We start from the raw sequence: 55,243 nt of genomic DNA, 5'->3' as shown, positions 1-55,243 counted from the left end.
CCAATGGCATTGCCAATCGCAAATGCAGTGAAGCCGCCGAGCGCGAGGGTGCGCGGCGGCAGTTTCACGCCAGCGTAGCGGCTGGCCGACCATTCATAGCCGAGCAGAATGATGAAACCGACCACGGTCGCGCCAATGGCGCCAAGCAGGGCGGGCTTCGGCACGTCAAGAATCGAGTCATGCAATGCGTCGAGATCAAGCTCGGCGAGCAGATGGCGGCAGGCAATCAGGGCAATGGCAAACAGCAGCAACGTGACGGCCAGACCGATCGGCTGACGGTATTTGCTTAATCGATCCAGCCAGCGCAAACGCTCGGGTTTGATCGGTTGTTCTGCTGTAACGGTGTCTTGTGGATCAGACGAGTTGGCGCGCATCAATCACCTCTTGGATTGTGCGCGACAGGATGGAGGTATCCAGCCAAGTTACCAATCCCTGTAGAAAAAAATAATCACAAAATACTACGCCTCTCGTCGGGCATCGGCGAGGGCAGTTCCTGGATTGCAGAAACCCTGTCTGCGACTCAAGCATAGTCGCAAGTCAGTGGTTCTGATGATCCCCAGCGGTTCACTGCACAGTGACAGATCATTGTTGCGAAAGGACTTTTTCAACAGATACAAAAAAGGCCACTCTTTCGAGTAGCCTTTTTTGATGTTTGGTTGCGGGAGCCGGATTTGAACCGACGACCTTCGGGTTATGAGCCCGACGAGCTACCAGACTGCTCCATCCCGCGTCTGTGTGGCGGCATTCTACAGGCGAACGACGAGGTGTCAACCGCTAATCCCGGAATGGGCCAAATAACTGCGAAATCGCGGCAAACGGTCGCAGGTGATGCGTAAGTTTCGGAAATGCAACGAATTGCCGTTTCGCTAGCGATTGAGCAGGGCGCCCGTTTGCAAAACAGACGCGCACAAAAAAGGCCACTCTTTCGAGTAGCCTTTTCTGATGTTTGGTTGCGGGAGCCGGATTTGAACCGACGACCTTCGGGTTATGAGCCCGACGAGCTACCAGACTGCTCCATCCCGCGTCTGTGTGGCGGCATTCTACAGAGGTTCGCGAGTGTGTCAACCGTCGATCTGGATAAATCTGTTGAGGTTCAAGCGCTTAGCGTATTTTCGCGGCGGTTGGCCGGCGCGCAGGGCAGGTAGCGCAAGGCTTTCAGCTCTATTGCACCTTGATCTGTGATTGAAAAAATAAATTCAGCGGAAATCTCCTACGGTCGGAAAAGAACATTCAACCACTGGTGCTATATACAGGTGCCAATGAGATACTGCCGCTCCGGCTTACCACGTTGTCTTTTTCCGACATGACCCAGCGAAAAATCATCCACATCGACTGTGACTGTTTCTACGCCGCCATCGAGATGCGCGATGATCCGCGTCTGGCCGGCAAGCCGTTGGCGGTGGGTGGTTCGGCGGATCGACGCGGGGTGATCGCCACCTGCAATTACGAAGCGCGCGCCTATGGTGTGCGCTCGGCAATGGCTTCCGGGCATGCATTAAAGCTGTGCCCGGACCTGACCATCGTCAAGCCGCGTATGGAGGCTTATCGCGAAGCTTCGAAAGAAATTCATACGATCTTTGCCGACTACACCGACCTGATCGAGCCGCTTTCGCTGGACGAGGCCTACCTGGATGTGTCGGACAGCGCGCATTTCGGCGGCAGCGCCACGCGCATCGCCCAGGACATTCGCCGCCGGGTCTCCAACCAATTGCACATCACCGTTTCCGCAGGCGTTGCGCCAAACAAGTTTCTGGCGAAGATCGCCAGCGACTGGAAAAAACCCAACGGTTTGTTCGTGATCACCCCGGATCAGGTCGAAGAGTTCGTCAGTGGTCTGCCGGTAAGCAAGCTGCACGGCGTCGGCAAGGTCACCGCCGACAAGCTCGGCAAGCTCGGCATCGTTGACTGCCAGCATCTGCGCGAGTGGGGCAGGCTGGCGCTGGTGCGCGAATTCGGCAGTTTCGGCGAGCGCTTGTGGAATCTCGCCCGTGGAATCGATGACCGGCTGGTGCACAACGACAGCCGCCGTCAGTCGATCAGCGTGGAAAACACCTACGACGTTGATCTGCCGGACTTGCGCAGCTGCCTGGAAAAATTGCCCGAGTTGCTCGATACCCTGAAAACCCGCATGGCGCGGATCGACAGCAGTTATCGACCGGGCAAGCCGTTCGTCAAAGTCAAATTTCATGATTTCACCCAGACCACGCTGGAACAGGCCGGGGCAGGGCGTGACCTGGGCAGTTATCAGTTGATGCTGACGCAGGCGTTCAATCGCGGCGGCAAACCGGTGCGGTTGTTGGGGGTGGGGGTGAGGCTGGAGGATCTGCGCGGCGGGTTTGAGCAGATGGAGTTGTTTGAGCGGTAGATTTGCGGCGTATTCAGATAGTCATCGCGGGCAAGCCCGCTCCCACATTGATCGATGGTGAAACACATATTGTGTGAACACCCATAAACCCTGTGGGAGCGGGCTTGCCCGCGATGCCTTTAGCTTTTAATTCGGTCCCGGATCAGCCACTAAGCGCCCGGCATCCTTGGCCAGGGACTTGAGAAACTCAGTCTGCAACTCAGGATCATTGCGGGTCAGTTCGATCAGGCTTTGTTCCAATTCGCTGGCTTCTTCTTCCAGGCCCAGCTCCGACAGGCGTTTGACCCGGTGTACCCACTGGCTCACCTCATCATCTTCCAGGTCGTCATAAATCAGCCCGTGCGCCTCGATCAACTTGCCGCGCAGGTGGCCGCTGAGCATCAGGGTCGAGTCGGTATGCACGTCGTCCTTGGCGTCTTCGACACTGATCTGCAAGCGGCCAACATGGTTGAGGTCATGTTCGGCGAACGGACTGTCGAGCAGGTTCAAGCGCAGCACGCCGTTGCGATCAGTGGTCATGTCGAACGTCTGCTTGCCGGCCTTGACCTGCACCGGTCGTTCGCTCCACGGCAGGCTCGAATACTCCGTGCGCTTGTCGCGCTGGACTTCGTCGATGCCCGCGAGGTTCTGCTGCGCGCGACCATTGGACTGCACGTTCATGAACGGGTTGAGCCCGGCAAAACCGTAGCTCAGCCAATCCTTGGTGACGCTGTCCGGCAGGTTACCGAGGGCAAACACGTTGACCACGTTGGCACCGACACCACCGACCACGGCCACCGCCCCCAGCGGAATCTCGTAGACTTCGCGCCAGGGTTGATAAGGCGTGTAGCGGTCGTAACGGCGGGTGACCTCGAACTCGGTGACTTCGAAAGTCTTCTGCTCGTTGATCTTCACGCGTCGCTGCGGCAGCTCGAGCACCTTGGGCTCGCCGACATCGATCTGCAGGCTGTGATCGAGCAGTTTTCGCTCGACCCGCTCTTCGTGCTCGCTGCGTTGCGACATGTGATTGGCGCAGCCGCTGACCAGCAGGGCGCCGCACAGGGCGGCGCCACCGAGGCCTAAGGTGTTTCGCTTGAACATGACGTCTCTATCTGGTTTCAGCGGCGGATACGGGCCTGAAGGAAGGACACAAGATCGGCCACCGGCAGTGCTTGCGCCTCTGCTTCGGAACGACTCTTGTATTCCAGGTTGCCTTCGGCGAGGCCGCGGTCGCTGACCACGATCCGGTGTGGAATGCCGATCAGCTCCATGTCCGCAAACTTGATGCCCGGGCTGGTTTTCTTGTCGCGATCGTCCAGCAGCACTTCGAAGCCGGCCGCCGTCAGTTCGGCGTACAGCTTGTCGGTGGCTTCGCGCACCTGCTCGGTTTCATAGCGCAGCGGTACCAGCGCGATCTGGAACGGCGCCAGGGTGTCGCTCCAGATGATGCCGTTGGCGTCGTTGTTCTGCTCGATGGCAGCGGCGACCACGCGGGAAACGCCAATCCCGTAGCAGCCCATTTCCAGGGTCACCGGCTTGCCGTTTTCGCCCAGCACTTCGCACTTCATCGCCTTGCTGTACTTGTTGCCCAGCTGGAAGATGTGGCCGACTTCGATGCCGCGCTTGATTTCCAGCGTGCCTTTGCCGTCCGGGCTTGGGTCGCCGGCGACGACGTTGCGCAGGTCGGCAACGGTCGGAACCGGCAGATCACGCTCCCAGTTCACGCCGAAGTAGTGCTTGTCGTCGATGTTCGCGCCAATGCCGAAGTCGCTCATCATCGCGACCGAGCGGTCGATGATGATCGGCAACGGCAGGTTCAGCGGGCCGAGCGAACCGGCGCCGGCGCCAATCGCGTCACGCAGTTCGGCATCGGAGGCCATCACCAGCGGGCTGGCCACGCCAGGCTGGTTGGCAGCCTTGATTTCGTTCAGTTCGTGGTCGCCACGAATCACCAGCGCGATCAGCTTGCCTTCTTCTTCGGCGTGGACGATCAGGGTCTTGATGGTCTTTTCAATCGGCAGATTGAATTTTTCCACCAGCGCCGCGATGGTCTTGGTGTCAGGCGTATCGACCAAGCGCAGTTCTTCGGTTGGCGCAGGGCGCGAGGTTTCCCGAGGCACCGCTTGGGCTTTTTCGATGTTCGCCGCGTAGTCGGAACCGTTGCTGAAGACGATATCGTCTTCGCCGGACTCGGCCAGCACGTGGAATTCGTGGGAGCCGGCGCCGCCGATCGAGCCGTTGTCGGCTTCTACCGGACGGAATTTCAGACCCAGACGCGTGAAGATGTTGCAGTAGGCTTCATGCATGCGGTCATAAGTGATCTGCAGCGACGCCTGATCAGCGTGGAAGGAGTAGGCGTCCTTCATGATGAATTCGCGGCCGCGCATCAAACCGAAGCGTGGGCGGATTTCATCGCGGAATTTGGTCTGGATCTGGTACAGGTTGATTGGCAGCTGTTTGTAGCTGCTCAACTCGTTGCGCATCAGATCGGTGATCACTTCTTCGTGGGTCGGGCCCGCGCAGAAATCACGACCGTGGCGGTCTTTGATGCGCAGCAGCTCAGGGCCGTATTCTTCCCAGCGCCCCGATTCCTGCCACAGCTCGGCCGGTTGGGTGCTCGGCATCAACACTTCCAGAGAACCGGCAGCGTTCATTTCTTCGCGAACGATGGCTTCGACCTTGCGCATGACTCGCAGGCCCATCGGCAGCCAGGTGTACAGGCCCGAGGCAAGCTTGCGGATCATGCCGGCGCGCAGCATCAGCTGGTGGCTGATCACGACCGCGTCGGAAGGCGTTTCTTTCTGTGTGGCGAGCAAAAATTGACTGGTGCGCATGGTTGGCCGTTGTCGGTTGCTATGACTGGAAATGACGGAGCAGTGTACCGGCGAGTTTTGCTGACGTACAGAAGTGTGGCCGGCGGAAGGCGCCAGCGGCGGGATTCCTCCCGCCATTGGCGAAGCGTCCTACGATTCTTCGGTGACGGGCGTCGGTGCAGGCTCGGGCGTCGGTGTCTGCCCTTCGCGGCGGCGTTCCTGGAACCAGTGCAGCGCGATCAGTAGCAGCGTTGGTACGCCGAGCAGGGCAGTGATGAGGAAGAAGCTGTGATAGCCGAACTTCTCGACCAGCACGCCGGAATAGCCGCCCATCAGGCGCGGCAGCAGCAACATGATCGAGCTGAGCAGGGCATATTGCGTTGCGGAAAACTTCAGGTTGGTCAGGCTCGACAGGTAAGCGACGAACGCCGACGTCGCCAGGCCCGAACTGAAGTTGTCGAGGGAAATGGTCACCACCAGCATCTGCAGGTTCGGGCCCATGTCCGCGAGCATGACGAACAGCAGGTTGGTCGCTGCCGAAGACACACCACCGATAAACAGGATCGGCAGAATGCCGAAGCGCACGATCAACAGGCCACCCATGCCGGCGCCGACGAGGGTCATGATCAGGCCGAAAATCTTGCTGACACTGGCGATCTGATCCTTGGTGAAACCCTGGTCGATGTAAAACACGTTGGCCATGACGCCCATTACCGTGTCGGACATCCGGTAAGTGGCGATCAGGCCCAGCAGCAACAGCGCCTGCCAGCGATAACGCAGGATGAAGTCATTGATCGGCGTGAGTACCGGCGCCAGTCCGCGCCGGCCCATGGCCGACAGGCACATGCCGGTGAGCAATATATAGAGGATGGCGCGCAGAAAGGCGCGGTCTTCGAGAAGTAGGTCGAGCGGGCTCATGTCACCGAACAGCACGCCGGCGAAATCGGTGTTGTACAGCTGGGTGAACATCGCCGGCACGGAAACCAGCAAAACGATCAGCACGAACACCGACATCAGTTGATGCATGAACGTGTAGCGCCCGGCCTGCAACTGCGTGCGCAGCGGCACCGGTGGTTCGCGCATGAACAGCGTGGTCAGCAGTGCGGGCACCATCAATGCGCCAAACAGTACATAGGTGCCGGTCCACGCCGCGTGCTTATAGTTGAAGCCGGTTGAGCCGAAACCTTCGGCGAAGAACAGCGCGCCGGCGGTGGCGAGCAGGGCAGCAACACGATAACCGGACATGTAGCTGGCGGCGAGGGCGGCCTGGCGGCTGTCATCGGCGATTTCCAGGCGATAGGCGTCGACCGCGATATCCTGCGTGGCCGAGGCGAAGGCGACTACGACGGCAATGGCGATCAGCCAGGACAAATGCTTCTGCGGATCACAGAAGCCCATGCCGATCAGCCCGAGAATCACCAGTGCCTGGGAGAGCACCAGCCAGGAACGGCGGCGGCCGAGCTTGCCCAGCAAGGGCAGGCGCCATTGGTCGAGCAGGGGCGACCAGACCCATTTGAACGCGTACGCCAGGCCGATCAGGCTTGCATAGCCAATGGTTTCACGGGCCACGCCTGCTTCACGCAGCCATACGGAGAGCGTCGAGAACACCAGCATGTACGGCAGGCCGGCGGCAAAACCGAGCAACAACAGCACGAGCGTCGAAGGACTGGCATAGGCGGCGAGCGCGGCGCGCCAGGTTTTACGGGGCATGGGCTGAAGTCTGCCTCAAAATTGCGAAAACAAAGCGCGCACTCTAACCGCTGTGCTCTACCGGACGCCAGCCATGGCGCCGAATATCCACACGATTGTTCTGGACGGTGATGCCTTCCATGCGCAATCGCGCACGTTGTTCATCACCGGAAGGGCTGCCGACCGGCAGACTGATGCGCCCGCCGGCGCCGAGTACGCGGTGCCAGGGCAGCTTGGTGTCGCCGGGCAACTGGCTCAAAGTCCGCCCGACCCAGCGCGCGGCGCGGCCCAGCCCGGCGAGTTCGGCCAACTGGCCATAACTGACGACTTTGCCTTCGGGCACTTGCGCGAGCGTCGAGTAGAGTGCCGTGCGTCGGATTTGCGCATCGTTTTCGACGCTGTCGAGCGGGTCTTTCACGTACTCGGCTCCTGAGCATTGGCGTGACGATGGCGACAAGGGTAATCGCTCGTGGCCCAGTTGAGAAATGAACTCAATTGAAATAGTCCGGTCAGTCCTTGTCATGGGCAAAATCCTACGGATAATGCCGACCCTTTTCGCCAACTCTGAGCCCCCGATCTGCTTATGTTCCCCAGAACCCTGTTGTGCCTTGCTGTTTTCAGCGCGTCCACGCCCCTGCTTGCCGACACCGTCTGGTTGAAAAACGGCGACAAGCTGAGTGGCACTATCACGGTTTTCGACGGCGGCAAGCTGTTGATCCAGACCAAATACGCCGGCGCAGTGGCGATTGACTGGAAAGAGGTCAAGACCCTCGACAGCGATCAGCATCTGCTGGTCAAGCAGGACGCCTATGCCGGCGAAGTGTCGAAGTCGCTCACCGCGGCCGACGATGGCAAGGTCACCCTGGCCAACGGCGAGGCGCCGAAGACGGTCGAGCTGGCGAGCATTCAGCAGATACTCAAGCCCAAGCCGATCGTCACCGACCTGGTGTGGAAGGGCAACGTCGATCTGGCGCTGGACTATCAGCGCGCCGAAAAGGACACCGACGATTACGACGTTGCCTTCAAGACTTCTGCTCGCCATGGCCGCTGGCGGCATACCGGCGAGGGCGAGTACAACCGCGAAGTCCAGGATGCGGAAACCACCACCAACAACTGGCGCGCCGAATACTCCCTCGACCGCTTCCTCACCGATCAGTGGTTCTGGCAGGGACGCATCAACTACAAGCGTGATCACATCGAAGAGCTGGCGCGTCAGCGCGTGGTCGGTACCGGTCCCGGCTACCAGTTCTGGGACGACGAACTCGGCGCGTTCTCGCTGGGCTCGTTGCTCAACCGCACCGACTATGAATACCGCGATGGCAGCAAGGACAACTTCTATTCCGTCGCGATGAAGTGGGACTACAACCGCTACCTGATCGGCAAGAAGGTCGAGTTCTTCACCAATGGCGAAGTCGGCAAGCCGCTGTCGGGCGTTGCCGATTACGCGCTGGATGCCGAGCTGGGCCTGCGCTACAAGGTCACCGACTGGGCGTCGCTCAACCTCAAGGCCGAGCGCGACATCATCAGCGGCACCAACGATGCGGATCTGAACAAAACCCGATATACCGCAGGGTTTGGCGTGGCCTGGTAAGCACAAACGAAAAATCGCAGCCTTTCGGGTTGCGATTTTTTTTGCCTGAACAAAACAGGCGCCCACAAAAAAGCCCCGCTTTTAAGGGCGGGGCTCTTTTCTAAAGAAGCTACAAGTTAGATAACTTGTACTTCTTCAGCTTGCATGCCTTTCTGACCGCGGGTAGCGATGAAAGAAACCTGTTGGCCTTCTTTCAGGCTTTTGAAGCCGTCGGATTGGATAGCTTTGAAGTGAACGAACAGGTCGTCACCGGATTGTGGAGTGATGAAGCCGAAGCCTTTTTCATCGTTGAACCACTTAACGGTACCGGTTTGGCGATTAGACATGGTGTAACTCCTTGAACAAAGATAACTGCGACTCAGGAAGAACCCTGGCCGAGACTGAGTGCAAAGAGCAGGAAAAATTCTTGTAGATGGTTGGATCGAAATTCAACATATCGTGTAGAGATTCTCAGTGACACAAGCAACACAGTGACGCCACCTTAACCCTTTTTCCGGAACGTGCCAATGTTTCTTGCAAAGGATTCTGTGTTTTAGGGATCGGCGGTGCGACGGTTCGTCGCCACAGCGCGTAAATACGGGGTGTTCGCCGAGAATTGCGTTGCGCACTTTGATCGCGGCGACGCGCCCGGTAAGATGCCGGACAGAATTTTTCCACCTCGCTATTCAGGACAAACCCGCCATGAGCATCAAATCGGACAAGTGGATTCGCCGCATGGCGCAGGAACACGGCATGATCGAACCGTTCGTCGAGCGCCAGATGCGCGGCAGCGACGACAGCCGGGTGATTTCCTACGGCGTGTCGAGCTACGGCTACGATGTGCGTTGCACCAACCACTTCAAGGTGTTCACCAACATCAACTCGGCCATTGTCGACCCGAAGAACTTCGACGCCGGCAGCTTCGTCGACATCCACAGCGACGTCTGCATCATTCCGCCGAACTCCTTCGCCCTGGCCAGCACCGTCGAGTACTTCCGCATTCCGCGCAACGTGCTGACCATCTGCCTGGGTAAAAGCACCTACGCGCGCTGCGGCATCATCGTCAACGTCACTCCGCTCGAGCCTGAGTGGGAAGGTCATGTGACCCTGGAATTTTCCAACACCACCAACCTGCCGGCGAAAATCTACGCCAACGAAGGTGTGGCGCAGATGCTCTTCCTCGAATCCGATGAAGAATGTGAAGTTTCCTACAAGGATCGTGGCGGCAAATATCAGGGCCAGCGTGGCGTAACCTTGCCGCGTACCTGATCGACCATCCGACGGATGTCGGGAATTCTTTGGCGGGCAGACACTCTATGGGGTGTACTGCCCGTTTTTGTTACACACAAATTCGGGCCTTCACTGAGGAGTGCCCTATGAAGATCGACCCGCGAATCAGCGCTGAACTGGCAAGGCTTGAGCCCAATCAGATAGGCGTTCTGGCCTGGTCGTTACTGGCGAATCCGTCTTTGAGCCTGTCCGGCGGCGTGCCCGGCCAGCCCGATCCCGATACTCCCAACGAACAACCGACCGAACCAGGCGAACCGACCCTGCCGGACGAACCGCCTCCGGCGCCTGTCGCCTGACCCACTGTCATGAATATGGCCCGTCAGCCTGATCGATTTGCGATCTAGCTGACGGGCCATATTTCGTTGTCGCCGATCACGAAGACCTTGCAACTGTCGTCCCGCTCGACCTGATAGCCGCCGGTAAACGCACCGAATGCCGGCATCAGGCTGATGCGCTCACCGAGTCTGAAACAAGCCAGACGCAGACTCTGCCGACCTTTGCCATGCAGCCGATAGACCGGGTGAACGTGGCCGGCGAGCACGTGCCGTTCCGGATGCGCATCGGGCTCATGCTGCAAGGCAAACGGCCCGAGTAACAGCGGTTCTGGCACCACGCGGATATTCAGCGAGGCCGGCGGGTCGCCTGCGCGTTTGTCATGGTTGCCGCGAATCAGCGTCATCGGCAGGTCAGCGTGCCGCGCTCGCCACTCTGCCAGCGCATTCAGTGTGGTCGGGACATGGGAACCAGGCCCATGCAGAAAATCCCCGAGAAAAATCAATTGGCGACACGGCAGCCGCGCCAGCAATGCGTCGATCACCTCGATGTTGCTCGCCGTCGTGCCATGCGGCACCGGCTGGCCGAGGCTGCGATAGGCCGCTGCTTTACCGAAATGCACGTCTGCGATCAGCAATGCTTCCTGCGCTGGCCAGTACAGGGCTTTCTCCGGCAGCAGCCATAACTCCTCACCGGCCAAACGCACCGGGTACGCACTCACGACGATTTTCCGTTATCAGCGGTTTTTTCCAGGTCACCGACCATTCTTCTAATCCTGTCAGCCAGTTTTTCCGAACTCATGCTCTCGCGCATCCGCTCCACCAGCAGCGGAAAGCCCAACGGTGTAGGACGTTTAACCTGATGCAAGTCGAGTTTCATCCGATTGATCCGCTCCAGTGTCTGCTCCAAACGACGAATATCCAGTTCCTCGCGCAGGACTTCTTCCCCGGCCTGGGCCAGCAGCAGATTGTCGGCGTCGTATTGTTTGAACACCTGGAAAAACAAGCCACTCGACGCCTGCACCTGGCGGGTACTCTTTGGTGCGCCCGGATACCCGGCGAACACCAGCCCGGCGATCCGTGCGATTTCGCGGAAGCGGCGCAACGCCAGCTCACCGGCATTGAGACTGGCCAGCACATCCAGCAACAAGTCATCGGCGTTGAACAGGTGAGCGTCGAGATGCGCGGCCCAATCCACCGGCGTGGCGCTGAGCAGTTCCAGGCCGTAATCATTCACGGCAATCGAGAAGGTCACCGGTTGCCGCTGACTGACGCGCCACGCCAGCAGGCTCGCCAGTCCCAGATGCACTTGGCGCCCGGCGAACGGATAGAGGAAAAGATGCCAGCCTTCGCGGGATTTCAGTACCTCGGCCAGCAGATTTTCCGTGGTGGGCAAGCCGGACCAGCGTATCTGCGTCTCCAGCAGCGGCCGCAGCGCGTGCATTTCCGGGCCGTTGAACTGACCTTGAGCAGCGGCGCTGAAGCGCGTCACCACTGCTTCGGCCAGTTCGTTGGATAACGGCATGCGTCCGCCATTCCAGCGCGGCACGGCGGCTTTTTTTGCGGTGCTGCGTTTGACGTAGGCGGTCATGTTTTCCACCCGCACCAGCTCCAGCAAGCGCCCGGCGAAGAGGAAACCATCGCCGGGTTTCAGTCGCGCGATAAAGCCTTCCTCGACGCTGCCCAGCTGTTTACCGCCACCACCCTTGCTCCAGAATTTCAGGTTGATGCTCGCGTCGCTGACGATGGTGCCGATGCTCATGCGATGGCGCCGCGCCAGACGCGCATCCGGCACACGGCAGACGCCGTGTTCGTCCGGCTCGACCCGGCGGTAATCCGGATACGCTGTAAGAGACATCCCGCCATGGCGTACGAACGCCAGCGCCCAGGCCCAGTCTGCCGCTGTCAGGTCACGATAAGCCCAGGCACCACGGACTTCTTCGTACAAGTCTTCAGGAATAAAGCCACCGCCAAGGGCCATGCTGACCAAATGCTGGACCAGCACATCCAGCGGCTTGTGCGGTGACAGACGCGGCTCGATGCGTCGTTGCTCGACGGCATCGCGTGCGGCGACCGCTTCGATCAGCTCCAGGCTGTGGGTCGGTACCAACGTCACCCGCGAGGTGCGCCCCGGCGCGTGGCCGGAACGGCCGGCACGTTGCATCAACCGCGCAACGCCTTTGGCCGAGCCGATCTGCAGCACGCGTTCGACCGGGAGGAAATCCACACCCAAGTCCAGGCTTGAGGTGCACACCACCGCTTTCAATTGGCCATTCTTCAGCGCCTGTTCGACCCAGTCGCGGGTATCGCGTGACAGTGAGCTGTGGTGCAGCGCGATCAACCCGGCCCAGTCCGGCCGCGCTTCCAGCAGCGCCTGATACCAGATCTCCGATTGCGCGCGGGTGTTGGTGAACACCAGGCTGCTGGCGCAGGCGTCGAGTTCGGCCACCACCTGCGGCAGCATCTTCAGACCAATGTGGCCGGCCCAGGGAAAACGCTCGATGGCCGGTGGCAGCAGGGTGTCGACTTGCAGGGTTTTTTCGCTTTTGCCCTGAACACTGACGCCGCCGCCCTGTGGGATCAGCACTTGCTCGGCGTGGGATTGATTACCGAGGGTGGCGGACACGCCCCAAACGATCAGTTCCGGCTGCCAATGACGCAGGCGGGCGAGGGCCAGTTGCAATTGCACGCCGCGCTTGTTGCCGAGCAATTCATGCCATTCATCAACGACGATCATGCGCAGGGTCGACAACGCCGTGCGCGCATCGGCGCGGGCGAGCAACAGAGTCAGGCTTTCCGGTGTGGTGATCAGCGTCGTTGGCAGACGCCGGCCCTGGCGGGCGCGTTCGCTGCTGCTGGTGTCGCCGGTGCGCAGGCCGATGGACCATGGAATCTGCAAATCATCCACCGGGCTTTGCAACGCGCGGGCGGTATCGGCGGCGAGGGCGCGCATCGGTGTGATCCACAGCACCGTCAGCGGTTCGGCCGGCGGTTTGCGTTTGCGCGGTGTAGCCACGGGCGGTTGCAGGCGGGCGAAGCGGTTGAGCGCAGCAAACCATACCGCATAAGTTTTGCCGGCGCCGGTGCTGGCGTGGAGCAACCCGGATTCGCCGTTTTTCACCGCCGCCCACACCTGTTTCTGAAAGACGAACGGCTTCCAGTCGCGGGCGCTGAACCAGGTTTTTGCAAAGTCGGGGGATTTCGCCATGCCGGCTGCGTGCGCTCTGGAGGTGTTGTTTCAGAGACAGCGAAGCGGGGGGACAAGTTTAACTTTGTCGGTCGATGGATTCCCCCTGTGGGAGCGAGCCTGCTCGCGAATGCGATGTCTCATTCAACATTGATGTTGATTGATAAACCGCTTTCGCGAGTAGGCTTGCTCCCACACAGGGCGGGGGCCAACCTTATTTAAGATTGCCGCTGAGGAACTGCTTCAGGCGTTCACTCTTGGGATTGCCCAGCACTTCTTCGGGAGCACCTTCTTCCTCCACCAGACCCTGATGCAGAAACAGCACCTGATTCGACACCTTGCGCGCAAAACTCATTTCGTGGGTGACCATGATCATCGTCCGACCTTCTTCGGCCAGGCCCTGAATTACTTTCAGCACTTCGCCGACCAGTTCCGGATCTAGTGCCGAGGTCGGTTCGTCGAACAGCATCACTTCCGGTTCCATCGCCAGTGCCCGGGCGATCGCCACGCGTTGTTGCTGGCCGCCGGACAGGAACGCCGGGTATTGATCGGCGACCCGCGCCGGCAAGCCGACTTTGTCCAGATAACGTCGGGCGCGATCCTCGGCTTCCTGTTTGCTGCAGCCCAGCACCCGGCGCGGGGCCATGGTGATGTTTTCCAGCACGGTCATGTGGCTCCACAGGTTGAAATGCTGGAACACCATTGCCAGCCGCGTGCGCAGGCGTTGCAGTTCATCGGCGTCGGCGACGTGCATGCCGTGCCGGTCGGTGACCATGCGGATCGCCTGGCCATCGAGGCTCATGGCGCCGTCATTGGGTTGCTCGAGGAAATTGATGCAGCGCAAAAAGGTGCTTTTGCCCGAGCCGCTGGCGCCGATCAGGCTGATCACGTCGCCGGTTTTGGCCTTGAGCGAAACGCCTTTGAGCACCTGATGATCGCCATAGCTTTTGTGCAGGCCTTCAACGGTCAGTTTGTACATGGACGAGCATCCTCAAGGCGAAAGTAGGTAGCCGCTGCGATAGGCTTCGGCGCCCGCGACGTGGGCGATGACCATGCCGGCAGTGGCCATGCGCCGCAGCGAGCGCGCATACAGCAGGCCGGCGGCGGTGCAATGAATGGGGGTGACCTTGTCGTGGACCGGGTCGATGATTTCGGCGATCTGCTGGCCGGCTTCCAGGTATTGGCCGGGTGTGGCGCAGTACACCAGCAGGCCGCCGACTGGCGTGGTCACCGGTTCGACCCCGGCCAGCGGCGTGGGAGGGTACGGCAGTGGCGGTTGCGGCTTGGTCTCGCCGACGATGGCATCGAACTGGATCAGATAGTCGATCAGCGCCTGACAATCGCGGCTGGCCAGCGGGTGGTTGACGTCACCCTGGCCGCGCAATTCGACGGTCACCGAGAAGCTGCCCAGCGGAATCTCGAACTGCTCGCCGAAGCGCTCGCGCAGTTGCCACCAGAGCAGGGTGAAGCATTCGTCGAACGACTGCCCGCCGGAATCGGTAGCGAGCAGACTGGCCTGGGCTTCGATATAGCGCGCCAGTGGCTCGACCTGTGGCCAGGCCTCGGGCGTGGTGTACAGGTGCACCACCGATTCGAAGTCGCAGTGCAAGTCCAGCACCATGTCGGCATCGCAGGCCAGGCGTTGCAGGGTCAGACGCTGGGATTGCAGTTGTGTGGTCGGCGTCTGGCGGGCGAGGGCGTTGCGCAGGCTGGTGCGGATCAGTTCGAGGTTGTGCTGCGCGTCGTCGTTGAGTTGGCCTTCGATGGCGTTGCCGATTTCTTCGCTGAGGTCGACGAACCAGCGATTGAAGTTCTGCCCGCTCTCCAGGTCGTAACGGCCCAGCGGCACGTCCATCAGCACTTGTTCGAGGCCGACCGGGTTGGCCACCGGCACGAGGACGATTTCGCTGCGCAGGCGGCCGGCAGCTTCCAGCTCGGCCAGACGCTGCTTCAGGTGCCAGGCGACCAGCATGCCCGGCAGTTCGTCGGCATGCAGCGAGGCCTGAATGTACACCTTGCCCTTGGCCTGCTGTGGGCCGAAGTGGAAACTGTGAATCTGCCGTGCGGTCCCCGGCAGCGGGGCCAGCAAGTCATGAATCTGGTGGCGCATTGTTATCTCTTTATTGTCAAACCGGTGCTAGTGAGTCGGCCCGAGGAAGGCCAGCCAGCGGCGTTCGGCAAGGCGGAACAGACCGACCAGCGCAAAAGTAATGGTCAGGTAGATCAGCGCGGCGATGCCGAACGACTGGAAGGTCAGGAAGGTCGCCGAGTTGGCATCCCGCGCGACTTTCAGGATATCGGGAATGGTCGCGGTGAACGCCACGGTGGTCGAGTGCAGCATCAGGATCACTTCGTTGCTGTAGTAAGGCAACGAACGGCGCAGTGCCGACGGCATGATCACATAGGCGTACAGCTTCCAGCCGGTCAGGCCATAAGCCTTGGCCGCTTCGACTTCGCCATGGTTCATGCTGCGAATCGCCCCGGCAAAAATCTCCGTGGTGTACGCGCAGGTATTGAGCGCGAAAGCGAGGATCGTGCAGTTCATCGCGTCGCGAAAGAAACTGTCGAGGATCGGCTGTTCGCGCACGGCGGCGAGGCTGTAGATGCCGGTGTAGCAGATCAGCAACTGGATATACAGCGGCGTGCCACGGAACAGGTAGGTGTAGAACTGCACCGGCCAGCGAATGTAGAAGTGCGGCGAGACGCGGGCAATCGACAGCGGAATCGAGACGACGAAGCCGATGCAGATCGAGGCGGTCAGGAGCCACATCGTCATTGCCAGTCCGGTGATGTTCTGGCCGTCGGTATAAAGGAAGGCGCGCCAATATTCCTGGAGAAGTTCGATCATCGTACGGCCTCCCGGGCACCGGCGGCGTAGCGGCGTTCGAGCCAGCGCAGGATGAAGTTCGAAGCACTGGTGATCAGCAGATAAATCAAGGCGGCGAGGACCAGAAAGTAGAACAGTTGATAGGTACTTTTACCGGCGTCCTGCGCTGCCTTGACCAGATCGGCGAGGCCAATGATCGACACCAGCGCGGTGGCCTTGAGCATGACCATCCAGTTGTTGCCGATGCCCGGCAGGGCGAAGCGCATCATTTGCGGAAACACCACAAAGCGAAAACGCTGGCCACGTTTGAGGCCGTACGCGGTGGCGGCTTCGACCTGACCACGCGGCACCGCGAGGATCGCGCCACGGAAGGTCTCGGTGAAATACGCGCCATAAATGAAGCCCAGCGTCAGCACGCCGGCGCTGAACGGGTCGATTTCGATGTATTCCCATTCCATGTAGTCGGTCAGTGACGTCAGCCAGGTTTGCAGGCTGTAGAAGATCAACAGCATCAGCACCAGATCCGGCACGCCGCGAATCAGCGTGGTGTAGAGCTGCGCGGGCAGGCGCACCAATTTGACTTTCGACAGTTTGGCACTGGCGCCGAGCAGGCCGAGCAACACGGCCACCAGCAGCGACATCGCCGATAATTTGATGGTCATCCAGGTGCCTTGCAGCAGCAACGGGCCGAAGCCCTGCAGACTGAACGAGGCCAGCCCCAGATTTTGCAGGAGGGTTTCAAACATAAATCAGCAACCTGAGCGGATGGAAAAGGCGCCCATCGAGGATGGGCGCCGGGGCATTATTTGCCGCTGTACAGATTCAGGTCGCCAAAGTGTTTCTTTTGAATCTCGGCGTATTTGCCGTCGTCGTGTAACGCTTTGATACCTTTATCCAAAAGTGCTTTCAGCTCAGTGTTACCTTTCTTGATACCGATAGCGGTTTTCGACGGCAGCAATTCGCTGTCGACCGGCTGGCTGACTTCGTAACCTTCGCCTTTCGGCGACTTGAGGAAGCCCAGTTCGGCTTGCAGCATGTCCTGGATGGCTGCGTCGAGGCGGCCGGAGGTCAGGTCGGAATACACCTGATCCTGGTTCTGATAGGCCTGGGTTTTCACACCGGCCTTGTCCAGCACGGCTTTGGCGTAGGCTTCCTGAATCGTGCCTTGCTCATAGCCAACGGTCTTGCCCTTGAGCGACGCGACGTCTGCGCTGAGGCCGGAGCCTTTCTTGAACACGTAAGCGGTCGGGCCGGAAAACAGTTCGCTGGAGAAGTCGATGACCTTCTCGCGCGCTGGGGTCACGGTCATCGACGAGATCACACCGTCGAACTTGTTGGCTTTGAGGCCCGGAATCATGCCGTCGAAATCGCTTTCGACCCATTTGCACTTGACCTTCAGTTCGGCGCAGATGGCGTTACCCAGATCGATATCGAACCCGACCAGGCTGCCATCGGCCGCTTTCGACTCGAACGGTGCGTACGAAGGGTCAACGCCAAAGCGCAGCTCTTTGTATTCCTTGGCCAGCGCGGAGCCGGCGGCCATGCACAACGCCAGTGCAGAAAGGGTCAGCAATGCTTTTTTCATTATTCAATCCCTAAGAACCAATATGAGCGCTTGTGGCGCAGAATTATTGTTACTGCAACGCTTACGACCTATAGAAAGTAGCAATTTCCGAACCAGAGTGCCGAACAGGTGTTTTAAAAGGTCGAGTGCAGAGAGGCAAGGGTAGTTGAATGCCCGGAAACGGGCATTGCTGTTTGCATGCACTGTTTCGGTTCAAGCGCGTGGCTGAGAGCAGGTAAAACTGTGGCAAGGGATTTGTCCCGATGACTGATCGTTCCCACGCTCCTGCGTGGGAATGCATCAACGGACGCTCCGCGTTCGGCTCTGGGGGGGACGCAGAGCGTCCCGGGCTGCGTTCCCACGCAGAGCGTGGGAACGATCAGTGAAAAGCGGTTAGGCCAACAGATCCTGAAGGGTAGCGAGGCTGTCGGCTTCTTCGACGGTCTTGTCCTTGCGCCAGCGCAGCATGCGCGGGAAGCGCACGGCGATGCCGCTCTTGTGTCGGCGCGACAGGGCGATGCCTTCGAAGCCGAGCTCGAACACCAGGCTCGGTTTCACGCTGCTCACCGGGCCGAATTTTTCCACCGTAGTCTTGCGCACGATGCTGTCGACCTGACGCATTTCTTCATCGGTCAGCCCCGAATACGCCTTGGCAAACGGCACCAGCGAGCGTTGACTGGATTCCGGCGGGCCGTCCCACACGGCGAAGGTGTAATCGCTGTACAGACTGGCGCGGCGGCCGTGTCCACGCTGGGCATAAATCAGTACCGCGTCGACGCTGAACGGGTCGACCTTCCACTTCCACCACACGCCCATGTCCTTGGTCCGGCCGACGCCATACAGCGAATCGCGCGCCTTGAGCATCATGCCCTCGACGCCGAGTTTGCGTGACGCTTCGCGCTGGCGGCCGAGGTCGAGCCAGTCTTCGCCGTTCAATACCGGGGAGGGCAGCAGTACCGGGCTGTTGCAGCGCGCGATCACCTCTTCGAGTTGCGCCCGGCGCTTGACCTGCGGCTGGTTGCGCCAGTCTTCGCCCTGCCATTCCAGCAGGTCGTAGGCCAGCACTACCACCGGCACTTCTTCGAGAATCTTCTTGTCGAGGGTCTTGCGACCGATGCGTTGCTGCAGCAGGGCGAACGGTTGCACGGCCGGCGGCTCATCGGATTGCGGATCGAAGGCATCTTCGGTGGTCGGATGGGTGCTCTTCCACACGACGATTTCGCCGTCGATCACCGTGCCGTCGGGCAGGCCGTGGACCAGCACATCGAACTCGGGGAAGCGCTCGGTCACCAGTTCCTCGCCGCGCGACCACACCCACAGCTTGCCGTCGCGCTTGACCACTTGCGCGCGGATACCGTCCCACTTCCATTCCACCTGCCAGTCGCTGGCGGGGCCGAGCAGAGCTTCGAATTCCTCGACCGGTTGCGCCAAGGCGTGGGCAAGAAAGAACGGGTAGGGCTGGCCGCCGCGCTGGGCATGTTCGTCGGCGGATTCCGGGGCGATCAGTTTCAGATAGCTGGCGGCGTTCGGCCGGTTCGACAGGTCCGTGTAACCGACCAGGCGCTGGGCCACGCGTTTGCTGTCGAGCCCGGCCATTGAGGCGAGGGCGCGGGTGACCAGCAACTTCGAAACGCCGACGCGGAAACTGCCGGTGATCAGCTTGATGCACAGCATCAGGCTCGGCCGGTCCAGTTGCGCCCACAACATTGGCAATTGGCGCGCCAGGTACTCCGGCGTTTCTCCGCGCAGTGGCAGCAGCTTGTCTTCGATCCATTCGGCAAGACCGGCCTCGGAGCTGTGGGAATTTTCCGGCAGTACCAGAGAAATGGTCTCGGCCAGATCGCCGACGGCCTGATAGCTTTCTTCGAACAGCCATGGCTCCAGTCCCGAAACTGCGACCGCCAGCTCACGTAGGATGCGCACCGGTACCAGTTGTCGCGGCCTGCCACCGGAGAGGAAATACACCGCCCATGCGGCATCTTCCGGCGCGGCCTGCGCGAAGTAAGCCTGCATCGCCGCCAGCTTGGCGTTGCTCGACGTGGTGGCGTCGAGTTCGGCATATAACTCGGCGAAGGCTTTCATGGCGATGTCTCGGCAACGGTGGGTTCGCTGGCGATGTTGTCGTCTTCGTCATCGCCGTATTCGGTGGTGAAGCCTTGTGCATCGAGGCCCTGTTCGCGCAAATGGCGCACGAGCACGCCGATCGAGCCGTGGGTGACCATCACCCGTTCCGCGCCGGTCTGGTTGATCGCCCACAGCAGGCCGGGCCAGTCGGCGTGATCGGAAAGGATGAAACCGCGATCGACGCCGCGCCGCCGCCGGGTCCCGCGCAAGCGCATCCAGCCGCTGGCGAAGGCATCGCTGAAGTCGCCAAAACGGCGCATCCACGTGCTGCCGCCCGCCGATGGCGGAGCAATGACCAGCGCCTGGCGCATGATTGGATCGCTTTTTTTCACGTCGCCTGCGTAAATCGTCGGCGGCAGGTATACGCCGGCATCGCGGTAGACGCGGTTCAACGGTTCGACTGCGCCGTGGCTGAGAATCGGCCCGAGGGTTTCGTCGATGCCGTGGAGAATCCGCTGCGCCTTGCCGAAGGAGTAGCAGAACAGCACGCTGGCCTTGCCGGCGGCGATATTGGCCGCCCACCACTGATTGATCTCGGCGAAGATCTGCGCCTGCGGCTGCCAGCGATAGATCGGCAGGCCGAAGGTCGATTCGGTGATAAACGTGTGGCAGCGCACCGGTTCGAATGGGGTGCAGGTGCCATCCGGCTCGACCTTGTAATCGCCCGATGCGACCCAGACTTCGCCGCCGTATTCCAGGCGCACTTGCGCTGAACCGAGGACATGCCCGGCGGGGTGAAAGCTCAGGGTCACGCCGTGGTGGGTCAGGCGCTGGCCGTAGTCGAGGGTTTGCAACTGGATGTCCTGACCCAGACGCGCGCGCATAATCCCGGCGCTGGCGCTGCTCGACAGGTAGTGCTGATTACCGGTGCGCGCGTGATCGCCATGGGCATGGGTGATCACCGAACGCTCGACCGGCCGCCACGGATCGATATAGAAATCCCCGGCGGGGCAGTAGAGACCTTCAGGTCGGGCAATAACAAGATCCATGTCGTGACCGGAATGGGGGGCTTGTTAGCTATGAGGCGGGCGTGAGGCTGGAAGTTCGATCGGCTTTAAAGCGCTACCCTCACCCCAGCCCTCTCCCAGAGGGAGAGGGGGCCGACCGAGGTATCTGGTGAGGTACATCGACCTGGGGCACCGAGTTGAATATGGATCCGGCACAGCCTTGAGCCTGATCCAATGTTGGATTCACCTCGCTTTGTAGAGGGGCTGACCGAGGTGTCTGGTGAAGTACATCGACCTGAGGGGCCGGGGTGGATATGGATCTGGCACAGCCTTGAGCCTGATCCAATGTTGGATTCACCGTCTCTCTTTCAGGTCGGCGCAAGACCCAAGCATCCCCCAATCAGTCCCCTCTCCCTCCGGGAGAGGGCTAGGGTGAGGGGCTGTTGATCTTTGCTCTATTTCCCGGGCGTCAGGGTCAAACGGGTCTTGCCATACACCCGATCAAAGTTCTGCGGCTGCATCGGCAGGCCGATGTACTGACCTTTCAGCCACGCATCGATCCCGTTCAGGTAATTCGGACTCAGTGGATTGCCCGACTGCCCCGTACCGTTCTGCGCCATCAATGGCTCGCTCTGGCCGAAGTCGACGATAAAGCGCATCGACGGCGCGCGTGTGGTGGCGAGGTCCTGGCCCCAGGCAAACGCCGAGCTGTTCAGCGTGGTGTGATCGCCTCCAGCCGCCAGCGGCCCGCGTACAGTCTGACCGTTGCTGTTTTTCCACGAATAGGTGTGCAATTTGCCCCACTGCCAGGCGCGATGATCGCCGCCCAACTGACTGTCGCCGGCCGTAATCGCCGCCGCGAGGCTGCGGGCGAGAATCACGGATTTGTCTTCCTTCTGCGGCGTGCGCAGATCATCCCAGAACGGACTGTCCTCACGTCCCAAGAGATGATCGGCCTGCGCCGCGTAGGACAGATCGCCATTGGCGACAAAGGCCTTCCACGCCGGGCTCGACTCAGGACCCAGTTCATCGAGGAAGATCTGCTTCATGCTTTCCTGCAGAAACAGTTCGTAGATCGCCGCATCCGCCGAGGTCGGGCTGAGCTTGCCGTCGAACGCCATCAATCGGGTGAAGGCTTCGCGCGCCTTGCTGCGTTCGGCGTCCGGCAGGGCGTCGATCGCCTGTTTCAGCGGTTGCTTCATCCCCGGTGCTTCGAAGACTTTTTTCAGCTTGGCGGCGAAAGTGGTGGTCTGGTCGTACTGCATGGCGATCACGCTGCGGCTGTCCTGCTTGCCGCTGCCAGCCATTTCCGCCAAGCGTTCGCCACGCTCCGGTGCCGCCCAGGATTTCGACAACTGCATGCCGTAGCCGTCGGGAATCACACGCTGGTTGGCCGTGCCGAGCCAGCCTTGTGCCGGGTCCTGATCGTAGGGGTGCAGCATCGGGTCGGCGTAACCGTCCCAGTCGTAGCGACCGTCCCAGCCCGGCGAGGGCAGCAGACCTTCGCCTTCGCGACGGTTGGGGAAGCGCCCGGTGACTTGCCAGCCGATATTGCTTGCATCGGCAAAGACCAGATTGAGGGTGATGGCGCGGATTTCGCGGCTGGCGTCCGAGGCGCGCTCGACGTTCTGCGCGCGGGTCAGGTCGAAGAAGGCATCCAGCGTTTTGTCGTCGGTGAAGCTTGGCGTCTGTAAAGCGAGACCGAAACCGCTGCCCTGCGCCGCTGCCTGGGCACTGTTGAGCAACGCGCCGTGGCGGGTTTCGTAAACGGCCTCGCGAATCGGCCGCTGGCCTTTGACGAAATAGGTTTCGTTGCGCACGCCCAACGGCTGCCATTTGCCGTTGACTTCATAAGTGAGGCTGTTGCCCTGACGGCGGATTTTCTCGAGGAACAGATCCTGGTTATCGCCGAGCACGCTGGTCATGCTCCACGCCACTTTACCGTTGAAGCCGCCGAGCACCATCGGCAGACCGGCAACCGTGACGCCGGCGGCCTGATATTTCGGCGCACGTATCTGCACGAAACTCCACAACGACGGCGCGGCCAGTGGCCCGTGCGCATCGCTGGCCAGCAGGCTTTTGCCGCTGCGGCTGCGTTGCGGGGCAATCGCCCAATTGTTCGCAGTCGGCGTGGCGAGCAGGTTCAGCGCCGACAGTTGCTGGCTGGCGCTGCTCAGTTCCGTCAGCCCCGGAATCTGCCCGTTGAGCTTGAGGCCTTGCAGTTTGTCGGCTTCAGCCACTGGCAGGTTTTCATCAGGCGCCGACGGGCTCAGCCAGGCGAGTTTGTCAGTGGTCACGGTTTGCGCGAGCACCAGCGACTGGATTTCCTCCGGCAGGTTGGCCGACTGGCTGAAATTCAGCAGGGCAAAAATCAGCGCCGAATCTTCCGGTTTCCAGTATTCCGGCTTGTAACCGCTGGCGGCGAGGTCGCCCGGCAATTTGTCGGCGTAGCGGAACAGGTAGGCGTTGACGCCCCGTGCATACACCTCGAAGAAGCGCTTGAGCCGTGGCGACGAGGCCTTGTACAGCTCGCCGGCGCTCTTCTTCAGATTGACCGCGCGCATGTAACGGTCGGCATCGAGCATCGACGCGCCGGACATTTCCGCCAGCCGGCCCTGGGCCAACAGGCGCAGGGTGACCATCTGGTTGATACGGTCGCTGGCGTGGACGTAACCGAGGCTGAACAGCGCGTCATGGAAGCTGTTGCTTTCGATCAGCGGCATGCCCATCGCATTGCGCCGCACCGAAACGTTCTGCGCCAGGCCCTTGAGCGGTTGCACGCCGGAGGTCGGCGGCAGGCTGTCCTGGGCGTTCCAGGTCTGGCAACCGGACAGGCCGAGAACACCGGCCACTGCTGCGGCAACGCCGAACCGGGGAAGAAAATGTGTAAGGGCTGGCGAGGCCATGGCGAAGCTCCTGCGGGGGTATAAGGCTGGGGGCGCAATAAAGCCGCTACGTTAGTGACGGCGCGAGGGCCGCGCAAGCAGGGCGAGTGGTTATTTATGCAGTTGTCGGCTGATCGGTCAGAGGCGTGACAGTTGCTTGTGGGAAAGCGCTGATGTTGAACTACGGAACAAGTCCCGTGCCCTGTCAGGAGAAAGATCGCTATGGAGCTTCAGAGCAACGCTGTGCTGATCATCATCGACCAGCAGAAAGGCATTCTGCATCCGCGGCTGGGACGGCGGAATAATCCTCAGGCCGAAGAGCGAATGCTTGAGTTATTGGCGCTGTGGCGCCTGCGCGGGCGCCCGGTGATTCACGTGCAGCACTTGTCGCGCTCACCTGATTCGGTGTTCTGGCCGGAGCAGGACGGAGTCGAGTTTCAAGAGCGTTTTGTCCCTCGGGACGGTGAATGGCTGATCCAGAAACAGGTGCCGGATGCGTTTTGTGCCAGTGGGCTGGAGGCGCAGTTGCGTGAGGCTGGGATCGGGCAATTGATCATCGTTGGTGTGGCGACCAATAACTCGGTTGAGTCGACGGCGCGCACTGCGGGCAACCTGGGGTTCGACACATGGGTGGCAGAGGATGCATGTTTTACCTTCGACAAGGCCGATTATTTCGGCACACCGCGTACCGCTGAAGAGGTGCACGGGATGTCGCTGGGGAATCTGCATGGGGAGTATGCGACGGTGGTCGGCTCTTCACAGATTCTGGCGGCGGGCTGAAGTTTTGTAGTGTATGCGCCGCCGCCTTCGCGAGCAGGCTCGCTCCCACAGTGACCATATTTCTTCAGATGAAACGCGATCCCTGTGGGAGCGAGCCTGCTCGCGAAAGCGGTGTGTCAGGCGAAGAAGACCTTCGCCAGTGACATCAAGCGCCGTGGCACTTCTTGAATTTCTTGCCGTTGCCGCATGGGCAAGGGTCGTTGCGGCCGACGTCTTTCAGGGCGTTGCGCACCGGTTCCTGGTGGGCGTGGCCGCAGTTCGGGCCGTGGACATGGCCATGGTCGTGATCATGATGGTGGTCATGATCGTGGTTGCAGTCAGGGCCATGGACATGGGGTTGCTGGGTCATCGAGGTCACTCCGGAGTTAGATCGGCGGGGATTATCACGCCATTGCGCTCAAGGTGCACGTAGTGGGCGATGAATAAACCGGTTTCCATTTCGCCCTGCAATCGATAGGGAATCTGCTGGTTCGGATTTTTCAGCAGTTTCACCACCTGTTTGACCTTCGGCCACAGGTTGGTGCGGATCGGCACTTTGAAGTAAGCGCTGCGCTTCGGCCCCACGGTAAACCAGTGCTCATGCTCGCCTTCGGTGAGCAGCATGTCGGCCAGGTGAATCCGGTATTCGAGGCCACGCACGGTCAGGTCGCTGTCGTTGGGATTGTCGACGCGAAAGTGCAGGATGAATTTTTGCTCGAGCAGTTTGGCCCGCACCACCTCGACTTTCACCAGATGCACGGCGGGCTCGACGCTTTCGTCGCTGAACCACGAGGCACAGCCGCCGAGGTTTACGATCAGCATCAACAGCAGAAAATGTAGTGTGCGCCGACGACCGAGCATGAAATTGACTCCCTTTGTGCCCAGTCTAGACCTTAAAAGATTTCAGCCTTCGGCTAATCCCGTGTAGGAGCGGCCGAAGGCTCGGGCCGCGATCGGACGATCTTTTGATCTTCAGCTCAAGCGCCGAAATAACCCGAACAACACTTCTTGAACTTCTGCCCGCTGCCACACGGGCAGCCGTCATTGCGCCCCAGCTTCATCTGCACCGTCGGATCGATGAAGTACCAGCGCCCGCCGTTCTGCACAAACGAAGAGCGCTCGCGATGGCTGTGCTCGCCCTGGCTGTCATGCCAGCGCGCGGTGAAGGTCACAAAAGCGTGTTCCGGCTGGCCGCCGAACACTTCCGAGCTTTCAACCTCAAGGCCGAGCCAGGTGCTTTGCGCACTCCAGTCGCTGATCGATTGTCGGTTCAGCCCCGCCTGTTGCGCGGGCAGGGTGGTCGCCACCAGATAGTCGATCAGCCCCAGCACATAAGCGCTGTAGCGCGAACGCATCAAGGCTTCGGCACACGGCGCCGGGTGGCCGTCATGATAAGGGCCGCAGCAGGCATCCAGCAGATTGCCGCTGCCGCAAGGGCAAATGGCTGTACTCATTGCATTACCACCAGTATTTCCCGAAGTTTTCCGGATTGGCCCAGAAGCGTGAATTGAGCCAGTCGGGGACTTGTTTGTAGTCAAGCAGATCGTAGGTGAACAGGGTCAGCACCTGCGCGTCGCGCTGAAAACGCTCGCTGGCCTGCAGGGCCAGCGAATAGAAATCGGTTTCCTGCCAGCCACTGGCCGCCAGATCCGCCAGCACCGCGATGCGACTGGTGTTGAGATTGCGAATGCCGCCCAACAGATTCAGGCCGTCGCGCTTGGGCAAATGTTCCAGGCAATCGACTACCAGCGCCAGATCGAAGCGTTGCGCGGCCAGCTCAGCCGGCAGTGCGCCGGGTGCGGCATGGGCGACCACGGTGTCTGGATGCGCGTCCTTGAAAGCGCTCAAGGCGGGAAACTCGCTGGCGCCGATCAGCAGCAGACGGGCCGGGGCGTAGCGATCCAGCAAAGCGGCCAACGCCTGTTGTGGCGTGCGCGAAGAAATGGCGGCGTTCATCGAAGCTCCTCAGTCAGACCGCCAAGACTAGCCTGCCAGACCGCGTCGGCAAAGCGCCCGGTGGCGGCGGTTTTCGCCAAAAGAGGCAAACCCCTGTGAACACGGTCGCAAACAGCGGTGGCCTATTGCTGGCGGAGATTAAAACTCCGGTCTTTACTCCCTGAATCGGTTTTAAGCCGATCCCTCAGGAGAAAACTAGATGAGCATAGTTCGGACAGCATTACCCTTGGTTCTGCTAACCAGTGTGTTGACTGGTTGCGCAGGTTTGCAGAAAACCGACTGGCCGACCTGTGCGGCGGTCGGCGGTGTGGTCGGTGCCGGTCTCGGCGCGACGGAAAGCGCTTCGTGGGCCGGTTACGGTGCACTGATTGTCGGTGGTACGGCGGCGGCCTATTGCTGGGTGCATGGTGATGGCGATGAAGACGGCGATGGCGTGCCGGACAGTCGCGACAAGTGCCCGGGTACGCCTAAAGGCGTACAGGTCGACGCTGACGGTTGCCCGCCACCGACGCCTGCGCCAGTGGTCGAAGAAGCGGTTGTGGTCAAGGAAGAAACCATCGTCATTCGTGATGTGCATTTCGAATTCGACAAAGCCACGCTGACCGGCCCTGACAAGCAAGTGCTGGACAAGGTCGCCGATCGCCTGAAACAGGAATCCTCTACCGCGCAACTGACCGTGACCGGTCACACCGACAGTGTCGGCAGCGATGCCTACAACAAGAAACTGTCGGATCGTCGTGCGCACTCGGTGGTGGAATACCTGATCCAGCAGGGCGTGCCACGTGCCAGCTTCGTTTCGGTGTCGGGCCTTGGTGAAAGCCAGCCTGTGGCTGACAACAAGTCGGCTGATGGTCGTGCGCAGAACCGTCGCACCGAAATCAAAATCGTCCGCTAGCCCCTCTCGCATCCGCGGCTTGTGCAGTCGCGGATGCGGGTCTTTACTCCTGTGTAACCGGTATGGGCCGGTACACAGGAGCGTTCACAAATGCGTCTTTTCTCAAGGTCCGTCTTGCCGGTGCTGCTGCTAGGCAGCTTGCTCACCGGTTGTGCCACTCACAGCGATGGCACCGCCCCCCTCAATCAACGTACGTGGCCGATCTGCAGCCTGCTTGGCGGCCTGGTCGGCGGCGGTCTTGGCGCCATTGAAAGCGCCGGCTGGGCCGGTGGCGGCGCGGCATTGGGTATTCTTACCGGCGGGCTGATCTGTTACGCCCAGGATGGCGATGAGGACAGCGACGGCGTGTTCGACCGCCGCGACCGCTGCCCGGACACCCCGGAAAACACCGAAGTCGATCACCGTGGCTGCCCGCTGCCGCAATATCCGGCGGCAGTCAAACCGGTCGAACCGGCGCCGCAAACCGAAGTGATCACCTTGAGCGATGCCGGCAACGTGCTGTTCGATTTCGACAAGTCCGATCTGACCCCGGCGGCCAAAGCCCAGCTCGACACCTTGATGGACAAGCTGCGCAATGCCGATGTGGTCAGCATCAAGGTCATCGGGCACACCGACAGCAAAGGCTCCGACGCCTATAACCAGGCTTTGTCCGAGCGGCGCGCGAGCAGTGTCGCAGCGTACTTGCTGAGTCAGGGCCTGGCGCCGAACAAGCTCACCAGCGAGGGCCGTGGCGAGAGTGAGCCGGTCGCCGATAACACCACCGATGAAGGTCGCGCGGAAAATCGCCGGGTCGAGCTGCACATCAATCGATAGAAAGGGTCTGTAGTACGCAGGCTAGAGCCGCCGGGTCGAGATCGTCGTCCCGGCAGCCATTTCATCAGCGTTTGCACAAATTTCATTTTTCCCTCTGGCTTATCCCCCGCAGAAGCCGGTACTGTGCGTGCAAAGAATAATTCGCAACACGGGGGAGCGTATGAAGGTGTTCTGGGGGCTGGGGCGTTTGCTGACCCTGCTGTTCTGCTGCGTGGTGCTGGCCAATCAACTGGTGCCGTTTGTTCATCCGCTGCATCTGCTGGTCAATCTGGCCGGCGCTCTGTTGTTGCTGATTCATCTACTCGAAGTGCTGCTGTGCAACCGCAGCCTCAAGGGCCGTCCGCACCCTTGGCGTGATCGTGGCCGCATCCTGTTGTTCGGCGTCTTCCACCTGCAAACCATCCCGGCCCCGGCCGCTCCGGAGGCTTCTTCCCATGCGTAAACTCTTCCTGCTCGCTGCATTCATCAGTCCACTGGCCTGCGCCCAGGTGGTCAACGTGCAAAGCAATTCTTTGATGCGCTTGCCCAACACCACCAGCACGCTGCAACTGGAGAAACTGGAAGTCGCCGATTACGGCACCTTGCTGATCCCGTCCAACGTGACTGAATTGAACATTGATGAACTGCGTCTTGGCCATGAAGCACGTATTGCTATCGTTCCGGCTGAACAAGCGCTGGAAGTGAAGGTCAAGCGCGCTGAATTGAGCGAGGGCAGCCAGATCACCGCGCGCGGCGCCCCCGGCACTTATGAAAAAGCGGCCCGGGCCGGGCGCAATCTGAATCTGCAATTCCAGGCCCTGAGCGCGCCGCAACTGACGGTCGATGCCCGTGGCGGCAGGGGCGCGCCGGGTTTCGTCGGCCTCGACGGCGGCAACGGTGAAGACCCGGGCTGCACCTATGGATCGGCCGGCCACGGCGCCGATGGCAGTGACGGCAGCGATGGCCAGCCAGGCGCGCCGGGTGCGCTGGTGCGCCTCGCCGTACCACGGGATTTCCCGGCCGAGCTGATCAAAGTCAACGTGGCTGGCGGTGCCGGCGGCCCGGCGGGTGTCGGTGGTAAAGCAGGGAAGGGCGGCAAATCCAAGGGCTGCCTGGTCTACCGCGCTGACGGCGGCAAGAACGGCAAGGCCGGCGCGGATGGCCAGCCTGGGTCGGAGGGAGCAGCGGGTTCGGTTACCGTGCAGCGCCTCTAAAACTGCGACCCACTCTCTGATCAATAAAATGCTTTGGTGAGTGAAGATCTTTGGTGAGTGAAATTATGTGGCGAGGGGATTTATCCCCGCTGGGTCGCGAAGCGGCCCCGCTCTAAAAATCAAAAGCGGGACTGCTACGCAGCCCAGCGGGGATAAATCCCCTCGCCACAACTGTGTTCACAGCAGAACAAGAGTGCGATTCAGAGCATCGGTCTCGCCGCCGCTACCGCCACCAGCACCAACCCGACCAGCAGATTGAGCCCCACCACCCGGCGAATCCGCCCCAGCACTGCCGCACCCGCCGGCCAATCCTTCGCCTCAACCGCCTTGCGCAATTCCGGCAGCATCAACCCCTGAATGCGGATGAACAGCGCCGTCATCACCACATACAAACCGATCATCACCTGCACATACTTCGGCGCGGTCTCGAAGCCGACCTGCTGCAGATGCAGCATGCCCACGCCGCTGATCGGCAACAGGATCACCGCGACCCAGACCCAACGGAAAAAACCTTGAAACACTTCCACCCACAGGGTCAGGCGAGCGGGGCCGTCCAGAACCTTCACAGCCGCAGGGCGCAAGACCATCCAGGCGAAAAACATGCCGCCAACCCACATCAATGCAGCAAGGACATGCAGGGGGTAAACGAGGCTAAAAGGTGTCATTGGGTCACTCCGTTCTGCGCGGGATCAATTAGCGGGGTATGATAGCCGCCGAATCAAACCACTGAAAATTTATCCAGCGTTTTGCGCCCGACACTCAATGATCAGCACTGAACTCAAAACCACGATCCAGGGCGCCTATTCGCGTTTTCTAGAGGCCAAGAGCCTCAAGCCGCGTTACGGCCAGCGCCTGATGATCGCCGAAATCGCCAAGGTCCTCGGGGATATCGACACCGACGATGAAGGCCGGCGCAGTGGCGACCCCGCGATTGTCGCGGTGGAAGCCGGCACCGGTACCGGCAAGACGGTGGCCTACAGCCTGGCGGCGATCCCTACGGCGAAACTGGCCGGCAAGCGTCTGGTCATTGCCACCGCGACCGTCGCCCTGCAAGAGCAGATCGTCTACAAGGACTTGCCTGACCTGATGCGCAACAGCGGGCTGAATTTCAGTTTCGCCCTGGCCAAGGGCCGTGGCCGCTACATGTGTCTGTCCAAGCTCGACATGCTCTTGCAGGAAGGCCACGCGCAAACCGCCACCGCGCAGTTGTTCGAGGAAGAAGGCTTCAAGATCGAAGTCGACGAGGCCAGTCAGAAGCTGTTCACCAGCATGATCGAAAAGCTCGCCGGCAATAAATGGGACGGCGACCGCGACAGTTGGCCTAACGCGCTGGAAGACGCCGACTGGGCGCGCCTGACCACCGACCACAGCCAGTGCACCAACCGTCATTGCCCGAACTTCGGCCAGTGCGCCTTCTACAAGGCCCGCGAAGGCATGGGCAAGGTTGACGTGATCGTCACCAACCACGACATGGTCCTGGCGGATCTGGCACTGGGCGGCGGCGCCGTGTTGCCCGATCCGCGCGACACCATTTACGTGTTCGACGAAGGTCACCATTTGCCGGACAAGGCCATCGGCCACTTCGCTCATTACACGCGCCTGCGCTCCACCGCCGACTGGCTGGAAACCACCGCCAAGAACCTCACCAAGCTACTGGCCCAGCATCCGTTGCCAGGCGATCTCGGCAAGCTGATCGAGCAGGTGCCCGAGCTGGCGCGGGAGATCAAGACCCAACAGCAGTTCATGTTCACTGCCTGCGAGCAGATCGCCGATTTCAAGCCCGGCGAAGACGTCGAAGGCCGCGAGCGCCCGCGTCATCGCTTTGTCGGCGGGGTGATTCCCGAGGACATGCGCGAAATGGGCATTGAGCTGAAAAAAGGCTATTCGCGCCTTAACGATCTGTTCCAGCGCCTGACCGACCTGCTCAAGGAAGGCATGGACGGTGAGGTCAATATCGGCATCGCCAGCAATCAGGCCGAAGAGTGGTATCCGCTGTTCGGCAGCCTGTTGTCCCGCGCTTCCGGCAACTGGGAATTGTGGACCGCGTTCACCGCCGAAGACCCGGAAGACAGTCCGCCCATGGCGCGCTGGCTGACCCTGGCCGAAAGCGGTTCGCTGTTCGACATCGAGGTCAACGCCAGCCCGATTCTGGCGGCGGAAACCTTGCGTCGCAGTTTGTGGAATGTCGCTTACGGCTGCCTGGTGACCTCGGCGACGCTGACGGCGCTGGGCACTTTCGACCGTTTCCGCATGCGCGCCGGCCTGCCGAAAAAAGCTGTCACGGCGGTGGTGCCGAGCCCGTTCCATCATGCCGATGCCGGCGTGCTGCGCGTGCCGGATCTGAAGGCCGACCCGCGCGATGCCGCCGCCCACACGGCGGCGATCATTCGCGAACTGCCGGATCTGGTCGAAGGGTCGCGCGGCACGCTGGTGTTGTTCTCCTCGCGCAAGCAAATGCAGGACGTGTTCGACGGTCTCGACCGCGACTGGCGCAAGCAAGTGTTCATTCAGGGCAACCTGTCGAAACAGGAAACCCTCAACAAGCACAAGGCGCGAGTCGATGGCGGTGATTCCAGTGTGCTGTTCGGGCTGGCCAGTTTTGCCGAGGGTGTCGATTTGCCGGGTGCCTACTGCGAGCACGTGGTGATCGCCAAGATTCCGTTCTCGGTGCCCGATGATCCGGTTGAGGCCGCGTTGTCGGAGTGGATCGAGGCGCGCGGCGGCAATCCGTTCATGGAAATCTCAGTGCCCGATGCCTCGCTGAAACTGGTTCAGGCCTGCGGGCGTCTGCTGCGCACCGAAGAAGACCGCGGCACCATCACCTTGCTCGACCGGCGTCTGGTCACCCAGCGCTACGGCAAGGCGATCCTCAATGCGTTGCCTCCTTTCCGACGTGAAATATCCTGAGACGCGGGTGGGCCGATTGGCCCGCCGCGTTGTCTATCTCTCTGCCACCGCTTTTCCATTGGCCTTGACTGGTCGTTAGGGAGAACTCCGTTCTTATGATCCGCCGTTCGTTGCCCGCTGTTTTCGCCATGTTCTTTGCCGCGCCGTTGCTGGCCGCGCCCGCCGGTCAGCAGACGCTGTTCAACTTCGTGCGCCCGGCCGACGTGGTCAAGGTCGCCACGGAAAACGCCGACCTGCCCCAGGCCAATGCCGAACAGACCGCGGAAGGTGAAGTGCTGCGCCGGGTGACGTTCAATCCGGTCGCCCGGCCAACCTTGCGCCTGACCCCACAGACTGGCGCCTGGGACTGGTCGCAGTCCGGCATGATGAGCTTGCGTCTGCAGAGTGCGATGAACTGGGCGGTGACGGTTTATGTGCAGATCCAGAGCAACGATGGCCGCACCCTGATCAGCCGCGTCGATCTGCCGGCCGGCCCCGCGCAAACCTTGCTGGTGCCGCTGGTGGCTTCGACGCCGCTGAGCCAGGGCATGAAAGCCGGGCCGCCGATGCCGATGACCGTCGATGGCCAACGCATCCTGCTGGCCAGCAGCACCGGCGAGATCGATCGCAGCCAGGTGGTTTCGGTAAGTCTGTCGATGGATCAGCCGAAAGTTGCGCAGAGCCTGTTGCTCGAGCGTTTCGGCGTGCAGGACGGCGAGTCGGTGACGCGCGCGGTGTACGGTAATCTGGTCGACGCATACGGGCAGTCAACCCGCAGTAAATGGCCGGAAAAAGTCAGCAGCGACGAGCAACTGAAAAGCGCCGCCAGCAAAGAGCAGCAACAGCTGAATACATGGCTGGCCGAGCGTGAAAAGGCTTCGCTGGACAAGTTCGGCGGCTGGAACCAGGGCCCGGCGTTCAAGGCCAGCGGTTTCTTCCGCACGGAAAAACGTGACGGCCGCTGGTATCTGGTGACCCCTGAAGGCCACCCGTTCTATTCGCTGGGCGTCAACACCGTCAGCGCGCAGGTCAACCAGACCTACGTGGCTGGTCGTGAGTACATGTTCGAATCGTTGCCGAAGAACGACGACCCGCTGGCCGCGCATTTCGGCGAGGGCGACAACCGTGGCGGCAACGGTGCCGATCAGGGCCGTGGCTACGGCAACGGCCGCTGGTACGACTTCTATGGCGCCAATCTGCAACGCCTGTACGGCGAACCGTGCAAGGCCGCCAGCGACAACAAGGCCGGGATTGCCGAAGCGGCAAAGGCGGGCGCGGCTGAGGCCGGCTCGGTGCAGGCTGCTGAAACCGCAGCGGTGCCTGCTGAGCCAAAATCCGGTATTGCCGAAGCGGCGCAGACCGATGCGGTGCAAGCGTCCAGCGAGGAAACCGCTCCGTGCAAAGCCAGAATTGATGAAGAACGCTGGACCCGCCATACCCTCGATCGGCTGCAAGCCTGGGGCTTCAACACGGTGGGCAACTGGAGCGCGCCGTCGCTGGCTGACGCTGAGCGCGTGCCGTACACCTTGCCGCTGTCGATCGTCGGCGATTACACCAGCATCAGCACCGGCAGCGATTGGTGGGGCGGCATGCCGGATCCGTTCGATCCGCGTTTCGCCATGGCCACCGAGCGCGCCGTGGCCATTGCCGCCCGCGATCACCGTGACGATCCGTGGCTGATCGGTTATTACGCCGACAACGAACTGGCCTGGGCTGGCCCTGGCGACGATCCGAAGGCTCGCTTCGCGCTGGCCTACGGCACGTTGAAAATGACCACCGACGTGCCGGCCAAACGCGCCTTTCTCAAGCAATTGCGCGACAAGTACCGCAATCAGGCCGGACTGTCCAAGGCCTGGGGTATCGAGCTACCGGCGTGGGAGTTGATGGAAGATCCAGGCTTCGTGCCGCCATTGCCGAACCCTGAGCATCCGGAGATCGAAGCGGATTTCAAATACTTCCAGAAGGTCTTCGCCGATACCTATTTCAAGACCATTTCCGATTCGCTGAAGTGGCACGCGCCGAACCAGATGCTCCTGGGCGGTCGTTTCGCCACCAGTACGCCTGAAGCCGTGGCCTCCTGCGCGCAGTACTGCGATGTGTTGAGCTGCAACATGTACACGCTCAAGCCGCAGGACGGTTACGACTTCGCCGCGTTGGCGGGGTTGGACAAGCCGGTGCTGATCACCGAATTCAACTTCGGCTCGGCCGACCGAGGGCCGTTCTGGGGCGGCGTGACGCAGTTGGCCAAGGAGGAAGATCGCGGCCCGGCCTATGCCAACTTCCTCAATCAGGCACTGAGCGAGCCATCGATTGTCGGCGTGCACTGGTTCCAGTATCTCGACCAACCGGTGACCGGGCGCTTGCTCGACGGCGAGAACGGCCATTTCGGTCTGGTCGGGGTCACTGACCTGCCGTATCAGGGCTTTGTCGAGGCGGTGCGTAAAAGCAATCTGCAGGCGCTGGAGCAGTTGGGCAAGGAGGCGCAGAAAACCCCGGCGGCGGAAGTGGAAGGCGGGCGCAAGGCCGAGGCTGGCAAAGCGCCGGGGGCCGCGCAGGCGGGTGGGCATTCGGGGAATGGTCACTAGGTTTCAGACCGCGTTATCGTTCTTCGCGAGCAGGCTCGCTCCCACAGGGGATCTGCGCTGCTGTTGAGATCCAGTGTGGGAGCGAGCCTGCTCGCGAAGGGATCAACACAAATTGCCGATCAACCGTCTGGCCCGCGCCTGTTCCCAAATCCCTCAAGGGCTGGAACAATGCGGGCCACTTTGTAGAGCGTTTTCGCGGGGGAGTTGCGGGTGCAGATTCAGGGACATTACGAGCTTCAATTCGAAGCGGTGCGCGAGGCTTTCGCCGCACTGTTCGACGATCCCCAGGAACGCGGTGCAGCCCTGTGCATCAAGGTCGGTGGAGAAACCGTCCTCGACCTCTGGTCCGGTACTGCCGACAAGGACGGCGCCGAAGCCTGGCACAGCGACACCATCGCCAACCTGTTCTCCTGCACCAAGACATTCACCGCCGTCACCGCGCTGCAACTGGTCGCTGAAGGCAAGTTGCAACTCGACGCCCCGGTTGCCCGCTACTGGCCGGAATTCGCCGCCGCCGGCAAAGAATCCGTCACCCTGCGCCAATTGCTCTGCCATCAGGCCGGCTTGCCGGCGCTGCGCGAACTGCTCGCCCCTGAAGCCCTTTACGACTGGCAAACGATGGTCGACGCCCTCGCGGCCGAAGCGCCATGGTGGACTCCGGGCACCGGTCACGGTTATGCCGCGATCACCTACGGCTGGCTGGTCGGCGAATTGCTGCGCCGCGCCGACGGTCGTGGGCCGGGCGAGTCGATCGTCGCTCGGATCGCCAAACCGTTGGGCCTGGATTTCCACGTGGGCCTGGCCGACGAAGAGTTTCAGCGCGTTGCGCACATCGCCCGTGGCAAGGGCAACGCCGGCGACGCTGCGGCGCAGCGCCTGCTGCAAGTGACCATGCGCGAACCGACTGCCATGACTACTCGCGCCTTCACCAATCCGCCGTCAGTGCTGACCAGCACCAACAAGCCGGAATGGCGACGCATGCAGCAACCGGCGGCTAACGGCCACGGCAACGCGCGCAGTCTCGCCGGGTTTTATGCCGGCCTGCTCGACGGCAGCCTGCTCGAGAGCGAGATGCTCGAAGAGCTGACCCGCGAGCACAGCCTTGGCGATGACAAGACTTTGCTCACCCGCACCCGTTTCGGCCTCGGCTGCATGCTCGATCAACCGGACGTGCCCAACGCCACCTACGGCCTCGGCCCACGCGCGTTCGGCCATCCGGGAGCGGGCGGCTCGATCGGTTTTGCTGATCCTGAGCACGATGTGGCTTTCGGTTTCGTGACAAATACCCTGGGGCCTTACGTTTTGATGGATCCGCGCGCGCAAAAGCTGGCGCGGGTGCTTGCCACTTGTCTGTAAAGCTTCAACAGAGGTTCCAGGGTCGGAACCTCGAAGGGATTTTCGTTTCAAAACGGCTGTTTATCCGGGCGAAAGTGCTCTGATTTTTCATTACTTCATTTTGTGGATTTTCAATGTCATCTAAAAAGACCCTCGCCCTGGCCCTGTGTGTAGCGATCACCGGTTGCGCACAGACTCCGAAAAACGATGCAGATGGCGGCAGTTGGTGGCCGTTCGGTTCTTCCGACAAAGTTGCGTCTAAAGATCCGGCTCCGGCCCCGGCTCCGCTGAAACCTGCGGCGACTGCGCCAGTGGCCAAGGCTGAGAGCAGCAACCCGTGGTACTGGCCGTTCGGTTCCAGCGACGAAGCGGTCAAGGCTGATCTGAAAGCCGAGGTCAAACCTGAAGCCAAACCGGTCGAGGTGGCCAAAGCCGAGGCGCAGTCCAATGGCAAATGGTGGTGGCCGTTCGGCGGCAAGGATCAGCCAACCGTCAAAGCCGTGCCGATGCCGGATCCGAAGGTGACTCAGGCCTGGCTGGATGACTACGAACCGCGTCTGCGTGAAGCGGTGAAAGACAGCAATCTGCAACTCGAGCGTCGCGACAACGTACTGGTGGTGACGGCGCCGGTCGAAGGCTCGTTCAATCCAGACCGCCCGGCGATGCTGCTGCCGGTCACCCTTGGCCCGTTCACTCGCGTAGCGAAAATCCTTGAAGCCGACCCGAAAACCGCAGTGCTGGTGCTCGGTCACAGCGATACCAGCGGTGCTGCGCCGGCCAACGTCAAACTGAGCCAGGAGCGTGCGCAATCGGTGGCGGCGATCTTCCGCCTCAGCGGCTTGCAACGTGATCGCCTGATGCTACGCGGCATGGGTTCCGAAGCGCCGCGTGCGGCCAACGACAGCGTTGAAGGCCGTGCCTTGAACCGTCGCGTCGAACTGCTGGTGACTCCGCAGAACACCATGGTTGCGCTGCTGAGCAAATACAACATGCCAGCACCGAAGCCTGTAACGATGGTCGCTGCGCAAGACGTCAAGCCAGTTGCCAAACCGGTTACCCCGGCGCCTGCGGCGAAAAAAGCCGCTGTGCCGGCGGCGAAAAAGGCGCCAGCCAAGAAAACCGCCGCCAAGGCTCCTGCGAAGAAGGCACCGGCCAAGGCTCCAGCGAAAAAAACTGCACCAGCCAAAGCCGCCGCGACCGACAAGAAAGTCGCCGCAGCCGACGCCGCCAAGAAGTGATCCGCTAACGAAAAGGAATCCGCCATGACCCAGGCTCTGGCCGATATGCGTCGCGACTACACCCGTGACGGTTTGACCGAGGCGCAAGCCCCGGCCGAGCCGTTTGCGCTGTTTCACCAGTGGTTCGCCGATGCGGTGAAAACCGAGCAGGCGCCGGTAGAAGCCAATGCCATGACCCTGGCCACGGTTGATGCCGACGGTCGTCCGCATTGCCGCATTTTGTTGCTCAAGGGCCTGGACGAGCAGGGCTTCACCTTCTTCACCAACTACGACAGCGCCAAGGGCCAGCATCTGGCGGCCAACCCGTTTGCCGCCATGACCTTCTTCTGGCCAACCCTGGAGCGCCAGGTGCGCATCGAGGGGCGGGTGGTCAAGGTCACGGCGCAAGAGTCTGATGCTTATTATCAAGTGCGACCGCTGGGCAGCCGCCTCGGCGCCTGGGCCTCACCGCAGAGCCGAGTCATCAACGGTCGTGGCGAACTGGAAGATTTGCTCAAGGCCACCGAGCAACGCTTCAGCGACAGCCAGCCGCACTGCCCGGAACATTGGGGTGGTTACCGCTTGTTGCCCGAGCGCATCGAGTTCTGGCAGGGCCGTCCGAGCCGCCTGCACGATCGCCTCAACTACCGCCTCCAGGGCACCGAGTGGATTCTGGAACGACTGGCACCCTGAGCAGTCTACCGAGCGAGATAAACGCGGATGGCGCAGGATCGCTGATTTGACGCTACCTTGAGTGGACGCTCGCGGGCATCTGTACCAGGCCTGAATGGAAGCCAATTTAATCCGGATGGTGTCGTGACAGGCGCCAGGCCACGGGGTTTAATGAACACATGTTCTTTTGGAGTTGATGCTATGCGTAAGTCTGTTCTGCTGGTTGCTTCCTTTTCGACGATGGCGATGTTGCTGACCGGCTGCCAATCGAGCCTCACTGGCGACTCCTACTCCCGTGACGAAGCGCGTCGTGTACAGACGATTCGCATGGGCACCATTGAATCCCTGCGCCCGGTAAAAATCGAAGGCACCAAGACCCCGATCGGCGGCGCAGCAGGCGCAGTGGTCGGCGGCGTCGGCGGTAGCGCCATCGGCGGCGGCAAGGGCAGTATCGTTGCTGCGGTCATCGGTGCAGTGGCTGGCGGCCTGCTTGGCTCGGCCACCGAAGAAGGCCTGACCCGCACCCAGGGCGTGGAAATCACCGTCCGCGAAGACGACGGCAGCATGCGCGCCTATGTGCAGCAGGTTCAGGAGAATGAAGTATTCCGCGTTGGCGAGCGGGTACGGATCTCCACTGTTGGCGGAACCAGCCGCGTTTCGCACTAAACGAGAAGCCGGGTAAAAGAAAACCCCGATCAGGTGACTGGTCGGGGTTTTTCTTTGCTTGAATTGCTCATTCAGTAGATGGCGCAGGTGCCCATAAAGTATTCGAGGCCCTCTGGAAAGCTGACGTTGAGTAGGTTTTCCAATGCGGTTACCTGATCCTGAGTCAACAACAGCTCGCCGGGTTCCACCTCATCCAAGGGCTTGGATTCAATGAGCTGAGCCACTTTTTCATTCATCTCGCTGCCGGTGATGTCCAGCTCGAATTGCAATGAGTCATCTTGGGCTTCGTCAGGGAAGAATCCTGTAATCGAAAGAAAGTGCATGGAGCTAACCTTCGGGGCTGTCAGCCGTAGTCAAACGAAATTTGATAGTCGTGGACTCGCACATCGATTTGATGTTGAAAATACGGCTGAATTGTTGGCAGCCAGTTTTGAACGACGTTGAAGCTGCCATTATTGATGTTGTTGTCGGCGGAGATTCCCAAGGCGTTTAACACTGACCCGTCATCACCCAAATCTTTTGACGACTCTTCCCCCTGAAACTCCAAGGTTGCTGTGTCGTACCATTCCAATCTCAGTTCCAGTCCCATCTACCATTGATCACGGTAAACGAACGATACCTGATAGTCGTAAGAAGAAAATTGAATGGAATGCTGGAAGTGGGGCTGGAGAGTCTTGAGCCAATCGGCTTTTACATCAAATCCGCCGTTATTGAAGCTTTTCGACGGTAGGCCTAATGCTTCCATTAATGAGCCGTCCTCGCCAAAATCTTTCGACAGTTCCTCCCCCTCATCCAGTTCGGTTTGTTGTTCGTACCATTCGAGTCTGGCTTTGAGTCCCATGTAATCCTCATAAATATTTTTTAATACTACGGTTTTTTTTGGGTGGATCTATCTGTTCACCAGTTCTGTGGTCGTAAGAGCCTAAATGGCTACCATCGCTTGCGCGGTAGGCTTCAAGCTCGCCGAGTAAATAATCCCATTCATAAATTATTCGGCCTTTTGCATTGATCCAGCGATCCCGGAGCCCACCGTTGAACGGCGTTTTCTTTTTTGCTCTTCTTAAATCGGGAAAGGCTGTGATATCCGACGTTTCGGGAGCGGGGTGATAGGTATTGTCCGTCGCCCTGCGGTGGGTTTTGCACCCGGGGAATGTCCTTGTTCCGCGCCACTGATCGTCCCTTCCTTCACCATCGACAGCCCCTGAGAAGGGGCCGCACGACGTTATCGAAGCGGGGAAAGTGTGGCTGTAGGACGGGTCGCTAATGACGTGGGGATTGTTCGCTGCGTAACTGTAAGGCGAGAAATCTGTGGCGAGGGCCAAGCTCCCTCGCCACAGGGGTTATTGCAGTTGTGAATTCTTGCGACTCGCCGCCGCAGTCACCGCATAACCAATCACCGCCGCGAGGATCGAGCCGGTGAGGATGCCCATGCGATCCATACCGGCGTAATCACTCACGCCCGGTTCGAAGGCCAGCGAGCCGACGAACAGGCTCATGGTGAAGCCTATGCCGCAGAGGATCGCGACGCCGAGGACCTGGCCCCAGTTGGCGCCTTGGGGCAGGGCGGCGATGCCGATCTTGACCGCAAGCCAGGTCAGGCCGAACACGCCGATGGTCTTGCCCAACAGCAGGCCGATAGCAATGCCCATCGGTACGTCGTGGGTGAAGCTTTCGACGGTGACGCCGCTCAGTGACAGGCCGGCGTTGGCGAAGGCGAACAGCGGCAGGATGCCGTAGGCGACCCACGGGTGCAGCGCGTGTTCGAGGGTCAGCAGCGGCGACGACTCGGCGTTTTTCGTGCGCAGGGGAATGCAGAAAGCCAGGGTCACGCCGGCCAGTGTCGCGTGGACACCGCTCTTGAGCACGCAGACCCAGAGGATCAGGCCGATGATCATGTACGGTCCGAGCTTGACCACGCCGAGCCGGTTCATCGCCACCAGCGCGGCAATGCAAGCAGCCGCCAGGCCAAGGGACAGGGTAGAGAGTTCGCCGGAATAGAAGATTGCGATGATCACGATGGCGCCCAGGTCATCAATGATCGCCAGGGTCATCAGGAACAGTTTCAGCGACACCGGCACGCGTTTGCCGAGCAGGGCCAATACGCCGAGGGCGAAGGCGATATCGGTGGCGGTCGGAATGGCCCAGCCACTCAGGGCCGCGGGGTTGTCGCGATTGAGGAACCAGTAGATCAGCGCCGGCACCAGCATGCCGCCGATCGCCGCTGCGCCAGGGAGGACGATCTGCGAAGGCTTGGACAATTGGCCGTCGAGCACTTCGCGTTTGACTTCCAGACCGATCAGCAGGAAGAACATCGCCATCAGGCCGTCGTTGATCCACAGCAGCAGGGGTTTGGCGATTTTCAACGCGCCGATCTGCGCCACCACCGGGGTGTCGAGCAGGCCGGTGTACAGCCACGACAGCGGTGAATTGTTGATGATCAGCGCGAGAACGGCTGCGGCGATCAATAGCAGACCGCTGGCGGCTTCCAACTGAAAGAAACGCGTGAAAGTGCTACGCAGAGGCAAGGTCGCTCTCCATCGAATCAAGAAAAAGGTGAAACACCCTAACCCGTACCGTTAGTTGTTAAAACAAAAGTTATATTCTTTTTTGTTATATGGCGTTACAGACTGTCTCGCTCGGGCAGCACTGAGCCTAGCAGTTGCCTGACACATTGAGACTCAGCTGTATCTTTGCCGCCTGCGGGATTTTTCCTAAGCTTGCGGCAGACCTTTTTCAGAAGACCGATCTTCTGCCTGATTCAACGAGAACCGAAACCATGAGCGACAACCGACAGTGGGCCCGCGAAGCCATCCGCATCATCGAGGCGGACTTCCAGCGCAGCGCCGACACCCACCTGATCCCTTTGCCGCTGCCCGGTTTTGCCGGCATCGAGTTGTATTTCAAGGACGAATCCAGCCACCCGACCGGCAGCCTCAAGCACCGCCTGGCCCGCTCGCTGTTCCTTTACGCGCTGTGTAACGGCTGGCTCAAGCCCGGCGCGCCGGTGATCGAAGCATCCAGCGGCTCGACGGCGATTTCCGAAGCGTATTTCGCGCGCATGCTCGGTTTGCCGTTTATCGCGGTGATGCCCGCGACCACCTCGAAAGAGAAGATCGCCCAGATTGCCTTTTACGGCGGGCAGAGCCATCTGGTGCAGGATCCGACGCAGATCTACGCCGAATCCGAGCGCCTGGCCCGCGAGCATGGCGGTCACTTCATCGATCAGTTCACCTACGCCGAACGTGCCACCGACTGGCGAGCGAACAACAACATCGCCGAGTCGATCTTCCAGCAGATGCGCTACGAAAAACACCCTGAGCCGACCTGGCTGATTTCCAGCCCCGGCACCGGCGGCACCACCGCGACCCTCGGCCGTTACGTGCGCTATCGCCAGCACTGCACCCGCGTGTTGTGTGCCGATGCCGAGCGTTCGGTGTTCTTCGATTTTTACCAGACCGGAGATGCCAGCCTGCGCCTGGACTGCGGCTCGCGCATAGAAGGCATTGGCCGGCCTCGGGTGGAAGCGTCGTTCCTGCCCAAGGTGATCGATGCGATGGTCAAGGTGCCGGACGCCTTGTCGCTGGCGGCCATGCATTATCTGGCGCAGCGTTTGGGGCGGCATGTCGGCGGGTCGAGCGGGACCAATCTGATCGGTGCGCTGATGGCAGCGCAGCAGATGAAAGCGGCGGGGCAGTCTGGGTCGATCGTGGCGATCCTGTGCGATGGCGGCGAGCGTTATGCCGACACTTATTACGACCAGGAATGGTTGAAAGCGCAGGGTTACGAACTGGGTGAGTTGATTGCAGCAGTGGCGGCGAGTGCCGAGCGCGGGGAGGCGCTGCCGACCTCGGTGCTGCGCGCCAACATCTGAAGAAACGCAAAAACCAATGTGGGAGCGAGCCTGCTCGCGAAGGCGTCATCTCATTCAACATCATCATTGACTGAAATAGCGACTTCGCGAGCAAGCTCGCTCCCACAGGGTTTGTGTTGTGTCAGCTTATGCGGATCAGGCTTCCAGGCCGAGGATATCGCGAGCCACTGCCTCGGCAATGCGAATCCCGTCGACACCCGCCGAGAGAATCCCGCCGGCATAGCCCGCGCCTTCACCGGCCGGGAACAGGCCTTTGACGTTCATGCTCTGCAGCGACTCGTTGCGGGTGATGCGCAGCGGCGATGAAGTGCGCGTCTCGATCCCGGTCAGCACGGCGTCGTGCAGCGAATAACCGCGAATCTGCTTCTCGAACGCCGGCAAGGCTTCGCGGATCGCCTCAATGGCAAAGTCCGGCAGCGCCAGCGCCAGATCGCCCAGCGCCACGCCCGGCTTGTACGATGGCTCGACCTCGCCCAGTTCGGTCGACGGCTTGCCGTTGATGAAGTCGCCAACCAGTTGCGCCGGGGCCTTGTAGTCGCTGCCGCCAAGGATGAACGCGTGGGATTCCAGGCGCTCCTGCAACTCGATACCGGCGAGCGGGCCGCCCGGATAATCGACTTCCGGGGTGATGCCGACGACGATGCCGGAGTTGGCATTACGCTCGTTACGCGAGTACTGGCTCATGCCGTTGGTGACCACGCGATTGGGCTCGGAGGTGGCCGCGACCACGGTGCCGCCCGGGCACATGCAGAAGCTGTAGACCGAACGCCCGTTCTTGGCGTGGTGCACCAGTTTGTAATCGGCAGCGCCAAGTTTCGGGTGGCCAGCGTATTTGCCCAGGCGCGCGCGGTCGATCAGCGACTGCGGATGTTCGATGCGGAAACCCACCGAGAATGGCTTGGCTTCCATGAACACGCCACGGCTGTGGAGCATGCGGAAGGTGTCGCGGGCACTGTGGCCGAGGGCCAGAACCACATGCTTCGAATGCAGGGTTTCGCCGCTGGCCAGTTGCACGCCGACCAGTTGGCCATCTTCGATCAGCACGTCGCTGACGCGCTCCTGGAAGCGCACTTCACCGCCCAGTTCGCGGATCTGCTCGCGCATGTTTTCGACCATACCGGTCAGGCGGAACGTACCGATGTGCGGCTTGCTGACGTAGAGGATTTCTTCCGGCGCACCGGCCTTGACGAACTCGTGCAGGACTTTGCGGCCGAGGAATTTCGGGTCCTTGATCTGGCTGTACAGCTTGCCGTCGGAGAACGTGCCCGCGCCGCCTTCGCCAAACTGTACGTTGGACTCGGGATTGAGCACGCTTTTGCGCCACAGGCCCCAGGTGTCCTTGGTGCGCTGGCGGACTTCGGTGCCGCGTTCGAGAATGATCGGTTTGAAGCCCATCTGCGCCAGCAGCAGGCCGGCGAAGATGCCGCACGGGCCGAAACCGACGACGATCGGCCGCTGGCCGAGATCGCTCGGTGCCTGGCCGACGAATTTGTAGCTGACATCCGGCGCCACGTTGACGTTACGGTCGTCGGCGAACTTGCTCAACACTCTGGCCTCGTCGCGTACGTTGAGGTCGATGGTGTAGATGAAGCACAGTTCGGAGGACTTTTTGCGCGCGTCATAGCTGCGCTTGAACAAGGTGAAATCGAGCAGATCATCACTGGCGATGCCCAGGCGTTGCACGATGGCGGTGCGCAGGTCTTCTTCGGGATGGTCGATTGGCAGCTTGAGTTCAGTGATTCGTAACATGGCGGGGATCCGGATTCGCGGGGCGCACAACTGCGCCAGGGCGTTTAAAGGCGGCGATTATAAGCCGCCGCGAGCGGATCCGTGGGGGAAAAACGATCAGTCGTTGCGTGCGCCGCCGAAATAGCCGCAGCCGCGCTGCACCTGACCGTCGATGCGCAACTCGGCGCTCATGTGCTGCACGCTGCCGGTGCTGCTGTCGACGCAGCGCTGTGGCGCGACCCACAGTTCGATGCGCTGGTTGTTGGCTTCGCTGCTGAGATTGAAGCGGCCGTCGCCCAGTTGCTCTTCCACATACGGCACCGCCAGTGGAGCCTGGCCGTCGCGCTCGATGACCATGCCTTTGCCGCTGACTTTGACGTTCCATTCCGGGCCATGGCCGGCGGCGCGCAGGATCAGCAGTTTGAAATTCGGATCGTCGCAGGCCGTGCCCGAGCGCTCGACGCGATACAACTGGCCGAGGTCGAGACGGTCGCCGGAGACCTTGCCGCGCACATCGGCAAACAGCTTGCCCTGTTCGTCGGCGAGTGTAGCGGCCTCTTGCAGGACGCTGGTGCCGCCGATGTCGTTGACCACCAGTTGCCGCTGCTCCTGGCACGGCTGGAACACCAGTTTGCCGTCGGCGGCGGTCAGTTGCCCCTGCATTCGCGTCTGCCCGGCATGGGACACACTTTCACGCTGGCCGTCGAACAACTGGCAGGCGGCAAACATCGGCAGCAGGGCAACGAGGACGAACGAACGGGCAACACGCATCTTTGGCTCTCCAGACAAGTGTCGCCACGTTACGCAGCCTGACCGTTCATCACAAGGGCCTTAACCCACGTGAAACGTCTGACCGGTTTGCAGGCCTTCGACACTTTTCGCGTAGGCCAATGCCACTTCCGCTGCAGGAACCGGCTTGAAGCCGCGAAAGTAGGGCGCGTATTTGCCCAGGGCTTCGGTCAGCACGGTCGGGCTCACCGAGTTCACCCGCAGGCCACGCGGCAGTTCGATGGCGGCGGCGCGGACGAAGCTGTCGAGGGCGCCGTTGACCAGCGCTGCCGAGGCGCCGCTGCGAATCGGGTCGTGGCTGAGCACGCCGGTGGTGAAGGTGAACGAGGCGCCGTCATTGGCGTACTCGCGGCCGATCAGCAGCAGGTTGACCTGGCCCATCAGCTTGTCTTTCAGGCCGAGGGCGAAGCTGTCCTCAGTCATCTCGTCCAGCGCTGCAAAAGTCACGTTGCCCGCCGCGCAGATCAGCGCATCGAACTTGCCGGTCTGTTCGAACAGCTTGCGGATCGAGGCGCTGTCGCTGATATCCACTTGCAAGTCACCGCTGTTGCGGCCGATACGAATGACCTCGTGGCGTTGCGACAATTCTTTGTCCACCGCTGAGCCGATGGTGCCGCCGGCGCCTATCAACAGAATTTTCATCGTGCTGTACCCCATGTGTGTGAATGAGGTTTCAGTCTAGGGTGGTTTTTTCAGCGGATAAGCGCACTAATAGGCAACCTTTGGTTTTCAATTGGAAACAATCCATGAGCGAAATGGATGATCTCGCCGCGTTCGCTGTGCTGATCGAGGCCGGCAGTTTTACCCTGGCCGCGCAGCAGTTGGGCTGCAGCAAGGGCCAACTCTCCAAGCGCATCAGCCAGCTCGAAGCGCAATTCAGTGTGGTGCTGCTGCAACGCACGACCCGACGCTTGAGCCTGACGGCGGCGGGGGCGGCGCTGCTGCCGCAGGCTCAGGCGCTGGTGGTTCAGGTCGAACGCGCACGGCAGGCGTTGGCGCGTTTGAAGGACGACATGGCCGGTCCCGTGCGCATGACGGTTCCGGTGTCGCTCGGCGAGACCTTCTTCGATGGCTTGTTGCTGGAGTTTTCCGGGCAATACCCCGAGGTGCAGATTGAGCTGGAGCTGGACAACAGCTATCGCGATCTGGCCCGCGATGGCTTTGATCTGGCGATTCGCGCCGAAGTGGCCAATGACGATCGGCTGGTGGCCAAGCCGCTGTTGGCGTGGCACGAAATGACCTGCGCCAGCCCGGCCTACCTTGAGCGCTTCGGCGAGCCGGCGACGCCGCATGCCTTGGTCGAGCATCGTTGCCTGCTCAACAGCCATTACAGCGGCCGCGAAGAATGGCTGTATCACCAGCAGCACGAGTTGTTGCGGGTGCGGGTTTCGGGTCCGTTTGCCAGCAATCACTACAGCCTGTTGAAGAAAGCAGCGCTGTCCGGCGCCGGCATCGCCCGTTTGCCGTCGTATCTGCTGCAAGCGGAACTGGCGGACGGCCGCTTGCGCTGGCTGCTGCGCGATTACCAGACCCGACGCATGCCGATGTATCTGGTGCACCCGTATCAGGGTGGATTGCCGAAACGCACGCAGGTGCTCGCGGATTATCTGATGGGCTGGTTCAAGCGCAGTGGCGAGGCGCTGGATCGACTCCAGTCCTGACATCGAACAGTTTCAGGTCAGCCTTGGAAACGGCGGGCAATCAGTTGGTCGATCGACAATTTGCCCGGCCCGGTCGCCATCAGATACAGCAACACCGCCGCCCAAGTGCCATGGGTCGGGTAGGCATCCGGGTAGACGAACAGTTGAATGGTCAGGGTCATGCCGAGCAGCGCCAGCGCCGAAAACCGTGTGGCGAAGCCGAGCAGAATCAACAGCGGAAACACATGCTCGGCAAAAGCCGCCAGATGCGCGGCAATTTCCGGCGACAGCAGCGGCAGGTTGTACTCGCTCTGAAACAACGGAATCGTCGAATCGGCCAAACGTGGCCAGCCCAGTTCAAAAGTGCCGTCAATCAAATCGACGGCCAGTCCTTCGACCTTGGTTTGCCCGGATTTCCAGAACACCGCAGCGATGGAAAAACGCCCGATGAGGGCAATCAGGCTGTGCGGGATTTTTTCCAACAGCGCGATGACGCGCAAGACCAAAGCGTTCATGGCAACTCCTTGTAATTCAGCTGGGTGATCGCGTTATGCGCAATCAGTAAGGCGAGGGTTTGGGCGAGATCGAACGGCGGGCTGTTTTCTGCCGCCGCGAGCAGTGGCGAGCCCTGGAGCAGATGACCAATGAACACGCTCGCACCCGGTTCAAGAGCGAACACCTCAACGTCGAGACCATTGCGCAGCACCAGGGCATGCTGGCCTTGATTGAGGCCAATGCCCGCCAGACTTGGCTCCTGCTGATGCGCGGCCCAGATCGCCACCACCGCGAAAGCAGAGTCGAGCAGGTGCAGCGAGGGATGCAGTTCGAAACACAGTTCACTCAGCGACTGCGGATCGGCCAGCGCGGCACTGACTTGTTCAGGCCGGATCGGCTGCGCATCAGCGGCGTGGTAGGCGACAGTGCGCAGATGCTCAAGCCGCGCAACATCAGCCACATAAGGCACGCCGGCGATGGGTTCAAACTCTGCGATGAAGTCGGCGAAGTCTTCGCCATAGCGGCTCATCAACGGACTTTGTGGCGGCTGACTCTGGACGAAAATCGCCGCCATGGCGCGGAAGAACTCCTCGCCGACCAATTGCAGCACCACCGGATAGCTGTCGGCCAGGGCATTGATCAACGAGCTCTGCACGTTGTTGCGATACACCGCAAAACGTCGCGACGGATCGGCGCCGTTGCGGCTGCACAGGCCCTTGGGATACGGCAGTTGCGCATTGAGCAGGGCGGCGGCGAAGTCCGCTTGCGTGCTCATGCCGCACGCTGCGCGCGGCGCAACAGCGTCTCGGCTTGCTGCGCTTCGGCGAGCAAAACGTCAAAGGCCGGCACCTGATTATCACGTTCGATCAGCGTCGCCACCGGGCCGATACGTTGCAGCACTTGCCGGTACAGATCCCAGACGGCCTGATCAATCGGCGCGCCGTGATCGTCGATCAGCAAGCGGTCGCCGAGGTTGTCGCAATCTTCAGCGAAGCCGGCCAGATGAATCTCGCCGACCGCGTGCAGCGGTAACGCATCGAGGTAGGCCAGAGGATCGCGCTGATGGTTGATGCACGACACGTAGACATTGTTGACGTCGAGCAACAAGCCGCAGCCGCTGCGGCGGATCACTTCGCCGATGAACTCGGCCTCGTCGATCGTCGAGTGCTCAAATCCCAGATAGGTCGCCGGGTTCTCCAGCAGCATCGGTCGTTTCAGCGTGTTCTGCACCTGGTCGATGTGCGCACAGACGCGGTTCAGTGTCGGCGTGTCGTAAGCCAGTGGCAGCAGGTCATTGAGGAACACCGGGCCGTGGCTCGACCACGCCAGATGTTCGGAAAAGGCTTGCGGTTGATAGCGCTCGATCAGCTCGGCGAGGCGTTTGAGGTGCTGGCCGTCCAGCGGGCCTTCGCCACCGATCGACAGGCCCACGCCGTGCAATGACAGCGGGTACTGTTGGCGAATCAGACCGAGAAAATGATGAAAAGGGCCGCCGGCTACCATGTAGTTTTCGGCGTGGACCTCGAAGAAACCGAGGTCCGGTACGGAGCCGAGCACTTCGAGGAAGTGCCCGGTCTTGAGCCCCAGCCCGGCGCGGGCAGGGAGCTCGGTGCGAGCTGCCTGAGTGCGCGGCAGGGACGGTTCGTGATGACTGAACATGGGCGTCACTCAGGCAGGCCGTGGATCAGGACTTGGCTTTGAAGGCTTCGAGCTGACCGAAACCGGTCGGCGAGGTTTTGCTTTCAGTGGTGGCGCAGGTGCCTTTCGGAACGAGCTTCCAGGCGTTGGCCTGATAGTCCATTTTCGCCGTGCCGGCGCAGGTAGTCCCGGCACCTGCGGCGCAATCGTTCTTACCCTTCATGGCCACGCCGAAGCATTTTTCCATGTTGGCATCGGCGGCCTGGGCGGTGGAGACAGTGGCGATGCTCAGAGCGGAACCGAGGGCCAGAACCAGGGCGGTAGCGGACAGGGTACGGGTAGTCGCAGTCATGATGTTTCTCCAGTTTTTTATCAGGGTTTCTGCAAGCGGTTTGCGCTTGCTTGTCCCTCTAGAGAACGGGTGGGGGGATGCGTTACAGGCGGGGCGAGAAATTTATGAAAAATTTCGGATTCAGCTGTATCCCTGTGGGAGCGAGCCTGCTCGCGAAGGCGGTGTGTCAGGCACCCATAATGTTGAATGACAGAGCGCTTCGCGAGCAGGCTCGCTCCCACAGGGTTACCTTGGTGGTGCTCAGGAAACAAAAAACGGCCCGAAGGCCGTTTTTTTGTGCAGCGATAACACTCAACCGCCGAGGTACGCCTCGCGTACCTTCGGATCGGTCAGCAGCGCTTCACCGGTGCCTTGCATGACCACGCGGCCGTTCTCCAGAACGTAGGCGCGGTCAGCGATTTTCAGCGCCTGGTTGGCGTTCTGCTCGACCAGGAACACCGTCACACCGTCCTTGCGCAGCTGTTCGATGATGTCGAAGATCTGCTGGATGATGATCGGCGCCAGACCCAGCGATGGCTCGTCGAGCAGCAGCAGCTTGGGCTTGCTCATCAGCGCACGGCCGATGGCGAGCATTTGCTGTTCGCCGCCGGACATGGTGCCGCCGCGCTGGTTGAAGCGTTCTTTCAGGCGTGGGAAAAGTCCGAGAACCTTGTCCATCTGTTCCTGATAGTCGCCCTTGTCGGTGAAAAAACCGCCCATCGACAGGTTTTCTTCCACGGTCAGACGGGCGAACACCCGACGCCCTTCCGGGACCACGGCGATGCTCTTGCGCATGATCTGCGACGAGTCCTGTCCGACCAGTTCCTCACCCATGTAACGGATGCTGCCGCTGTGCGCCTGCGGCGAACCGCACAGCGTCATCAGCAGCGTGGATTTGCCGGCACCGTTGGCGCCGATCAGCGTCACGATCTCGCCCTGACGGACTTCGACGTTGACGCTGTGCAGGGCCTGGATCTTGCCGTAGAAGGTGGAAACGTTTTCGAACTGCAGCATTTACGCTTCCCCCAGGTAGGCTTTGATCACTTCAGGATTGTCGCGGATCTGTTCCGGCGTGCCGTCGGCCAGCGGCGTGCCCTGATTGATCACGACGATGTGATCGGAAATGCTCATGACCAGTTTCATGTCGTGTTCGATCAGCAGCACGGTGACGTTGTGCTCTTCGCGCAACACACCGATCAACGCCTTGAGGTCTTCGGTTTCCTTCGGGTTCAGGCCGGCGGCCGGTTCGTCGAGCATGAGAATCCGCGGGCGGGTCATCATGCAGCGGGCGATTTCCAGACGCCGTTGCTGGCCGTAGGCGAGGGTGCCGGCGGTGCGGTTGGCGAACTCTTTGAGGTTGACCTTTTCCAGCCAGTACTCGGCAAATTCCATCGCCTCGCGCTCGCTTTTGCGGAACGCCGGGGTCTTGAACAGGCCGGACAGGAAGTTGGTGTTCAAGTGACGGTGCTGGGCGATCAACAGGTTCTCGACCGCAGTCATGTCCTTGAACAAACGCACGTTCTGGAAGGTCCGCACCACGCCTTTGAGGGCGATCTTGTGGCCCGGCAGGCCCTGGATCGGCTCGCCGTCGAGCAGGATGCTGCCGCCGGTAGGCTGATAGAAGCCGGTCAGGCAGTTGAACACGGTGGTCTTGCCGGCGCCGTTCGGGCCGATCAGTGCAACCACCTGCTTTTCCTTGACGGTCAGCGCCACGCCGTTGACCGCGAGCAAGCCGCCGAAGCGCATGCTCAGATTTTCGACTTTAAGGATCTCGCGGCTCATTTGCGCAACTCCATGTGTGGGCGTTGCATCGGCAGCAGACCTTGTGGACGCCAGATCATCATCAGCACCATCAGCGCACCGAACATCAACATGCGGTACTCGCTGAACTCACGCATCATTTCCGGCAACAGGATCATCACGATCGCCGCCAGAATCACACCCAATTGCGAGCCCATGCCGCCCAACACGACGATGGCGAGGATGATCGCCGACTCGATGAAGGTGAACGACTCCGGCGTCACCAGACCCTGACGCGCAGCGAAGAAGCTGCCGGCGAAACCGGCGAACGCAGCGCCCAGGGTGAACGCGGAGAGCTTGATCACGGTCGGGTTCAGGCCCAGCGCGCGGCAGGCGATTTCGTCTTCACGCAGTGCTTCCCATGCGCGACCGATCGGCATGCGCAGCAGACGGTTGATCACGAACAGCGCGGCCAGTGCGAGCAACAGCGCAACCAGGTAAAGGAAAATCACCTTGTTGATCGAGTTGTATTGCAGGCCGAAATACTCGTGGAACGTCTGCAGGCCTTCGGCGGCTTTACGCTCGAAGGTCAGGCCGAAGAACGTCGGTTTTTCGATGTTGCTGATGCCGTTCGGGCCACCGGTGATGTCGGTCAGGTTACGCAGGAACAGACGGATGATTTCGCCGAAACCCAAGGTCACGATCGCCAGATAGTCGCCACGCAGACGCAACACCGGGAAGCCCAGCAGGAAGCCGAACGTCGCCGCCATCAGGCCGGCAATCGGCAGGCAGATCCAGAAGCTCAAGCCGTAGTAATGCGACAGCAGCGCGTAGCTGTAGGCGCCGACGGCGTAGAAACCGACGTAACCCAGGTCAAGCAGACCGGCCAGACCGACGACGATGTTCAGGCCCAGGCCGAGCATCACGTAGATCAGGATCAGCGTTGCGATATCCACCGCGCCACGGGAGCCGAAGAACGGCCAGACCAGGGCGATCAGAATCAGCGCAATGATGAAATAGCGCTGGGTGGTTGGCAGGGTCAGGAAGTTGCTGGCCTTGGCCGGGATCAACGGCATGCCCGGCGAGGAGCGCCAGGCCTTGCTGATCTGCTGGTTGAACAGCACGCGCAGGAACATCAGCACCGAGCAGATCGCGATGGTCGCGAGTACCGCAGGGCTGGTGTTGTGCACTTCCAGATTGATGCCGACGATGGTCAGTTTCAGACCCAGTACCGGGTAGGCCACCGCCCACACCAGCAAGGCACTGAACAGTGCCTGTTTAAGATTCCTAGTCATACTTTCTCAACCTCCGGACGGCCCAGAATGCCGGTCGGACGGAACAACAGCACCAGAACCAGCAGGCCGAACGCAACGACGTCCTTGTACTGGTCGCCGAAGATATCGGCACCGAACGCTTCCGCTACACCGAGCACCAGGCCGCCGAGCATTGCCCCGGGGATGCTGCCGATGCCGCCCAGTACCGCAGCGGTGAAGGCCTTGAGGCCGACGAGGAAACCAGCGTTGGGGTTGATCACGCCGTATTGCATGCTCAGCAGCACTGCGGCAACGGCGGCCAGCGCAGCACCGATGACGAAGGTCAGGGCGATGATGTTGTTGGTATTGATGCCGAGCAGGTTGGCCATCTTGATGTCCTCGGCACAGGCGCGGCAGGCGCGGCCCAGACGGGAACGGGAGATGAACAGGGTCAGGCCGAGCATGGCGATCAGGGTCACCACAAACACCACGATCTGCATGTAGGAAATCAGCACTTCTTGTGCGCCACCCGGACCGAAGGCGAAGTTGCCCGGGATCAGGTTGGGGATAGCTTTGTCCTTGGAGTCTTGCGCCAGCAGAACGGTGTTCTGCAGGAAAATCGACATACCGATGGCAGAAATCAGCGGGATCAGACGGTTGCTGCCGCGCAGGGGGCGGTAGGCGATCCGTTCGATGCTGTAACCGTAGGAACTGGTGACGACGATGCTGGCGATGAACGCCGCGGTCATCAACAGCGGGACACTGTCGAGTCCCATCATGGTCAGCCCGGCGATGGCGATGAAGGCCACGTAGGAACCGATCATGTACACCTCGCCGTGGGCGAAGTTGATCATTCCAATGATGCCGTAGACCATCGTGTAGCCGATGGCGATCAGGGCATACATGCTGCCAACGTTGAGGCCGTTAACCAGCTGTTGGAAGAAGTGATAGAGGTCAGGCATTACAGCGCTCCTAAAAACCTGTACGCATTTCACTGGTGGAGTCATTTTCCCGCCCGGCCCCGTGGATCTCTATCCACTTCGAATCCGGGTTTTGCCAGCGAACCGCTGATGACGGTTTTGAGATTTTCAGGTGGGCCGACTGGCGGATCACGCCAGCGCGGCCCATACATTCGCAAAACAAAGCCCACGGCACGCCGTGGGCTTTATTGGCAGTCAGTCGGGCAAGGCCTTACTGAGGCGAAACTTCGGTTTTAGGTTTGCCGTTGTGCCACTCGTACACGACAAATTTGAAGTCCTTCAAGTCGCCCTTGTCGTCGAAGCTCAGGTCGCCGGTCGGGGTCTTGAACGAACCGGCGTGGATGGCTTCAGCCACTTTGGTAGCGTCTTCGGACTTGGCCGCCTTGATGCCTTCGGCAATCACGGTCACTGCCGAGTAGGACGGGAACACGAACGGACCGCTCGGATCTTCCTTCTTGGCTTTGAACGCGTCAGCCAGGGCAACGTTGGCCGGATCCTGGTCGAACGATTTCGGCAGGGTCACCAGCAGGCCTTCGGACGCATCCTTGGCGATCTGGGTGATCGAGTCGTTACCCACGCCTTCCGGACCCATGAAGCGGGCTTTCAGGCCTTTTTCCTGAGCCTGACGCAGAATCAGACCCAGCTCCGGGTGGTAGCCGCCGTAGTAGACGAAGTCGACGCCGGCTTGCTTGAGCTTGGCGATGATGGCGGAGAAGTCTTTATCGCCGGCGTTGACGCCTTCGAAGACGGCAACCTTGGTGCCTTTCTTCTCGAGGGTCGATTTCACGGCGGTGGCGATGCCTTCACCGTACTGCTGTTTGTCGTGCAGCACGCCAACCACTTTCGGTTTCACGTGATCGGCGATGTAGTTGCCGGCGGCAGGGCCTTGGGCGCTGTCGAGACCGATGGTGCGGAAGATCATTTTGTAGCCACGGGCGGTGATGTCCGGGCTGGTGGCAGCCGGGGTGATCATGATCACGCCTTCGTCTTCGTAGATGTCCGAAGCTGGCTGGGTGGAGCTGGAGCACAGGTGACCGACCACGAACTTGACGCCGTCGTTGACGACCTTGTTCGCTACCGCTACCGCTTGTTTTGGATCGCAGGCATCGTCGTATTCAACGGCTTCGAGTTTCTTGCCGTCGACGCCGCCCTTGGCGTTGATCTGCTCGATGGCCATTTTCGCGCCACTGAACTGCATGTCGCCGTACTGGGCTACTGGACCGGTTTTAGGACCGGCGATACCGATTTTGATGGTGTCAGCTGCGAACGAATGGCTGGCAACCCCGGCCAGAACCATAGCGGCAAACAGTTTGGAAATCTGCTTAGTAGCCTTAGTCATAGTGCTCCACTCTTACTGTTGTATTTTTTAGAGTTCTGGCGCCGTAGCAGCAGAACCGGGTCAGATATCTTTGCGATACCCTCCGGAAAATGCCCCGGCAACTGTACCGGTACAGTGTAGAGCGCCGCTTGATCAACTGGGAAGCGGGCGCCACGGGGCAAAACTTGGGGGTGTCGCATTTTTGAATGAAAGAGACAGAATTGCGGCGGGGCAATCGGGGGCATATATCCCAAAAGGCAGCATTCCCTGGCGTTCCTGCTCTTTTCGTTCGGTGCAGCGATTTGCAACCGGGTTTTTCTGCCGGACCACCGACGTTATCATTCGCGTCGATTTCTTTTCCGGACAGCTCCCATGAATCAAGAACCTAGCACCCTCTATGCCAAGCTGCTTGGTGAAACGGCATCTATTACCTGGAAAGAGCTGGAGCCGTTCTTCGCCAAGGGTGCCCTATTGTGGGTCGACCCTGACCTGGATTTGATCGCCGCCGCCGAGGCCGTGGCCTCGGATGAAGGCGAGAAAGTCGCGGCCTGGCTGGCCGACGACAAGGTCGCCAAGCTGTCTGAAACGCGGGCACTGGATATTTTCGAACGTGATCCGCAGCTGTGGGCCGTGGTGGTTTCGCCGTGGATTCTGATCCAGGAAAGGGCGGCCGTGTAATTGCCCGCACTCTTTTGGTGCCTCGATTGCCGCACCGCAAGTGTGTAGCGGAGTAGCGTGATGGCACCTTGCCGTGGAGAAATGCCACGCCTCACGGTGACGTAAACGTAACGGGAACAGTTTATGGAGCGGCCTGAGGGTCGCTTAATTGTTTCTGGATGTTGGGAGGCCTGAGATTTTCGGCGAATTAGCCGGCCCCTTCGCGAGCAAGCTCGCTCCCACAGGGCAATGTATTCCAAATGTGGGAGATTCTATGATTATCCTCAAGCGATAACTGCCCCTTTCGATTGATA

56 protein-coding genes and 2 tRNA genes (1 of these 58 cut by a window edge) are annotated in these 55,243 nt (G+C 60.6%); 18 read left to right on the top strand and 40 right to left on the bottom strand.

Annotated elements, in window-relative coordinates:
* The 3 genes from mprF to D8U82_RS08260 form a co-directional block, all read right to left on the bottom strand.
* Window positions 1–374: the beginning of a bifunctional lysylphosphatidylglycerol flippase/synthetase MprF gene (gene mprF, locus D8U82_RS08270; protein WP_125918034.1), read on the bottom strand. 2,266 nt of this gene lie to the left of the window's left edge; the window shows 374 of its 2,640 coding nt (coding positions 1–374); the start codon lies at window positions 372–374; its stop codon lies beyond the left edge, outside the window.
* Between the two features lie 279 nt (window positions 375–653).
* Window positions 654–730 (bottom strand) — tRNA-Met (locus tag D8U82_RS08265).
* Between the two features lie 217 nt (window positions 731–947).
* A tRNA-Met gene (locus tag D8U82_RS08260) sits at window positions 948–1,024 on the bottom strand.
* A gap of 279 nt (window positions 1,025–1,303) precedes the next feature.
* Between D8U82_RS08260 and dinB the strand changes: the two genes are divergently transcribed.
* Window positions 1,304–2,365 carry a DNA polymerase IV gene (dinB, locus tag D8U82_RS08255; RefSeq protein WP_038861106.1) on the top strand — a complete coding sequence of 354 codons (1,062 nt, stop codon included), beginning with the start codon at window positions 1,304–1,306 and terminating at the stop codon, window positions 2,363–2,365.
* Window positions 2,366–2,491: 126 nt separating this feature from the next.
* On the opposite strand, the gene D8U82_RS08250 is transcribed toward dinB, so the two are convergent.
* The 4 genes from D8U82_RS08250 to D8U82_RS08235 form a co-directional block, all read right to left on the bottom strand.
* On the bottom strand, window positions 2,492–3,445 hold the full coding sequence (locus D8U82_RS08250; protein WP_073475925.1) for a hypothetical protein: 954 nt from the start codon (window positions 3,443–3,445) through the stop codon (window positions 2,492–2,494).
* 17 nt (window positions 3,446–3,462) lie between these two features.
* On the bottom strand, window positions 3,463–5,178 hold the full coding sequence (locus D8U82_RS08245; RefSeq protein ID WP_130902015.1) for a proline--tRNA ligase: 1,716 nt from the start codon (window positions 5,176–5,178) through the stop codon (window positions 3,463–3,465).
* A 129-nt stretch (window positions 5,179–5,307) separates the two neighbouring features.
* Window positions 5,308–6,867 carry an AmpG family muropeptide MFS transporter gene (locus D8U82_RS08240; protein ID WP_024011895.1) on the bottom strand — a complete coding sequence of 520 codons (1,560 nt, stop codon included), beginning with the start codon at window positions 6,865–6,867 and terminating at the stop codon, window positions 5,308–5,310.
* A gap of 43 nt (window positions 6,868–6,910) precedes the next feature.
* Window positions 6,911–7,264 carry an MGMT family protein gene (locus D8U82_RS08235; protein WP_016771391.1) on the bottom strand — a complete coding sequence of 118 codons (354 nt, stop codon included), beginning with the start codon at window positions 7,262–7,264 and terminating at the stop codon, window positions 6,911–6,913.
* Between the two features lie 165 nt (window positions 7,265–7,429).
* On the opposite strand from D8U82_RS08235, the gene D8U82_RS08230 reads away from it, so the two are divergent.
* Window positions 7,430–8,437, top strand: a complete 1,008-nt coding sequence (locus tag D8U82_RS08230; protein ID WP_024011896.1) for a DUF481 domain-containing protein — start codon at window positions 7,430–7,432, stop codon at window positions 8,435–8,437.
* Between the two features lie 116 nt (window positions 8,438–8,553).
* On the opposite strand, the gene D8U82_RS08225 is transcribed toward D8U82_RS08230, so the two are convergent.
* On the bottom strand, window positions 8,554–8,763 hold the full coding sequence (locus tag D8U82_RS08225; RefSeq protein ID WP_002554837.1) for a cold-shock protein: 210 nt from the start codon (window positions 8,761–8,763) through the stop codon (window positions 8,554–8,556).
* Window positions 8,764–9,118: 355 nt separating this feature from the next.
* Here D8U82_RS08225 and dcd point away from each other — a divergent pair, with 355 nt between their 5' ends.
* Entirely contained in the window at window positions 9,119–9,685 is a 567-nt protein-coding gene (gene dcd / locus D8U82_RS08220; RefSeq protein ID WP_007940589.1) for a dCTP deaminase, read from the top strand.
* Between the two features lie 107 nt (window positions 9,686–9,792).
* Window positions 9,793–10,002: a hypothetical protein gene (locus tag D8U82_RS08215; RefSeq protein ID WP_016771389.1), complete on the top strand. Its 210-nt coding sequence runs from the start codon at window positions 9,793–9,795 to the stop codon at window positions 10,000–10,002.
* A 44-nt stretch (window positions 10,003–10,046) separates the two neighbouring features.
* Here D8U82_RS08215 and pdeM read toward each other — a convergent pair whose 3' ends face one another.
* The 10 genes from pdeM to D8U82_RS08165 form a co-directional block, all read right to left on the bottom strand.
* The gene (pdeM, locus tag D8U82_RS08210) at window positions 10,047–10,706 is read right to left on the bottom strand and encodes a ligase-associated DNA damage response endonuclease PdeM (protein WP_038860576.1); all 660 of its coding nucleotides are present in this window, start codon (window positions 10,704–10,706) and stop codon (window positions 10,047–10,049) included.
* Complete coding sequence (locus D8U82_RS08205) at window positions 10,697–13,186, bottom strand: ligase-associated DNA damage response DEXH box helicase (RefSeq protein ID WP_130902014.1); 2,490 nt, start codon at window positions 13,184–13,186, stop codon at window positions 10,697–10,699. Before D8U82_RS08205 ends, pdeM begins: the two co-directional genes overlap by 10 nt.
* Window positions 13,187–13,379: 193 nt before the next feature.
* Complete coding sequence (locus D8U82_RS08200; RefSeq protein ID WP_056783337.1) at window positions 13,380–14,144, bottom strand: ATP-binding cassette domain-containing protein; 765 nt, start codon at window positions 14,142–14,144, stop codon at window positions 13,380–13,382.
* 12 nt (window positions 14,145–14,156) lie between these two features.
* Window positions 14,157–15,275, bottom strand: coding sequence for a succinylglutamate desuccinylase/aspartoacylase family protein (locus D8U82_RS08195; protein WP_125925230.1), 1,119 nt, complete (start codon window positions 15,273–15,275; stop codon window positions 14,157–14,159).
* Between the two features lie 27 nt (window positions 15,276–15,302).
* Complete coding sequence (locus D8U82_RS08190) at window positions 15,303–16,013, bottom strand: ABC transporter permease (RefSeq protein ID WP_016771384.1); 711 nt, start codon at window positions 16,011–16,013, stop codon at window positions 15,303–15,305.
* On the bottom strand, window positions 16,010–16,738 hold the full coding sequence (locus D8U82_RS08185) for an ABC transporter permease (RefSeq protein ID WP_016771383.1): 729 nt from the start codon (window positions 16,736–16,738) through the stop codon (window positions 16,010–16,012). The genes D8U82_RS08190 and D8U82_RS08185 overlap by 4 nt, the downstream gene beginning before the upstream one ends.
* Window positions 16,739–16,794: 56 nt before the next feature.
* Complete coding sequence (locus tag D8U82_RS08180) at window positions 16,795–17,577, bottom strand: transporter substrate-binding domain-containing protein (RefSeq protein WP_024011901.1); 783 nt, start codon at window positions 17,575–17,577, stop codon at window positions 16,795–16,797.
* 372 nt (window positions 17,578–17,949) lie between these two features.
* Window positions 17,950–19,638 (bottom strand): ATP-dependent DNA ligase, encoded by a 1,689-nt coding sequence (locus D8U82_RS08175; protein ID WP_130887090.1) that lies wholly within the window; start codon window positions 19,636–19,638, stop codon window positions 17,950–17,952.
* Window positions 19,635–20,669: a ligase-associated DNA damage response exonuclease gene (locus D8U82_RS08170; RefSeq protein WP_130902013.1), complete on the bottom strand. Its 1,035-nt coding sequence runs from the start codon at window positions 20,667–20,669 to the stop codon at window positions 19,635–19,637. Before D8U82_RS08170 ends, D8U82_RS08175 begins: the two co-directional genes overlap by 4 nt.
* Window positions 20,670–21,082: 413 nt before the next feature.
* A complete protein-coding gene (locus D8U82_RS08165; protein WP_130902012.1) occupies window positions 21,083–23,533 on the bottom strand; it encodes a penicillin acylase family protein in 2,451 nt (816 codons plus the stop codon).
* A gap of 201 nt (window positions 23,534–23,734) precedes the next feature.
* Between D8U82_RS08165 and D8U82_RS08160 the strand changes: the two genes are divergently transcribed.
* Window positions 23,735–24,292, top strand: coding sequence for a cysteine hydrolase family protein (locus tag D8U82_RS08160; protein WP_130902011.1), 558 nt, complete (start codon window positions 23,735–23,737; stop codon window positions 24,290–24,292).
* Between the two features lie 145 nt (window positions 24,293–24,437).
* Here the strand turns inward: D8U82_RS08160 and D8U82_RS08155 are convergent, their stop codons facing one another.
* The 4 genes from D8U82_RS08155 to D8U82_RS08140 all read right to left on the bottom strand — a co-directional run bounded on the left by D8U82_RS08155 (window position 24,438) and on the right by D8U82_RS08140 (window position 26,227).
* The gene (locus D8U82_RS08155) at window positions 24,438–24,641 is read right to left on the bottom strand and encodes an SEC-C metal-binding domain-containing protein (protein WP_003198420.1); all 204 of its coding nucleotides are present in this window, start codon (window positions 24,639–24,641) and stop codon (window positions 24,438–24,440) included.
* A gap of 5 nt (window positions 24,642–24,646) precedes the next feature.
* Entirely contained in the window at window positions 24,647–25,132 is a 486-nt protein-coding gene (locus D8U82_RS08150; RefSeq protein ID WP_095180539.1) for an LEA type 2 family protein, read from the bottom strand.
* 116 nt (window positions 25,133–25,248) lie between these two features.
* Window positions 25,249–25,725: a YchJ family protein gene (locus D8U82_RS08145; protein WP_016770618.1), complete on the bottom strand. Its 477-nt coding sequence runs from the start codon at window positions 25,723–25,725 to the stop codon at window positions 25,249–25,251.
* Window positions 25,726–25,729: 4 nt separating this feature from the next.
* Window positions 25,730–26,227 (bottom strand): DUF6231 family protein, encoded by a 498-nt coding sequence (locus tag D8U82_RS08140; RefSeq protein WP_122751973.1) that lies wholly within the window; start codon window positions 26,225–26,227, stop codon window positions 25,730–25,732.
* A 199-nt stretch (window positions 26,228–26,426) separates the two neighbouring features.
* On the opposite strand from D8U82_RS08140, the gene D8U82_RS08135 reads away from it, so the two are divergent.
* The 4 genes from D8U82_RS08135 (at window position 26,427) to D8U82_RS08120 (ending at window position 29,128) form a co-directional block, all read left to right on the top strand.
* Entirely contained in the window at window positions 26,427–27,122 is a 696-nt protein-coding gene (locus D8U82_RS08135) for an OmpA family protein (protein WP_016770616.1), read from the top strand.
* A gap of 90 nt (window positions 27,123–27,212) precedes the next feature.
* Window positions 27,213–27,935: an OmpA family protein gene (locus D8U82_RS08130; RefSeq protein WP_130902010.1), complete on the top strand. Its 723-nt coding sequence runs from the start codon at window positions 27,213–27,215 to the stop codon at window positions 27,933–27,935.
* A gap of 160 nt (window positions 27,936–28,095) precedes the next feature.
* The gene (locus tag D8U82_RS08125; RefSeq protein ID WP_016771375.1) at window positions 28,096–28,377 is read left to right on the top strand and encodes a DUF1145 domain-containing protein; all 282 of its coding nucleotides are present in this window, start codon (window positions 28,096–28,098) and stop codon (window positions 28,375–28,377) included.
* Entirely contained in the window at window positions 28,370–29,128 is a 759-nt protein-coding gene (locus D8U82_RS08120) for a collagen-like protein (protein ID WP_130902009.1), read from the top strand. Before D8U82_RS08125 ends, D8U82_RS08120 begins: the two co-directional genes overlap by 8 nt.
* A 200-nt stretch (window positions 29,129–29,328) precedes the next feature.
* Here the strand turns inward: D8U82_RS08120 and D8U82_RS08115 are convergent, their stop codons facing one another.
* A complete protein-coding gene (locus tag D8U82_RS08115; RefSeq protein WP_125925241.1) occupies window positions 29,329–29,793 on the bottom strand; it encodes a CopD family protein in 465 nt (154 codons plus the stop codon).
* Window positions 29,794–29,890: 97 nt separating this feature from the next.
* Between D8U82_RS08115 and dinG the strand changes: the two genes are divergently transcribed.
* The 6 genes from dinG (at window position 29,891) to D8U82_RS08085 (ending at window position 38,489) form a co-directional block, all read left to right on the top strand.
* Window positions 29,891–32,035 (top strand): ATP-dependent DNA helicase DinG, encoded by a 2,145-nt coding sequence (gene dinG / locus D8U82_RS08110; RefSeq protein WP_024011911.1) that lies wholly within the window; start codon window positions 29,891–29,893, stop codon window positions 32,033–32,035.
* Between the two features lie 95 nt (window positions 32,036–32,130).
* Window positions 32,131–34,599 carry a beta-galactosidase gene (locus D8U82_RS08105; RefSeq protein ID WP_130902008.1) on the top strand — a complete coding sequence of 823 codons (2,469 nt, stop codon included), beginning with the start codon at window positions 32,131–32,133 and terminating at the stop codon, window positions 34,597–34,599.
* A 210-nt stretch (window positions 34,600–34,809) separates the two neighbouring features.
* On the top strand, window positions 34,810–35,955 hold the full coding sequence (locus D8U82_RS08100) for a serine hydrolase domain-containing protein (RefSeq protein ID WP_130887085.1): 1,146 nt from the start codon (window positions 34,810–34,812) through the stop codon (window positions 35,953–35,955).
* Window positions 35,956–36,068: 113 nt separating this feature from the next.
* The gene (locus tag D8U82_RS08095; protein WP_130887084.1) at window positions 36,069–37,172 is read left to right on the top strand and encodes an OmpA family protein; all 1,104 of its coding nucleotides are present in this window, start codon (window positions 36,069–36,071) and stop codon (window positions 37,170–37,172) included.
* A 24-nt stretch (window positions 37,173–37,196) separates the two neighbouring features.
* Complete coding sequence (gene pdxH, locus D8U82_RS08090; protein WP_130902007.1) at window positions 37,197–37,844, top strand: pyridoxamine 5'-phosphate oxidase; 648 nt, start codon at window positions 37,197–37,199, stop codon at window positions 37,842–37,844.
* Window positions 37,845–38,024: 180 nt separating this feature from the next.
* Window positions 38,025–38,489, top strand: coding sequence for a glycine zipper 2TM domain-containing protein (locus D8U82_RS08085; RefSeq protein WP_016771369.1), 465 nt, complete (start codon window positions 38,025–38,027; stop codon window positions 38,487–38,489).
* 71 nt (window positions 38,490–38,560) lie between these two features.
* On the opposite strand, the gene D8U82_RS08080 is transcribed toward D8U82_RS08085, so the two are convergent.
* Genes D8U82_RS08080 through nhaA form a run of 5 tightly spaced genes read right to left on the bottom strand, consistent with a single transcriptional unit; the run spans window position 38,561 to window position 41,014 of the window.
* Window positions 38,561–38,812, bottom strand: coding sequence for a pyocin S6 family toxin immunity protein (locus D8U82_RS08080; protein WP_130902006.1), 252 nt, complete (start codon window positions 38,810–38,812; stop codon window positions 38,561–38,563).
* Between the two features lie 20 nt (window positions 38,813–38,832).
* Window positions 38,833–39,078 (bottom strand): colicin E3-like toxin immunity protein, encoded by a 246-nt coding sequence (locus tag D8U82_RS08075; RefSeq protein ID WP_130887083.1) that lies wholly within the window; start codon window positions 39,076–39,078, stop codon window positions 38,833–38,835.
* Entirely contained in the window at window positions 39,079–39,330 is a 252-nt protein-coding gene (locus tag D8U82_RS08070; RefSeq protein WP_125925248.1) for a colicin E3-like toxin immunity protein, read from the bottom strand.
* Window positions 39,331–39,337: 7 nt separating this feature from the next.
* Entirely contained in the window at window positions 39,338–39,811 is a 474-nt protein-coding gene (locus tag D8U82_RS08065; protein ID WP_232245396.1) for a colicin E3/pyocin S6 family cytotoxin, read from the bottom strand.
* Between the two features lie 18 nt (window positions 39,812–39,829).
* Window positions 39,830–41,014, bottom strand: a complete 1,185-nt coding sequence (gene nhaA, locus D8U82_RS08060) for a Na+/H+ antiporter NhaA (RefSeq protein ID WP_041478038.1) — start codon at window positions 41,012–41,014, stop codon at window positions 39,830–39,832.
* A gap of 251 nt (window positions 41,015–41,265) precedes the next feature.
* On the opposite strand from nhaA, the gene D8U82_RS08055 reads away from it, so the two are divergent.
* Window positions 41,266–42,360 carry a PLP-dependent cysteine synthase family protein gene (locus D8U82_RS08055; RefSeq protein WP_073475880.1) on the top strand — a complete coding sequence of 365 codons (1,095 nt, stop codon included), beginning with the start codon at window positions 41,266–41,268 and terminating at the stop codon, window positions 42,358–42,360.
* A gap of 135 nt (window positions 42,361–42,495) precedes the next feature.
* Here the strand turns inward: D8U82_RS08055 and D8U82_RS08045 are convergent, their stop codons facing one another.
* The 3 genes from D8U82_RS08045 to D8U82_RS08035 form a co-directional block, all read right to left on the bottom strand.
* A complete protein-coding gene (locus D8U82_RS08045) occupies window positions 42,496–44,109 on the bottom strand; it encodes an NAD(P)/FAD-dependent oxidoreductase (protein WP_130902005.1) in 1,614 nt (537 codons plus the stop codon).
* Window positions 44,110–44,205: 96 nt separating this feature from the next.
* Window positions 44,206–44,859, bottom strand: a complete 654-nt coding sequence (locus D8U82_RS08040; protein WP_130902004.1) for a hypothetical protein — start codon at window positions 44,857–44,859, stop codon at window positions 44,206–44,208.
* Window positions 44,860–44,919: 60 nt separating this feature from the next.
* A complete protein-coding gene (locus tag D8U82_RS08035; protein WP_130902003.1) occupies window positions 44,920–45,519 on the bottom strand; it encodes a short chain dehydrogenase in 600 nt (199 codons plus the stop codon).
* A 104-nt stretch (window positions 45,520–45,623) separates the two neighbouring features.
* Here D8U82_RS08035 and D8U82_RS08030 point away from each other — a divergent pair, with 104 nt between their 5' ends.
* Window positions 45,624–46,538 carry a LysR family transcriptional regulator gene (locus D8U82_RS08030; RefSeq protein WP_130902002.1) on the top strand — a complete coding sequence of 305 codons (915 nt, stop codon included), beginning with the start codon at window positions 45,624–45,626 and terminating at the stop codon, window positions 46,536–46,538.
* A 17-nt stretch (window positions 46,539–46,555) separates the two neighbouring features.
* Here D8U82_RS08030 and D8U82_RS08025 read toward each other — a convergent pair whose 3' ends face one another.
* From D8U82_RS08025 to D8U82_RS07985, 9 genes are all read right to left on the bottom strand, one after another.
* Window positions 46,556–47,032 carry a DoxX family protein gene (locus tag D8U82_RS08025; protein ID WP_130902001.1) on the bottom strand — a complete coding sequence of 159 codons (477 nt, stop codon included), beginning with the start codon at window positions 47,030–47,032 and terminating at the stop codon, window positions 46,556–46,558.
* Window positions 47,029–47,787 carry a DNA-binding domain-containing protein gene (locus tag D8U82_RS08020; protein WP_130902000.1) on the bottom strand — a complete coding sequence of 253 codons (759 nt, stop codon included), beginning with the start codon at window positions 47,785–47,787 and terminating at the stop codon, window positions 47,029–47,031. Before D8U82_RS08020 ends, D8U82_RS08025 begins: the two co-directional genes overlap by 4 nt.
* Window positions 47,784–48,671 carry a DUF692 domain-containing protein gene (locus D8U82_RS08015; RefSeq protein ID WP_130901999.1) on the bottom strand — a complete coding sequence of 296 codons (888 nt, stop codon included), beginning with the start codon at window positions 48,669–48,671 and terminating at the stop codon, window positions 47,784–47,786. The genes D8U82_RS08020 and D8U82_RS08015 overlap by 4 nt, the downstream gene beginning before the upstream one ends.
* Window positions 48,672–48,696: 25 nt before the next feature.
* Window positions 48,697–49,002 carry a DUF2282 domain-containing protein gene (locus tag D8U82_RS08010; protein ID WP_016771358.1) on the bottom strand — a complete coding sequence of 102 codons (306 nt, stop codon included), beginning with the start codon at window positions 49,000–49,002 and terminating at the stop codon, window positions 48,697–48,699.
* 291 nt (window positions 49,003–49,293) lie between these two features.
* Window positions 49,294–49,995: an ABC transporter ATP-binding protein gene (locus tag D8U82_RS08005; protein ID WP_003222380.1), complete on the bottom strand. Its 702-nt coding sequence runs from the start codon at window positions 49,993–49,995 to the stop codon at window positions 49,294–49,296.
* Complete coding sequence (gene livG / locus D8U82_RS08000; RefSeq protein WP_016771357.1) at window positions 49,996–50,763, bottom strand: high-affinity branched-chain amino acid ABC transporter ATP-binding protein LivG; 768 nt, start codon at window positions 50,761–50,763, stop codon at window positions 49,996–49,998.
* Window positions 50,760–52,016 (bottom strand): high-affinity branched-chain amino acid ABC transporter permease LivM, encoded by a 1,257-nt coding sequence (locus D8U82_RS07995; RefSeq protein ID WP_016771356.1) that lies wholly within the window; start codon window positions 52,014–52,016, stop codon window positions 50,760–50,762. The genes livG and D8U82_RS07995 overlap by 4 nt, the downstream gene beginning before the upstream one ends.
* Window positions 52,013–52,936 (bottom strand): high-affinity branched-chain amino acid ABC transporter permease LivH, encoded by a 924-nt coding sequence (gene livH, locus D8U82_RS07990; protein WP_016771355.1) that lies wholly within the window; start codon window positions 52,934–52,936, stop codon window positions 52,013–52,015. Before livH ends, D8U82_RS07995 begins: the two co-directional genes overlap by 4 nt.
* Window positions 52,937–53,165: 229 nt before the next feature.
* On the bottom strand, window positions 53,166–54,293 hold the full coding sequence (locus D8U82_RS07985; RefSeq protein ID WP_016771354.1) for a branched-chain amino acid ABC transporter substrate-binding protein: 1,128 nt from the start codon (window positions 54,291–54,293) through the stop codon (window positions 53,166–53,168).
* Window positions 54,294–54,644: 351 nt separating this feature from the next.
* Here D8U82_RS07985 and D8U82_RS07980 point away from each other — a divergent pair, with 351 nt between their 5' ends.
* Complete coding sequence (locus tag D8U82_RS07980; protein ID WP_016771353.1) at window positions 54,645–54,950, top strand: DUF2288 domain-containing protein; 306 nt, start codon at window positions 54,645–54,647, stop codon at window positions 54,948–54,950.
* Window positions 54,951–55,243 lie beyond the last annotated feature (293 nt).

The organism is Pseudomonas sp. Sample_23, assembly GCF_004307595.1.
Lineage (GTDB): Bacteria > Pseudomonadota > Gammaproteobacteria > Pseudomonadales > Pseudomonadaceae > Aquipseudomonas > Aquipseudomonas atacamensis.
Note: the sequence above shows the minus strand (reverse complement) of the source record. Positions and strands in the feature narration are given on the sequence as shown.

Excerpts from the sequence above, each read along its gene's own strand:
- dinB (WP_038861106.1), top strand. The coding sequence starts at position 1,304 with ATGACCCAGCGAAAAATCATCCACATCGACTGTGACTGTTTCTACGCC.
- D8U82_RS08250 (WP_073475925.1), bottom strand. The coding sequence starts at position 3,445 with ATGTTCAAGCGAAACACCTTAGGCCTCGGTGGCGCCGCCCTGTGCGGC.
- D8U82_RS08245 (WP_130902015.1), bottom strand. The coding sequence starts at position 5,178 with ATGCGCACCAGTCAATTTTTGCTCGCCACACAGAAAGAAACGCCTTCC.
- D8U82_RS08240 (WP_024011895.1), bottom strand. The coding sequence starts at position 6,867 with ATGCCCCGTAAAACCTGGCGCGCCGCGCTCGCCGCCTATGCCAGTCCT.
- D8U82_RS08230 (WP_024011896.1), top strand. The coding sequence starts at position 7,430 with ATGTTCCCCAGAACCCTGTTGTGCCTTGCTGTTTTCAGCGCGTCCACG.
- D8U82_RS08225 (WP_002554837.1), bottom strand. The coding sequence starts at position 8,763 with ATGTCTAATCGCCAAACCGGTACCGTTAAGTGGTTCAACGATGAAAAA.
- dcd (WP_007940589.1), top strand. The coding sequence starts at position 9,119 with ATGAGCATCAAATCGGACAAGTGGATTCGCCGCATGGCGCAGGAACAC.
- D8U82_RS08215 (WP_016771389.1), top strand. The coding sequence starts at position 9,793 with ATGAAGATCGACCCGCGAATCAGCGCTGAACTGGCAAGGCTTGAGCCC.
- D8U82_RS08205 (WP_130902014.1), bottom strand. The coding sequence starts at position 13,186 with ATGGCGAAATCCCCCGACTTTGCAAAAACCTGGTTCAGCGCCCGCGAC.
- D8U82_RS08200 (WP_056783337.1), bottom strand. The coding sequence starts at position 14,144 with ATGTACAAACTGACCGTTGAAGGCCTGCACAAAAGCTATGGCGATCAT.
- D8U82_RS08195 (WP_125925230.1), bottom strand. The coding sequence starts at position 15,275 with ATGCGCCACCAGATTCATGACTTGCTGGCCCCGCTGCCGGGGACCGCA.
- D8U82_RS08190 (WP_016771384.1), bottom strand. The coding sequence starts at position 16,013 with ATGATCGAACTTCTCCAGGAATATTGGCGCGCCTTCCTTTATACCGAC.
- D8U82_RS08185 (WP_016771383.1), bottom strand. The coding sequence starts at position 16,738 with ATGTTTGAAACCCTCCTGCAAAATCTGGGGCTGGCCTCGTTCAGTCTG.
- D8U82_RS08180 (WP_024011901.1), bottom strand. The coding sequence starts at position 17,577 with ATGAAAAAAGCATTGCTGACCCTTTCTGCACTGGCGTTGTGCATGGCC.
- D8U82_RS08175 (WP_130887090.1), bottom strand. The coding sequence starts at position 19,638 with ATGAAAGCCTTCGCCGAGTTATATGCCGAACTCGACGCCACCACGTCG.
- D8U82_RS08170 (WP_130902013.1), bottom strand. The coding sequence starts at position 20,669 with ATGGATCTTGTTATTGCCCGACCTGAAGGTCTCTACTGCCCCGCCGGG.
- D8U82_RS08165 (WP_130902012.1), bottom strand. The coding sequence starts at position 23,533 with ATGGCCTCGCCAGCCCTTACACATTTTCTTCCCCGGTTCGGCGTTGCC.
- D8U82_RS08160 (WP_130902011.1), top strand. The coding sequence starts at position 23,735 with ATGGAGCTTCAGAGCAACGCTGTGCTGATCATCATCGACCAGCAGAAA.
- D8U82_RS08155 (WP_003198420.1), bottom strand. The coding sequence starts at position 24,641 with ATGACCCAGCAACCCCATGTCCATGGCCCTGACTGCAACCACGATCAT.
- D8U82_RS08150 (WP_095180539.1), bottom strand. The coding sequence starts at position 25,132 with ATGCTCGGTCGTCGGCGCACACTACATTTTCTGCTGTTGATGCTGATC.
- D8U82_RS08145 (WP_016770618.1), bottom strand. The coding sequence starts at position 25,725 with ATGAGTACAGCCATTTGCCCTTGCGGCAGCGGCAATCTGCTGGATGCC.
- D8U82_RS08140 (WP_122751973.1), bottom strand. The coding sequence starts at position 26,227 with ATGAACGCCGCCATTTCTTCGCGCACGCCACAACAGGCGTTGGCCGCT.
- D8U82_RS08135 (WP_016770616.1), top strand. The coding sequence starts at position 26,427 with ATGAGCATAGTTCGGACAGCATTACCCTTGGTTCTGCTAACCAGTGTG.
- D8U82_RS08130 (WP_130902010.1), top strand. The coding sequence starts at position 27,213 with ATGCGTCTTTTCTCAAGGTCCGTCTTGCCGGTGCTGCTGCTAGGCAGC.
- D8U82_RS08125 (WP_016771375.1), top strand. The coding sequence starts at position 28,096 with ATGAAGGTGTTCTGGGGGCTGGGGCGTTTGCTGACCCTGCTGTTCTGC.
- D8U82_RS08120 (WP_130902009.1), top strand. The coding sequence starts at position 28,370 with ATGCGTAAACTCTTCCTGCTCGCTGCATTCATCAGTCCACTGGCCTGC.
- D8U82_RS08115 (WP_125925241.1), bottom strand. The coding sequence starts at position 29,793 with ATGACACCTTTTAGCCTCGTTTACCCCCTGCATGTCCTTGCTGCATTG.
- dinG (WP_024011911.1), top strand. The coding sequence starts at position 29,891 with ATGATCAGCACTGAACTCAAAACCACGATCCAGGGCGCCTATTCGCGT.
- D8U82_RS08105 (WP_130902008.1), top strand. The coding sequence starts at position 32,131 with ATGATCCGCCGTTCGTTGCCCGCTGTTTTCGCCATGTTCTTTGCCGCG.
- D8U82_RS08095 (WP_130887084.1), top strand. The coding sequence starts at position 36,069 with ATGTCATCTAAAAAGACCCTCGCCCTGGCCCTGTGTGTAGCGATCACC.
- pdxH (WP_130902007.1), top strand. The coding sequence starts at position 37,197 with ATGACCCAGGCTCTGGCCGATATGCGTCGCGACTACACCCGTGACGGT.
- D8U82_RS08085 (WP_016771369.1), top strand. The coding sequence starts at position 38,025 with ATGCGTAAGTCTGTTCTGCTGGTTGCTTCCTTTTCGACGATGGCGATG.
- D8U82_RS08080 (WP_130902006.1), bottom strand. The coding sequence starts at position 38,812 with ATGCACTTTCTTTCGATTACAGGATTCTTCCCTGACGAAGCCCAAGAT.
- D8U82_RS08075 (WP_130887083.1), bottom strand. The coding sequence starts at position 39,078 with ATGGGACTGGAACTGAGATTGGAATGGTACGACACAGCAACCTTGGAG.
- D8U82_RS08070 (WP_125925248.1), bottom strand. The coding sequence starts at position 39,330 with ATGGGACTCAAAGCCAGACTCGAATGGTACGAACAACAAACCGAACTG.
- D8U82_RS08055 (WP_073475880.1), top strand. The coding sequence starts at position 41,266 with ATGAGCGACAACCGACAGTGGGCCCGCGAAGCCATCCGCATCATCGAG.
- D8U82_RS08045 (WP_130902005.1), bottom strand. The coding sequence starts at position 44,109 with ATGTTACGAATCACTGAACTCAAGCTGCCAATCGACCATCCCGAAGAA.
- D8U82_RS08040 (WP_130902004.1), bottom strand. The coding sequence starts at position 44,859 with ATGCGTGTTGCCCGTTCGTTCGTCCTCGTTGCCCTGCTGCCGATGTTT.
- D8U82_RS08035 (WP_130902003.1), bottom strand. The coding sequence starts at position 45,519 with ATGAAAATTCTGTTGATAGGCGCCGGCGGCACCATCGGCTCAGCGGTG.
- D8U82_RS08030 (WP_130902002.1), top strand. The coding sequence starts at position 45,624 with ATGAGCGAAATGGATGATCTCGCCGCGTTCGCTGTGCTGATCGAGGCC.
- D8U82_RS08025 (WP_130902001.1), bottom strand. The coding sequence starts at position 47,032 with ATGAACGCTTTGGTCTTGCGCGTCATCGCGCTGTTGGAAAAAATCCCG.
- D8U82_RS08020 (WP_130902000.1), bottom strand. The coding sequence starts at position 47,787 with ATGAGCACGCAAGCGGACTTCGCCGCCGCCCTGCTCAATGCGCAACTG.
- D8U82_RS08015 (WP_130901999.1), bottom strand. The coding sequence starts at position 48,671 with ATGTTCAGTCATCACGAACCGTCCCTGCCGCGCACTCAGGCAGCTCGC.
- D8U82_RS08010 (WP_016771358.1), bottom strand. The coding sequence starts at position 49,002 with ATGACTGCGACTACCCGTACCCTGTCCGCTACCGCCCTGGTTCTGGCC.
- D8U82_RS08005 (WP_003222380.1), bottom strand. The coding sequence starts at position 49,995 with ATGCTGCAGTTCGAAAACGTTTCCACCTTCTACGGCAAGATCCAGGCC.
- livG (WP_016771357.1), bottom strand. The coding sequence starts at position 50,763 with ATGAGCCGCGAGATCCTTAAAGTCGAAAATCTGAGCATGCGCTTCGGC.
- D8U82_RS07995 (WP_016771356.1), bottom strand. The coding sequence starts at position 52,016 with ATGACTAGGAATCTTAAACAGGCACTGTTCAGTGCCTTGCTGGTGTGG.
- livH (WP_016771355.1), bottom strand. The coding sequence starts at position 52,936 with ATGCCTGACCTCTATCACTTCTTCCAACAGCTGGTTAACGGCCTCAAC.
- D8U82_RS07985 (WP_016771354.1), bottom strand. The coding sequence starts at position 54,293 with ATGACTAAGGCTACTAAGCAGATTTCCAAACTGTTTGCCGCTATGGTT.
- D8U82_RS07980 (WP_016771353.1), top strand. The coding sequence starts at position 54,645 with ATGAATCAAGAACCTAGCACCCTCTATGCCAAGCTGCTTGGTGAAACG.